At 69.6% G+C, this 56286-nt stretch carries 54 protein-coding genes and 14 pseudogenes (2 of these 68 only partly in view); 41 read left to right on the forward strand and 27 right to left on the reverse strand.

The features are described from left to right. On the forward strand, positions 1-265 hold the final stretch of the coding sequence (locus tag BN1555_RS00415; RefSeq protein ID WP_093796890.1) for an IS481 family transposase. It extends 689 nt beyond the left edge of the window; only the last 265 of its 954 coding nucleotides appear in the window; its start codon lies off the left edge, out of view; it ends in the stop codon at positions 263-265. 11 nt (positions 266-276) lie between these two features. Here BN1555_RS00415 and BN1555_RS00420 read toward each other — a convergent pair whose 3' ends face one another. Both BN1555_RS00420 and BN1555_RS41445 read right to left on the reverse strand, forming a co-directional pair. Next, a complete protein-coding gene (locus BN1555_RS00420) occupies positions 277-588 on the reverse strand; it encodes a hypothetical protein (protein ID WP_255305795.1) in 312 nt (103 codons plus the stop codon). A gap of 19 nt (positions 589-607) precedes the next feature. After that, positions 608-793 (reverse strand): annotated as a pseudogene (locus BN1555_RS41445) (helix-turn-helix domain-containing protein); the annotation flags it as partial. A gap of 42 nt (positions 794-835) precedes the next feature. On the opposite strand from BN1555_RS41445, the pseudogene BN1555_RS00430 reads away from it, so the two are divergent. The 6 genes and pseudogenes from BN1555_RS00430 (at position 836) to BN1555_RS39570 (ending at position 5148) form a co-directional block, all read left to right on the forward strand. Beyond that, positions 836-1879 (forward strand): annotated as a pseudogene (locus tag BN1555_RS00430) (IS5 family transposase). 371 nt (positions 1880-2250) lie between these two features. Then, a complete protein-coding gene (locus BN1555_RS00435) occupies positions 2251-2703 on the forward strand; it encodes a cupin domain-containing protein (RefSeq protein ID WP_255305796.1) in 453 nt (150 codons plus the stop codon). Then, a pseudogene (locus tag BN1555_RS37740) lies at positions 2643-2819 on the forward strand (proton-conducting transporter membrane subunit); the annotation flags it as partial. The gene BN1555_RS00435 and the pseudogene BN1555_RS37740, both read left to right, overlap by 61 nt. A gap of 123 nt (positions 2820-2942) precedes the next feature. Continuing rightward, positions 2943-3910: pseudogene (locus BN1555_RS00440) on the forward strand (AraC family transcriptional regulator). A 41-nt stretch (positions 3911-3951) separates the two neighbouring features. Then, positions 3952-4760, forward strand: a pseudogene (locus BN1555_RS00445) (carbohydrate-binding protein). A 151-nt stretch (positions 4761-4911) separates the two neighbouring features. Next, positions 4912-5148, forward strand: coding sequence for a hypothetical protein (locus BN1555_RS39570; protein ID WP_141662786.1), 237 nt, complete (start codon positions 4912-4914; stop codon positions 5146-5148). 16 nt (positions 5149-5164) lie between these two features. Here the strand turns inward: BN1555_RS39570 and BN1555_RS00450 are convergent, their stop codons facing one another. Further along, the gene (locus BN1555_RS00450; RefSeq protein WP_093796892.1) at positions 5165-5917 is read right to left on the reverse strand and encodes a transposase family protein; all 753 of its coding nucleotides are present in this window, start codon (positions 5915-5917) and stop codon (positions 5165-5167) included. A 594-nt stretch (positions 5918-6511) separates the two neighbouring features. Between BN1555_RS00450 and BN1555_RS00455 the strand changes: the two genes are divergently transcribed. Continuing rightward, complete coding sequence (locus BN1555_RS00455) at positions 6512-7273, forward strand: alpha/beta fold hydrolase (RefSeq protein WP_093796894.1); 762 nt, start codon at positions 6512-6514, stop codon at positions 7271-7273. Between the two features lie 437 nt (positions 7274-7710). Here BN1555_RS00455 and BN1555_RS39825 read toward each other — a convergent pair whose 3' ends face one another. Together BN1555_RS39825 and BN1555_RS39830 are read right to left on the reverse strand one after the other, a co-directional pair. Then, the gene (locus BN1555_RS39825; protein ID WP_255305797.1) at positions 7711-7899 is read right to left on the reverse strand and encodes a hypothetical protein; all 189 of its coding nucleotides are present in this window, start codon (positions 7897-7899) and stop codon (positions 7711-7713) included. 366 nt (positions 7900-8265) lie between these two features. Continuing rightward, positions 8266-8616, reverse strand: a complete 351-nt coding sequence (locus tag BN1555_RS39830; protein ID WP_255305798.1) for a glutamate-cysteine ligase family protein — start codon at positions 8614-8616, stop codon at positions 8266-8268. Positions 8617-8618: 2 nt separating this feature from the next. Here BN1555_RS39830 and BN1555_RS39835 point away from each other — a divergent pair, with 2 nt between their 5' ends. The 9 genes from BN1555_RS39835 to BN1555_RS00500 all read left to right on the forward strand — a co-directional run bounded on the left by BN1555_RS39835 (position 8619) and on the right by BN1555_RS00500 (position 16844). Continuing rightward, positions 8619-8810 (forward strand): hypothetical protein, encoded by a 192-nt coding sequence (locus BN1555_RS39835; RefSeq protein ID WP_255305799.1) that lies wholly within the window; start codon positions 8619-8621, stop codon positions 8808-8810. Between the two features lie 386 nt (positions 8811-9196). Then, entirely contained in the window at positions 9197-9688 is a 492-nt protein-coding gene (gene ectA / locus BN1555_RS00465) for a diaminobutyrate acetyltransferase (RefSeq protein WP_093796896.1), read from the forward strand. 63 nt (positions 9689-9751) lie between these two features. Next, a complete protein-coding gene (gene ectB / locus BN1555_RS00470) occupies positions 9752-11038 on the forward strand; it encodes a diaminobutyrate--2-oxoglutarate transaminase (RefSeq protein WP_093796898.1) in 1287 nt (428 codons plus the stop codon). Between the two features lie 68 nt (positions 11039-11106). After that, on the forward strand, positions 11107-11517 hold the full coding sequence (locus BN1555_RS00475) for an ectoine synthase (protein ID WP_093796900.1): 411 nt from the start codon (positions 11107-11109) through the stop codon (positions 11515-11517). A 7-nt stretch (positions 11518-11524) separates the two neighbouring features. After that, positions 11525-12430 (forward strand): ectoine hydroxylase, encoded by a 906-nt coding sequence (thpD, locus tag BN1555_RS00480; RefSeq protein ID WP_093796902.1) that lies wholly within the window; start codon positions 11525-11527, stop codon positions 12428-12430. Positions 12431-12643: 213 nt separating this feature from the next. Further along, positions 12644-12997: an SAV_915 family protein gene (locus tag BN1555_RS41450; protein ID WP_369688927.1), complete on the forward strand. Its 354-nt coding sequence runs from the start codon at positions 12644-12646 to the stop codon at positions 12995-12997. Between the two features lie 347 nt (positions 12998-13344). Beyond that, positions 13345-14943 (forward strand): IS21 family transposase, encoded by a 1599-nt coding sequence (gene istA / locus BN1555_RS00485; RefSeq protein ID WP_093796904.1) that lies wholly within the window; start codon positions 13345-13347, stop codon positions 14941-14943. Beyond that, a complete protein-coding gene (istB, locus tag BN1555_RS00490; protein ID WP_093796906.1) occupies positions 14940-15698 on the forward strand; it encodes an IS21-like element helper ATPase IstB in 759 nt (252 codons plus the stop codon). The genes istA and istB overlap by 4 nt, the downstream gene beginning before the upstream one ends. Before the next feature lie 342 nt (positions 15699-16040). After that, positions 16041-16844 carry a class I SAM-dependent methyltransferase gene (locus BN1555_RS00500; RefSeq protein WP_176709904.1) on the forward strand — a complete coding sequence of 268 codons (804 nt, stop codon included), beginning with the start codon at positions 16041-16043 and terminating at the stop codon, positions 16842-16844. 1007 nt (positions 16845-17851) lie between these two features. Here the strand turns inward: BN1555_RS00500 and BN1555_RS00505 are convergent. Beyond that, a complete protein-coding gene (locus BN1555_RS00505; RefSeq protein ID WP_093796910.1) occupies positions 17852-18259 on the reverse strand; it encodes an SRPBCC family protein in 408 nt (135 codons plus the stop codon). 740 nt (positions 18260-18999) lie between these two features. Here BN1555_RS00505 and BN1555_RS39575 point away from each other — a divergent pair. Beyond that, complete coding sequence (locus tag BN1555_RS39575; RefSeq protein ID WP_218058161.1) at positions 19000-19638, forward strand: HflX-like GTP-binding protein; 639 nt, start codon at positions 19000-19002, stop codon at positions 19636-19638. Next, positions 19548-20213, forward strand: coding sequence for a GTPase HflX (gene hflX, locus BN1555_RS39580; protein WP_255306338.1), 666 nt, complete (start codon positions 19548-19550; stop codon positions 20211-20213). The genes BN1555_RS39575 and hflX overlap by 91 nt, the downstream gene beginning before the upstream one ends. Here the strand turns inward: hflX and BN1555_RS39840 are convergent. Further along, the gene (locus BN1555_RS39840) at positions 20210-20416 is read right to left on the reverse strand and encodes a hypothetical protein (RefSeq protein WP_255305800.1); all 207 of its coding nucleotides are present in this window, start codon (positions 20414-20416) and stop codon (positions 20210-20212) included. The two genes, hflX and BN1555_RS39840, sit on opposite strands and share 4 nt — an antisense overlap. On the opposite strand from BN1555_RS39840, the pseudogene BN1555_RS00520 reads away from it, so the two are divergent. After that, positions 20403-20623, forward strand: a pseudogene (locus BN1555_RS00520) (DnaB-like helicase C-terminal domain-containing protein); the annotation flags it as partial. The gene BN1555_RS39840 and the pseudogene BN1555_RS00520 sit on opposite strands and share 14 nt — an antisense overlap. 327 nt (positions 20624-20950) lie before the next feature. After that, positions 20951-21783, forward strand: a pseudogene (locus BN1555_RS00525) (PIG-L family deacetylase). Between the two features lie 478 nt (positions 21784-22261). On the opposite strand, the pseudogene BN1555_RS00530 reads toward BN1555_RS00525, so the two are convergent. Next, positions 22262-22655 (reverse strand): annotated as a pseudogene (locus BN1555_RS00530) (transposase); the annotation flags it as partial. A gap of 361 nt (positions 22656-23016) precedes the next feature. After that, the gene (locus BN1555_RS00535; protein WP_093796914.1) at positions 23017-23862 is read right to left on the reverse strand and encodes a MerR family transcriptional regulator; all 846 of its coding nucleotides are present in this window, start codon (positions 23860-23862) and stop codon (positions 23017-23019) included. A gap of 792 nt (positions 23863-24654) precedes the next feature. Here BN1555_RS00535 and BN1555_RS00540 point away from each other — a divergent pair. Next, entirely contained in the window at positions 24655-24846 is a 192-nt protein-coding gene (locus BN1555_RS00540; protein ID WP_255305801.1) for a toxin-antitoxin system HicB family antitoxin, read from the forward strand. Further along, on the forward strand, positions 24843-25139 hold the full coding sequence (locus BN1555_RS00545; protein WP_093796916.1) for a hypothetical protein: 297 nt from the start codon (positions 24843-24845) through the stop codon (positions 25137-25139). Before BN1555_RS00540 ends, BN1555_RS00545 begins: the two co-directional genes overlap by 4 nt. Positions 25140-25715: 576 nt before the next feature. Here the strand turns inward: BN1555_RS00545 and BN1555_RS00550 are convergent. From BN1555_RS00550 to BN1555_RS00585, 7 genes and pseudogenes are all read right to left on the reverse strand, one after another. Then, on the reverse strand, positions 25716-26027 hold the full coding sequence (locus BN1555_RS00550) for an alpha-amylase (protein WP_255305802.1): 312 nt from the start codon (positions 26025-26027) through the stop codon (positions 25716-25718). Positions 26028-26683: 656 nt separating this feature from the next. Next, positions 26684-26893 (reverse strand): annotated as a pseudogene (locus BN1555_RS00555) (transposase); the annotation flags it as partial. Positions 26894-27088: 195 nt separating this feature from the next. After that, entirely contained in the window at positions 27089-27673 is a 585-nt protein-coding gene (gene thpR / locus BN1555_RS00560; protein ID WP_093796918.1) for an RNA 2',3'-cyclic phosphodiesterase, read from the reverse strand. A gap of 70 nt (positions 27674-27743) precedes the next feature. Beyond that, positions 27744-28445, reverse strand: a complete 702-nt coding sequence (locus tag BN1555_RS39845) for a DUF4262 domain-containing protein (protein ID WP_255305803.1) — start codon at positions 28443-28445, stop codon at positions 27744-27746. Between the two features lie 421 nt (positions 28446-28866). Next, the gene (locus BN1555_RS00570) at positions 28867-29247 is read right to left on the reverse strand and encodes an FKBP-type peptidyl-prolyl cis-trans isomerase (protein ID WP_093796920.1); all 381 of its coding nucleotides are present in this window, start codon (positions 29245-29247) and stop codon (positions 28867-28869) included. A gap of 554 nt (positions 29248-29801) precedes the next feature. Beyond that, positions 29802-30227: a hypothetical protein gene (locus BN1555_RS00580; RefSeq protein ID WP_218058163.1), complete on the reverse strand. Its 426-nt coding sequence runs from the start codon at positions 30225-30227 to the stop codon at positions 29802-29804. A 213-nt stretch (positions 30228-30440) separates the two neighbouring features. Beyond that, positions 30441-31034, reverse strand: coding sequence for a CGNR zinc finger domain-containing protein (locus tag BN1555_RS00585; RefSeq protein WP_093796922.1), 594 nt, complete (start codon positions 31032-31034; stop codon positions 30441-30443). Positions 31035-31125: 91 nt separating this feature from the next. Here BN1555_RS00585 and BN1555_RS00590 point away from each other — a divergent pair, with 91 nt between their 5' ends. From BN1555_RS00590 to BN1555_RS00600, 4 genes are all read left to right on the forward strand, one after another. Next, positions 31126-31920 carry an MBL fold metallo-hydrolase gene (locus BN1555_RS00590; RefSeq protein WP_093796924.1) on the forward strand — a complete coding sequence of 265 codons (795 nt, stop codon included), beginning with the start codon at positions 31126-31128 and terminating at the stop codon, positions 31918-31920. Between the two features lie 137 nt (positions 31921-32057). Further along, the gene (locus tag BN1555_RS00595) at positions 32058-33143 is read left to right on the forward strand and encodes an LLM class flavin-dependent oxidoreductase (RefSeq protein ID WP_093796926.1); all 1086 of its coding nucleotides are present in this window, start codon (positions 32058-32060) and stop codon (positions 33141-33143) included. Positions 33144-33211: 68 nt separating this feature from the next. Continuing rightward, entirely contained in the window at positions 33212-33364 is a 153-nt protein-coding gene (locus BN1555_RS38740) for a hypothetical protein (protein ID WP_176709905.1), read from the forward strand. A 429-nt stretch (positions 33365-33793) separates the two neighbouring features. Further along, positions 33794-35074, forward strand: coding sequence for an MFS transporter (locus BN1555_RS00600; protein ID WP_093796928.1), 1281 nt, complete (start codon positions 33794-33796; stop codon positions 35072-35074). Positions 35075-35136: 62 nt separating this feature from the next. Here BN1555_RS00600 and BN1555_RS00605 read toward each other — a convergent pair whose 3' ends face one another. The 3 genes from BN1555_RS00605 to mihF all read right to left on the reverse strand — a co-directional run bounded on the left by BN1555_RS00605 (position 35137) and on the right by mihF (position 36772). Beyond that, positions 35137-35898 (reverse strand): transposase, encoded by a 762-nt coding sequence (locus tag BN1555_RS00605; protein WP_093796930.1) that lies wholly within the window; start codon positions 35896-35898, stop codon positions 35137-35139. Between the two features lie 254 nt (positions 35899-36152). After that, positions 36153-36374 carry a hypothetical protein gene (locus BN1555_RS00610; RefSeq protein ID WP_141662787.1) on the reverse strand — a complete coding sequence of 74 codons (222 nt, stop codon included), beginning with the start codon at positions 36372-36374 and terminating at the stop codon, positions 36153-36155. 83 nt (positions 36375-36457) lie between these two features. Continuing rightward, positions 36458-36772: an integration host factor, actinobacterial type gene (gene mihF / locus BN1555_RS00615; protein WP_093796934.1), complete on the reverse strand. Its 315-nt coding sequence runs from the start codon at positions 36770-36772 to the stop codon at positions 36458-36460. 299 nt (positions 36773-37071) lie between these two features. Between mihF and BN1555_RS41455 the strand changes: the two are divergent. Continuing rightward, positions 37072-37629, forward strand: a pseudogene (locus BN1555_RS41455) (glutamate-cysteine ligase family protein); the annotation flags it as partial. 134 nt (positions 37630-37763) lie between these two features. Beyond that, positions 37764-37994: a hypothetical protein gene (locus tag BN1555_RS39850; RefSeq protein WP_255305804.1), complete on the forward strand. Its 231-nt coding sequence runs from the start codon at positions 37764-37766 to the stop codon at positions 37992-37994. A 625-nt stretch (positions 37995-38619) separates the two neighbouring features. Here the strand turns inward: BN1555_RS39850 and BN1555_RS00625 are convergent. Together BN1555_RS00625 and BN1555_RS39855 are read right to left on the reverse strand one after the other, a co-directional pair. Then, positions 38620-41172 carry a glycoside hydrolase family 9 protein gene (locus BN1555_RS00625; protein ID WP_255306339.1) on the reverse strand — a complete coding sequence of 851 codons (2553 nt, stop codon included), beginning with the start codon at positions 41170-41172 and terminating at the stop codon, positions 38620-38622. Positions 41173-41815: 643 nt separating this feature from the next. Continuing rightward, positions 41816-42099 (reverse strand): annotated as a pseudogene (locus BN1555_RS39855) (transposase family protein); the annotation flags it as partial. Positions 42100-42191: 92 nt separating this feature from the next. Between BN1555_RS39855 and BN1555_RS00630 the strand changes: the two are divergent. Beyond that, on the forward strand, positions 42192-42764 hold the full coding sequence (locus BN1555_RS00630) for a GNAT family N-acetyltransferase (protein WP_255305805.1): 573 nt from the start codon (positions 42192-42194) through the stop codon (positions 42762-42764). On the opposite strand, the gene BN1555_RS00635 is transcribed toward BN1555_RS00630, so the two are convergent. Then, the gene (locus BN1555_RS00635; protein ID WP_093796938.1) at positions 42733-43482 is read right to left on the reverse strand and encodes an SDR family oxidoreductase; all 750 of its coding nucleotides are present in this window, start codon (positions 43480-43482) and stop codon (positions 42733-42735) included. The genes BN1555_RS00630 and BN1555_RS00635 overlap by 32 nt on opposite strands. Positions 43483-43865: 383 nt before the next feature. Next, positions 43866-44156 carry an Atu4866 domain-containing protein gene (locus tag BN1555_RS00640; protein WP_093796940.1) on the reverse strand — a complete coding sequence of 97 codons (291 nt, stop codon included), beginning with the start codon at positions 44154-44156 and terminating at the stop codon, positions 43866-43868. Positions 44157-44592: 436 nt separating this feature from the next. Between BN1555_RS00640 and BN1555_RS00645 the strand changes: the two genes are divergently transcribed. The 3 genes from BN1555_RS00645 to BN1555_RS00655 all read left to right on the forward strand — a co-directional run bounded on the left by BN1555_RS00645 (position 44593) and on the right by BN1555_RS00655 (position 46463). Beyond that, the gene (locus BN1555_RS00645) at positions 44593-45450 is read left to right on the forward strand and encodes a helix-turn-helix transcriptional regulator (RefSeq protein WP_093796942.1); all 858 of its coding nucleotides are present in this window, start codon (positions 44593-44595) and stop codon (positions 45448-45450) included. Between the two features lie 167 nt (positions 45451-45617). Next, positions 45618-45971: an Atu4866 domain-containing protein gene (locus tag BN1555_RS39585; RefSeq protein WP_255306340.1), complete on the forward strand. Its 354-nt coding sequence runs from the start codon at positions 45618-45620 to the stop codon at positions 45969-45971. A 72-nt stretch (positions 45972-46043) separates the two neighbouring features. Beyond that, positions 46044-46463 (forward strand): nuclear transport factor 2 family protein, encoded by a 420-nt coding sequence (locus BN1555_RS00655; RefSeq protein ID WP_141662789.1) that lies wholly within the window; start codon positions 46044-46046, stop codon positions 46461-46463. Here BN1555_RS00655 and BN1555_RS00660 read toward each other — a convergent pair. Next, positions 46445-47587, reverse strand: a complete 1143-nt coding sequence (locus BN1555_RS00660; RefSeq protein ID WP_369688929.1) for a globin domain-containing protein — start codon at positions 47585-47587, stop codon at positions 46445-46447. The two genes, BN1555_RS00655 and BN1555_RS00660, sit on opposite strands and share 19 nt — an antisense overlap. Before the next feature lie 530 nt (positions 47588-48117). Between BN1555_RS00660 and BN1555_RS39860 the strand changes: the two genes are divergently transcribed. The 6 genes and pseudogenes from BN1555_RS39860 to BN1555_RS00690 all read left to right on the forward strand — a co-directional run bounded on the left by BN1555_RS39860 (position 48118) and on the right by BN1555_RS00690 (position 52631). Then, entirely contained in the window at positions 48118-48360 is a 243-nt protein-coding gene (locus tag BN1555_RS39860) for a DUF6411 family protein (RefSeq protein WP_093796946.1), read from the forward strand. 33 nt (positions 48361-48393) lie between these two features. Further along, positions 48394-48970, forward strand: a pseudogene (locus tag BN1555_RS00670) (helix-turn-helix domain-containing protein); the annotation flags it as partial. A 437-nt stretch (positions 48971-49407) separates the two neighbouring features. Next, positions 49408-50143: pseudogene (locus BN1555_RS00675) on the forward strand (dienelactone hydrolase family protein). 330 nt (positions 50144-50473) lie between these two features. Continuing rightward, a complete protein-coding gene (locus BN1555_RS00680; protein WP_093796948.1) occupies positions 50474-50989 on the forward strand; it encodes a lytic polysaccharide monooxygenase auxiliary activity family 9 protein in 516 nt (171 codons plus the stop codon). Positions 50990-51239: 250 nt separating this feature from the next. Beyond that, a complete protein-coding gene (locus BN1555_RS00685; RefSeq protein ID WP_255306343.1) occupies positions 51240-51686 on the forward strand; it encodes a DoxX family membrane protein in 447 nt (148 codons plus the stop codon). Between the two features lie 180 nt (positions 51687-51866). Continuing rightward, a complete protein-coding gene (locus tag BN1555_RS00690) occupies positions 51867-52631 on the forward strand; it encodes a calcium-binding protein (RefSeq protein WP_093796952.1) in 765 nt (254 codons plus the stop codon). Positions 52632-53196: 565 nt separating this feature from the next. On the opposite strand, the pseudogene BN1555_RS00695 reads toward BN1555_RS00690, so the two are convergent. Next, positions 53197-53439: pseudogene (locus tag BN1555_RS00695) on the reverse strand (helix-turn-helix domain-containing protein); the annotation flags it as partial. After that, positions 53436-54230, reverse strand: coding sequence for a helix-turn-helix domain-containing protein (locus BN1555_RS00700; RefSeq protein WP_093796954.1), 795 nt, complete (start codon positions 54228-54230; stop codon positions 53436-53438). The gene BN1555_RS00700 and the pseudogene BN1555_RS00695, both read right to left, overlap by 4 nt. A 244-nt stretch (positions 54231-54474) precedes the next feature. On the opposite strand from BN1555_RS00700, the gene BN1555_RS00705 reads away from it, so the two are divergent. After that, positions 54475-54939, forward strand: a complete 465-nt coding sequence (locus tag BN1555_RS00705) for a hypothetical protein (protein WP_093796956.1) — start codon at positions 54475-54477, stop codon at positions 54937-54939. A 270-nt stretch (positions 54940-55209) separates the two neighbouring features. Here the strand turns inward: BN1555_RS00705 and BN1555_RS00710 are convergent, their stop codons facing one another. Beyond that, complete coding sequence (locus BN1555_RS00710) at positions 55210-56181, reverse strand: LysR family transcriptional regulator (RefSeq protein ID WP_093803070.1); 972 nt, start codon at positions 56179-56181, stop codon at positions 55210-55212. 39 nt (positions 56182-56220) lie between these two features. Between BN1555_RS00710 and BN1555_RS00715 the strand changes: the two genes are divergently transcribed. Next, a protein-coding gene (locus BN1555_RS00715; protein ID WP_093796958.1) for a serine hydrolase crosses the window boundary here: on the forward strand, positions 56221-56286 show its beginning. The gene runs 927 nt beyond the window's last position; only the first 66 of its 993 coding nucleotides appear in the window; its start codon is at positions 56221-56223; its stop codon lies beyond the right edge, outside the window.

Below are 56286 nucleotides of genomic sequence, written 5' to 3' on the forward strand. Positions count from 1 at the left end.
CGACTGGCGCGATGCTCTCGCGGCAGCCGGGATCGCCCACAAGCGAACCCGGCCCTACCGGCCGCAGACCAACGGCAAGGTCGAACGCTTCAACCGCACCCTGCTCGACGAGTGGGCCTACGCAAAGCCCTACCGCTCAGAACAGGAACGACGCGACGCCTTCCCCGCCTGGCTGCACACCTACAATCACCACCGCGGACACACCGCGCTCAAAGGCCAACCACCCACCAGCCGCGTCCCCAACCTCACAGGGCAATACACCTAGTGCTGGATTCCTCAAAGGATGTACAGATATCGACGGCGTAAGCGCCTGGTGGGTGGTGCAGGTCTGCCCCATATCCAGGGCCGGGCCCGGGCATTGAGCTGGGATGTTGCCAGACGGGTGGCTTGCTCGATCTCGGGTGGCCCGGCGAATGACTGTCCTGCGAGGGCGGCCTTGCGGAAGATGCGCCACCAGCCTTCCTGGAGGTTGAGCCAGCAGGCGCCGACGGGGATGAAAGCGTGCCGGATCCTTGGGTGATCCTCCAGCCAGGTGCGGGTGGACAGGCTGTCGGTGACGACGTAGATGTCCCCTGTCCAGGCCCACACGGTTGAAGCGGTGCAACCAGCGGCGGACCGTCTTGGCGCTGCGCCTCAACTCATCCGCGATGACCGGGACACGCTGTCCGGACCAGCTCAGGTCGACCATCCATGCCCGCAACACCAGATCACGCGGTGCTTTGCGCGCTCGCGACAGTCGACGCACGACCCGTTCCTCATTCTCGTCACGGCTCAGCCGTGCCCGTAACACCATCGCCCAGCACCCGCCCCCCGAGCACTAGGCACTGTTTCTCGGATCTCCCGACGTGGGTGGGGGGGTTGGGGCCGGGCTGGCTGTACGGGCCGTGGAGATCTGACGAATGCGGAGTGGGACCGGCTGGAGTCGTTCCTGCCTCCTGGTGGTGCGCGTGGTGGTCGGTGGAGTGACCACCGCCGGGTGATCAACGGGGTTCTCTACCGGGTGCGGACCGGTGTGCAGTGGCGGGATCTGCCCGAGCGGTTCGGGCCGTGGGAGACGGTCCACAAGCGACATCGTCGCTGGTCGGCCGATGGAACGTGGCAGATGCTGCTGTCCCGCATCCAGGCAGCCGAGGATGCGGCGGGCGGGATCGACTGGGACGTGTCGGCGGACTCGACAGCAGTACGAGCCCGCCGGCACGCCGCCGGCGCGAGGAAAGCGCTCCCGGCCACCGACCCTCAAAAGGGGGGGCGAGCGGGGGACGAACCAGGTCGATCCGGTACTGCGGAAACTCGTCGCCCGGTTGGAGGAGGTGGTCGGATCGGCGAGTGTCCGGGACGTTCCCGCGGCGGATTCACCACCAAGATCCACCTCGTTGCCGAGGGGCGATGCCGGCCCCTCGCGTTCGTCCTGACACCCGGACACTACGGTGATGGGCCCCAGCTCGAGCGGGTCCCGGAGCAGGTGTCGGTGCCCTGAACCGGAGTCGGCCGATCTTGCGCCCGGCCCGGCCAGGTCCTGGCCGGCAAGGCCTGCACGTCCCGCAGAAACCGCCGCCACCCGCGACGACGCGGCATCGCGCACACGATCCCCGAACGCCTCGACCAGCAAAGACACCGCAAGAACCGAGGCTCCCGAGACGGCCGGCCCGCCGGCTTCGACAGCGAGCGCCACAAGAAACACAACACCGTCGAACTCGCCATCAACCGCCTCAAGGGCTTCCGGGCCGTCGCCACCCGCTACGAGAAACGCGCCTACATCCACCTCGGCACCGTCACACTCGCAGCCCTCATCATCTGGCCCAGAACACGATCCGGGAAACAGCGCCTAAATCACCCGCTACAAGGACATATGCCCAGAGAAAGAGGAATCCAGCACTAGCATGGCCTCACGCCCCATGCCAGCCAGGCCGGAGTCACCTGCGGACTCCCCTGCCCCGCCACTTCTTCCGGCTCGCCCACATTCGTCCCGCCCCTCTTTCGACGACCTTCTGTCCAGGACCGCAACGTAATCGGCCACCACGTCTCCCTCGGACCCCGCCGCGGGACCGGGGCGGGGTCATCGACCGCTCTGGCCCGTCCCTACCTCCGCCGCGAGACCGAGGGCGATGCGCTCTGGTCTCTCGGTAACCTTTCCACCGTCAAGGCCGCGGGAGCCCAGACCCGTGGTCGGCTGACCCTCGCGGAATTCCTCAATCCTCCCGGCTTGGCCCCGCCACTCCCCTCCATCTCGAAGAGGACGAGCTCTTCTACGTGCTGTCCGGCACCGTCCGCCTCCACTGCGACGGCGACACCTTCACCGCCGGCCCCGGCGACTTCGTCCATCTGCCGGTGGGGCTGTCGCACACCTTCGCCGTCGGGCCGGACGAGCCGCTGCGCGCCTGCAGATCACCACACCGTCCGGCTTCGAGCACTTCGCGGCTGCAGTGGGTGAGCCTGCCGGGGAGCGGCGGCTCCCGGATCCGGCGCCGCTCGACCCGGCCGCCCTCGGTCACGCCGCCGCCCGACACCACCTGGAATTCCTCGGTCCGCCTCCGGCCGCGGCACCCCACTGAAACGGACCCCGGTGCGCTGCCGGACCCCGGGGCGCTGCCGGGCCCCGGGGCGCACCGCATCCGAGGAGCTCGGCGTTGGCAAGGTGGCCGTCGCCCCTCGTGGCCGCCGTGTTCGCGGTGCTCCTGCTGGCCTTCGCCGGTATCCCGCTGACGTCGGGCTCCTCGGGGAAGTTCGCGGTCTTCAAGGACGCGGTCGAGGGCGTCACGGTGACGCTGGTGCTCGGTCTCGCACCGCAGTACTTCCTGGACCTGGCCGGCCAGGCGGGGGCTTCGTCCGCTGACCCGACGGCGCTTCGCAGGGTCCGGTCTCCCGGAAGGGGTACCGGGCCCTGCTCGCGCGTGTCATCGTGGCCGGGAATTGGTCTGAACCTTTCGGAAGGGAACAGGACGATGCGCGGCACCACCGTCTTACCCGGCACGCCCTGCACCGCACCCGCGGAGGGCGTACTGCCCATGCACCGCCTCGAAGTGCCCATGCCCAACGCGCTGCCGTTCGCGAGCGGCAGCTTCGACACCATCGGCCCGATGTCCCGTGCCGCCTTCCCGCACCGGCACACCTTCTACGAGATCGTCCACGTCACCGCCGGGACCGGCACACACGTGCTGGACCTGGCCCGCTGGGAGCTGCGCCCGCCCCACCTGTGCGTCATCTCGCCGGGCCAGGTCCACCACTGGGAGGACGCGGAAGGGCTCGACGGCACGGTGGTGCTGTTCACCGAGGACTTCCTGCTCGACCACCCCGGCGACCGGGACGTGCTGCGGGGCTTCGCCGGACACCCCTGGCTCACGCTCGACCGGCCCGAGCACGAGCGGACCGGTCGCCTGCTGGCCGACCTCCAGGAGGAGTACCGGCGTGGCGCCGACGGGTTCGAGAGCGTCCTGCGCGCCCTGCTGCACATCCTCGTCGTGCGCGCCGCCCGGCTGCCCGCCCCGGCGCCGCCACCGCCCAGGCGCCGCCCGGCACCACCCGGCCGGGTGCCGTCGCGGAGGTGTTCGCCCGGCTGCTGGCCCGTACCGATCCGGACCTGTGGTCGGTACGCGCCTGCGCCGCGCACATCGGTGTGACGACCGGCTACCTCACCGAGGCCGTCAAGGCCGCCACCGGCCGGACCCCGGGCCAGCTGGTCCGGGAGGCCCGCACCCACGAGGCCAAGCGGCTCCTCGCGCACACCGGACTGACGGTGCGCCAGGTGGCGGCGCGCGTCGGGATGGCCGATCCGGCGTACTTCTGCCGCTTCTTCCGGCGGGAGACCGGACTGAGCCCCGGCGCGTTCCGCCGGGGCGGCGAGGCACACGGCGACGGTATTCACCACGACCACCGGATCGAGTCCATCGCCCGCCCGGAGCCGGCTGCGTAGGTTCGGTGTCGATCCCCGACCGCCCCCCATGAGGAGCAGGCATGGACGGACACCTCAGCCGAAAGACCGTGCTGCGCGCCGCGCTCGCCGCGGGCGTCACCACACCCGCCGCGCTGATGGGCGTGCCGGCGCTGGCCCGCACGGTCACCGCGAGCGGCACGACGAACGGCCCGGCGCCCGAGCTGACCCCCACCTGCGACGACGGTGACGACCCCACCCGCCGCAGATGGAAGGGCCCTACTTCAAGCCGAACTCGCCCCGGCGCACCTCGCTGCTGGAGTCCGGCACCCCCGGTGTGCGCCTCACCGTCACCGGGTACGTCTTCGGGCTCGCCTGCCGCCCGCTCGGCGGGGTGCTGCTGGACTTCTGGCAGGCGGACGTCAACGGCGCGTACGACAACGCGGGCTTCCGGTTCCGCGGCCACCAGTTCACCGGCGAGGGAGGGGCGTTCACGCTGACCACCATCGTGCCGGGGCTGTACCCGGGCCGCACCCGGCACCTGCACGTCAAAGTGCAGGCTCCCGGCCGCCCGGTGCTCACGACGCAGCTCTACTTCCCCGGCGAGCCCCGCAACAACACCGACGCGCTGTTCGACCCCCGGCTCCTGATGACGGTGCGGGGCGCGGGCGGCGCCAGGGAGGCGGCGTTCGACTTCGTGCTCGACGTACCGCAGACGCCGGGTCCCGGGCCCACCCCGCCACCCGGCGGTACCACCTGGAAGGTGGGCACCGCCTACCGGCCGGGCGACCGCGTCACGTACGGGGGAGCGACGTACGCCTGCCTCCAGGGCCACACGGCGCAGCCGGGCTGGGAGCCCCCGAGCGCGCCGGCCCTGTGGCGGGCCGGCTGACCGGTCGGTCCCCGGTGCCGGAAGACCCCACTGGTCGAGGAGCACTAAGAGCGGCCGGGCAGGTGATCCGGGCCCTGATGGCCGAGGCCGCCGGGGCGGGTGCGCGGCTGGTGCAGTTCCCTGAGGGGCGGTCACCTACCCGAGCAAGCACATGATGGCGGCGGGCCCGGCCGGCGAGCCGGTGCCGACTGACTGGAGCCGTGCCGCGTGGGATGTCCTGCGCGAGGAAGCGGAGTCGATCACCGCGCTGGCGGGAAGGCTCGGCCTGTGGACGGTGTTCGGATCGATCCACCCGCTCACACCGCCGAACCGACCGCACAACAGCCTCTCTGCGTCACGAAGCGCAGTGCCTTATCGCCCGCGCAGCGGGCAGAAATTGGAGGAATGAGCCTTTTCCATCTTGATCAGGTGGCGAGTTCGAGGGCAACGACGGCACGGACAGCGGCTGTGATCCGGGTGGTGCTGCAGCGGAGTTTCCGCAGGAGCCGCCAAGACTTGAGGATGGCCATGGCGCGTTCGCCGAGGCTACGTATCTTGGCGTGACCGTGATTGTGGCGTCGGCGCCAGCCGCACAGGTGCTTGCCACGGATCGGGACACGGATCGCAGGGCCGGCGCCCTGGTACGCCTTGCCGGCCCAGCACTTGATGTCGTCCGCGGCGAGGGCGGCGGGTGTGCCGTGGGTCCGGGCCGCGGTCAGGTCGTGTGTGGCTCCTGGCAGTGCGTCCGAGGCCCAGATCAGGCGTCCGGCGGGATCGGCGAGGACTTGCACGTTCATCCCGTGGTGTTTCTTCTTCCCGGAGTAGTACGGCCGGTCGGCGGCGATGCGGTCGATCGGTAGCACGGTGCCGTCGAGGATCACGTACGCCTTCTTCCGGACGGTCGTCATGGCCTGCTCCAGCGTGGGCGCGCGGGCGGCCAGCAGGTCGACGGCCTCGCGTATGCAGCGGTAGGCCGTGGCGATCCCGATGCGGAAGCCCGCGGCAAGGCGAGCGTAGGTGTCGCCGCAGCGCAGGTGGGCCAGGACGAGCAGGGCCTGCCGGCCGCAGGTCAGGCGACACCAGCGTGAACCGATCCGACGACGGTGACCTGCGAGAAGACCGGAGAGATGCCCCGGAGTGCGGCTGGACGGATCGATGCCGGACGGGTGGACAAGCACGCGAAAGCTCCTGGCGGACTGGTGATCTTGGTCGTGAACCCGTCTACCAGGAGCTTTCTTCATGCCCGCCGCCGGGGCTGCCAGCCCAACCACCCCTGAGGTTGGAAGAGGTTCACTGGAGAGCCCAATGCATTGAAAGATGCCCGTTGGGTTCGGCGGGAGGCTGCGCGGAAAAGGCCCGGAACATCGGGACCTCGCCGCGCAGCCCACCCAGCGCATCGTCTCCGACCACAGCCAGTTGGTCACACGGTACGACAGGCGGTCCTGTCGCACACCGAGGTGACCTTCCTGTACGCCCCTGGGCATCAGCCGCTCGTCGTCGAGGTGGACGGCATCCGGTTCGGCTTCGCGCTGTGCATCGAAGCCAATCGTTCAACGGGGCGGCCCGGCGGAGGGCACGCTGTGGACCGCCGGCCTTGCGCCATCCAGGCAACGCACCGGGTCCGGCCCCCTTCGACAACCGCAGGAGCGGCTCCCGCGCGCTGAGGGACGTGGCGAGTGGCTTCACCGCCACCCGCCCGCTTCCCTGGAGCACCACCACACGGCCCCGCACCTGCTGTGATCAGGTGATCCCGGAAGGGGAACAAGTCGGCCATGCACACAACAGGACGACAGCGGTACACGGTCCGCTGGGACAAGGCGGCCGGGCACCGGGTACGGAGCCTGCACACGGGCGGGGACCACACCCAGGGGCCCCAGGTGGTCATGGTCCCCGGGCTCGGGGCTCCGGGTTACCTGCTGGACGCCCTGGAGGGGTGCGGTGCGTGGGCGGAGTCGTTCCTCCTGGACGTCCCCGGGTTCGGCCATCGGCAGCCCCGCGCCTGCCCCGCACGTATTCCCGCGCTGGCCGGGTTGGTCTCCGCCTGGCTGGCCTCGGTCCCCCGGGAACCGGTCGTGCTTGCGGGACACTCCACCGGTGCCCAGATCGCGCTCCGGGTAGCCGCGGGCCATCCCGAGAGGGTGCGGTCACTGGTCCTGATGGGCCCCACCTTTCCGCCCGCACTGCGCCGCGTCTCCGGCCTGTTCGGGGCCCTCGTCCGCACCCTGACGCATGAATCGGTCGGCGAGCTGGGTGTCACCGTGCCGTACTACATCCGCGGCGGGGTGGGCGAACTGTTCCGGTACGTACGCTCCGCACTGCATGACGCGCCCGAGCGGGTCATCGGCCGGGTGGCCTGCCCGACACTGATCCTGCGCGGCGCACATGACGCGTTCGCCCCGCGGGCGTGGGTGCACCGGCTGGCGGCCACCGCCCCGCACGGACGGTCGATGACGGTCCCCGGAGCACACAATTTCCCCTACCGGCACGGCGGGCTCGCCTCCGCCCTGGTCGCCGAGGCCGCCCGGCACCGGTGACCGGACCGCCGTGGGCCTCACCTGGTCCGGCACGGCCGGCGGACCGCACACGCGCCGTCACCGGGCCGGGCCTGCCCCGCCGCCTCCTGTCCGACCGGCCGTGGGCCCCCTCCCCCACCTCGGGGGCACTCGACCACGGCCAGGCCCGCGTTTATGGTGCGGGACTCCTCGGTGAGGGTTCCGGTCGCGATCCGCCGGCAGGTACGCGGCCAGCCCTCCGATGGCACCGTCGGTCCCGCGGGCCGGTGGGTACGCGGATCGAGCAGGGTGCCAGTCAGGTCGTGCCGGGCGGCTGGCCGTGCCGGCCGGCGCCTGCGCGGCCGGGGCGGCCGAGTTGTCGACGGGGACGGAGGCCCGCGGCGCGTCCTCTTCCGCCTGCCGGACCGGGCGCTCGGCGGGACGGGGATGTTCCACACGGGCGCGGCTCGGCGCGGGAGTCAGGGCGTAGTGCTCTTGTCGAGGACCAGGTCCGGGACTGCCCGCAGACCGCCCGCGGTGAGGGCGGCCCGCTGCCGGCCCGCTCCCGTGCCGTGCTGCGGGAGCCGGCGGACCAGCCCCGACACCTCCCGGACGCCGCCGTGGGTGTCGAGTCCGGGGGATGCACCGCAGGAGATGGCGGAGCACACCGTCGGCGCGGCAGCGAGCGCCGCCGGGATCGATCAGGGTGTCGCTCAGGCCGTGGCGGGCCGCGGGCCGGCCTGGAGCAGTCCGGATGCGCAGTCCCGTACGGGGGCGCCTGCGGCCCTTTCGGCAAGGGCGGTGTCGGCAAGGGCCCCGACGATGCCGGCGAACATCACCGCGTCGTCGGCACGCGCCTGAACGTCGAAGCACCGTCCCTCGACGGTGGGGCGCCTCTCGGGCGGGCGGGCCTGCCAATACAGCCGGCCGGTGTCCGCGACCGTCCGTACTCCAGCAAGTGCTGCACACGCCGGTCATAGCCCGCTGCGCCCTCGAAGGGCGGGGCGGGCCGCTGATCGGCCAGCGGTTGAAGATCACCCCGCGTCAGCCGGCGAAGCCTGTGTCGTGGCCTTCCGGGGCGGGGAGTTCGCCGACATCGCCGGCAGCCACATCCGAATCCGGTTCAGTACCTGCACGCCCGCCTCCCGGCCGGGCACGGCCACGTGGACGTGCATGCCGTTGACCAGTTGTTCTGTCACCAGTTGGGGTGCGTGCGCGAGCATCGTCCGGTAGCGGACCCGGCCGGTGGCGGCCACAGGCTGCGCATCACGCAGCGGCGGTGTCGCGCAGGCCGCGACGCGGCAGCCGTAGACTTCGGCGGCCACCCCCACGGTGTGCCGCAGCCGTAGCAGGTGTCCCGCGACCTGCGCCAGTGTGCCGTACACGGATGGCCACCTCGATCCGCACCTGCAGCATTTCGCACCGCACCTTCCTGGTCACCCGTGAGATGCGCCAGGCCGGCCGTGAGGACCTCCTCCGCCTGCGGCACCGGAAGGCCCGTAACCGGGTCCGTGAGGCGCCGGTCCGGCGCCTGCCGCACGCCGTGGTCGCCGGGGCCGGATGCGCCACCTCCGATTGATCTGAGTGCCGCGGTGGGCCCAAACCGGCACAGCCACACCTGACGGCAAGGTTTCCGCGGATTGGCCGGCCCGGACGCCGATTGCTAAAATCTGCTGGACCCCATGGAAAGTGGACAGGCAATGCCCTATGTGTTTCCCTGCAGCCATCGAGGGTATCCCGCTTTTCTCCGCCCTTAAACAGGATGCCTCATCTGGCCATGCGTCGACCGACGGCTTAGCATCGAAACTGAGATCTCGAACGGGATCTCCCGGCGGGTACCTGCGGCCCCTGTGGTGCTTACAAGGAAAGGCCCCCCGGACCGGACTGCTATCCGCCGCACGCGCAGAAAAACGGATCGCCCGAGGTGCACGCAGTGGTCTGCACAGCGATAGCGAGGTGCGTTCCATGGACACACAGGTCATGGCGGTTCCCACGGTCGAGGACGGGGCTGCGGTATGGCGCATCGCCCGTGATTCCCGGGTACTCGACGTAAATTCTTCCTACAGCTATCTGCTGTGGTTCAGGGACTTCGCACGCACCTCCGCAGTGGCCCTGGGAGCCGGTGGCGTAGCGGTCGGATTCATCACGGGATTCCGCCGCCCCGAGCAGCCCGACACCCTTGTCGTCTGGCAGATCGCCGTCGACCAGGGACAGCGGGGACGCGGCGTTGCCAGCGCCATGCTGGACCACCTCACCGCCCGGCTGACCACAGACGGTGTCCTGCGGTACCTGGAGACGACCATCGGTGCGGACAACACCGCGTCGCACAAACTCTTCCGGTCGTTCGCCGAGCGGCATGCGGCACCACTCGAAAGGGAAGCGCTGTTTCCGGCAGAACTCTTCCCCGACGTCCATGGCACCGAGTTCCTGTACCGCATCGGGCCCCTGTGTCGATGACCCGGGAGCCGTCGGCACAGTTGAAATCCCTATTCGTTTCTTCTCCATGAGGAGCGAGTCATCATGGTAATGCCGCAGCCCGGTTCAGACGTCTTCGAAACACTCGAGTCCGAAGTGCGCAGTTATTGCCGCGGCTGGCCCACAGTTTTCGACCACGCCCACGGCAGCCAACTGTACGACGAGAAAAACCGCCCCTATCTCGACTTTTTCTCCGGCGCCGGATCCCTGAACTACGGACATAACAACCCGGTACTCAAACGGGCGCTTCTCGACTACCTCGAACGGGACGGCGTCACCCACGCCCTCGACATGTCGACGGTCGCCAAGCGGGATTTCCTGGAGACTTTCCAGGAGATCGCACTCAAGCCGCGTGCGCTGCCCTACAAGGTCATGTTTCCGGGACCCGCCGGCACCAACGCCGTCGAGGCCGCGCTGAAGCTGGCCCGCAAGGTGAAGGGCAGGGAAGCCGTCGTCTTCTTCACCAATGCCTTCCACGGCATGTCGCTGGGCTCCCTCGCCGTCACCGGCAACGCCTTCAAGCGGGCAGGTGCGGGCGTTCCGCTGGCGCACGCCACCCCCATGCCCTTCGACGACCACTGGGACGGCCGGGCGCCCGGCTTCCCCTGGCTCGAGCGGTTGCTGACGAGTGCGGGCTCCGGCCTGGACACCCCGGCGGCCGTGATCGTGGAGACCGTTCAGGGCGAGGGCGGTATCAACGTGGCGCGGGCCGAGTGGCTGCACGGTCTCGCCGAACTGTGCCGGCGCAGGGACATGCTGCTGATCGTCGACGACATCCAGATGGGCTGCGGCCGCACCGGCGCGTTCTTCTCCTTCGAGGAGGCCGGCATCACGCCGGACATCGTGACGCTGTCGAAGTCCGTCAGCGGATACGGACTGCCGATGGCCCTGACCCTGTTCCGTCCCGAGCTGGACATCTGGCAGCCCGGCGAACACAACGGCACCTTCCGCGGCTTCAATCCGGCCTTCGTGACGGCCACCGCCGCGCTGGAGGAATACTGGCGCGACGGCCGGCTGGAGAAGCAGACCCTGACCCGTGCGGACCAGGTCGAGCAGGCACTGAACGCCGTCGCCGCCGACGAGGCGGCCTCCGACGTGCGCGGGCGCGGTCTGGCGTGGGGTGTGGAGTTCACCGACCCCTCGCGCGCCGCCGCTGTGTGCGCCCGTGCTTTCGAACTGGGCCTGCTCCTGGAAACGTCCGGTCCCGAGGGTGAGGTCGTCAAGCTGCTCCCACCGTTGACCATCAGCGACGAGGAGCTGGAGGAAGGGCTCTCGCTGTTCGGGTGCGCGGTGCGGGAAACCGAGGGTCCGCCGGGACCTGCCGGCCGCTGACGCACCAGCAGTACCGGCGGTCGTGCGAGCGAGCATCCGCACCTGCGGAAGAAAGGTGAGAACTCACCATGATCGTCCGTTCCTTGAGGGACATCGAAAGTACCGACCGGCACGTCAAGAGCGCGTCCGGCGCCTGGGAGAGCAAGCGGATCGTACTGGCCAGGGAGCGAGTCGGTTTCTCCCTGCACGAAACGATGCTCTACGCCGGCACGGAGACCACGATGTGGTACGCCCATCACATCGAGGCCGTGCTCTGCGTGGAGGGTGAGGCCGAGCTGACCAATGAGGAGAACGATGAGAAGCATTGGATCACGCCGGGAACGATGTACCTGCTGGACGGCCACGAGCGCCACACCCTGCGGCCGAAGACCGACTTCCGCTGCGTGTGCGTCTTCAATCCGCCCGTGACCGGTCTGGAGGATCACGACGAGAGCGGCGCCTACCCGCTGCTGACGGAATCCGAGATCGACGAAGCCTGAGGACACCATGACAACGCTGTACAACCACCGTCGGACCACCGACCTGTACCCGACCCGTGGCAGGACCGAGGCGATGGTGCCGCGTCGGGATCCTGTGGTGTGGTCTGCGCCCGACACGCCGGGTCCCCTGGAGCGAGCCAAGCTGCTGGACTTCGAGCACACCGGTTTCACGACCGTGGACGCACTGCTGGACTCGGACGAGGTGGCCCTCTACCGCGCCGAGCTGGACCGACTGGTCCGGGACCCGGTGGTCCGCGCCGACGAGCGCGCCGTCGTCGAGCCCAAATCGCGGGACATCCGCTCGGTGTTTGAAGTCCACCGGATCAGCGAGGTGTTCGCTTCGCTCGTGCGCGACGAGCGCGTGGTGGGAGCGGCCCGCCAGATCCTCGGCTCGGATGTGTACGTCCACCAGTCCCGCATCAACGTGAAACCCGGCTTCGGGGCGAGCGGCTTCTACTGGCACTCGGACTTCGAGACCTGGCATGCGGAAGATGGTCTGCCACATATGCGGGCCGTGTCGGTGTCGATCTCGCTCACCGACAACCACACCACGAATGGCAGCCTCATGATCATACCCGGCTCGCACAGGACCTTCCTGAGCTGTGCGGGCGAGACGCCGGAGGACAACTACAAGAAGTCACTGAGGATGCAGGAGACGGGGACACCGTCGAACGAGGCGATAACCGCGCTGTCCGACCCGAACGGCATCCGGTTGATCACGGGGCGGGCCGGCTCCGCGACCTGGTTCGACTGCAACTGCATGCACGGCTCGGGTGACAACATCACGCCGTACCCGCGCAGCAACGTGTTCATCGTGTTCAACAGCGCGGAGAACGCGGCGGTGGAGCCCTTCGCGGCGCCGGCCCGGCGGCCCGCGTTCGTCGCAGCGCGAGATTTCACGCCGGTGAGGTGATACCCGCACACGGCAGACGTCTGTGGGTGGCCGGCGATCGCTGCCGAGGGCCACCGCGGGTGCCAGGGAGCGAGCCGCACCGTACCAAGGCATCGGAGCCACGGATCCGGACCCGCTTCAGTCCTCGTGGCCGACAGCACCAAGGATCGGCACTCCTCGGGCAGCGTGCCGGTGCCACGCTGCGTGAAAGGTTCGAGCCAGTCGGAGGCACCCATGGCAGACGTTCGACACGGCGGGGAGTCCACGCCCGGTGGACATGCGCCGACCGACCTGCTGTACGTACCCGTCCGGTCAGCCCGCCGCTGCTACGTGACCTGCTTCTTCCGCACTCCCGGCGGGCGCCGTACGGCCGTCGCTTTCACTACCTCCGCACAACTGCGGACGGCCCTCGGCCAGGATCACCGCTGGATCAGGATTTCCGCCGCTGCGCTGGACTCCCTCACCTCACCTCTCGGGTGCACTGTTCTCACTGTCGACCCTCGGTCGTCCGCCCCACCGGGCAGCGCCCTCCTCAGAGTCCGTTCGGACACCGGTGAAGAACGGCCCGGTGTGCGGCCGAACCGGTAACGGCCTGACCGCGTGCGGCATCGACGAGTGGATCACTGCCCGAGATCACCGCGGCGGTCTCGCACGGTCCGGGCCGGCTGCCGCTCTGCAGGGGCCCGCCGAAGGCCTGTCCGGTGTCGCTTTACCGGACAGCAGTGGTTCTGGCCGACTTCTGTCGACGATCAAGTTTTTCCCCAGGTTGGGCGGTTTGAGCGTCATGTAATTCCCCATCCCGAATTCTCCTAATTGGCCATGGGTAGCGCGGAGGTCGGGATCGAGGGACCTGGTCGTCGCGGAGTTGGTCAAGTTCCTCGTCCCGTGGTTCGGATGGCCGATGGGCAGCCCGGATGGCGAGGAGAACGTTCGTCGTGGTCGACATCACCGAGATCTACGTCCACTGGTACGCGGGCCGCTCGAAGAGCGAGCTGGCTGCGTCGCTGGGGGTGGACCACAAGACGGTCAGGAAGTACCTGGCGCCGGCGGAAGCGTCCGGGATCAGCCCGGGCGGCCCGCCGATGAGCGAGTCCGACTGGTCGAAGCTGATCAAGGAGTGGTTCCCGGGGCTCATCGACAGAAGGCTGAGGCAGGTGACCTGGCCGGACATCGACCAGCACCGCGACTACATCAAGAGCCTGCTCGGGACGGTGACCGTCTCGACGATCCACCAGCGCCTGCGTGACGAACACAAATTGCAGGTGTCGATCTCCTCGTTCCGTCGATGGGTGCACGCGACGCTTCCGGACGAGGTAGCGAAGTCGCGGGTCACAGTGTTGCGCGACGACATCGAGCCCGGTTCGGAGGCTCAGATCGACTACGGCTTCCTCGGGCCGTGGATCGATCCGCGGACCGGGAAACGCCACCGGGTCTGGGCGTTCGTGATGGTGCTGCCGTGCTCGCGGCACATGTTTGTCCGGCCGGTGCTGCACCTGGACCAGCACGCGTGGACGGAAGCGCACGTCGCGGCCTTCCGCTACTTCGGCGGCGTCCCGCGCCGGCTCGTCCCGGACAACCTCAAGACCGGCGTCGACAAGCCCGACCTCTACGACCCGAAGATCAACAAGGCGTATGCCGAACTCGCAACGCACTACGGAGCGTTGGTCGATCCGGCCCGGGCGGCGAAGCCGAAGGACAAGCCGCGGGTCGAGCGGCCGATGCCCTATGTCCGCGACTCGTTCTGGCGAGGCCGGGAGTTCACCTCGATCGAGCACATGCAGGCCGAGGCCGTGACCTGGAGCCAGCAGGTCGCCGGGCGGCGGAAGTGCCGGCCGCTGGGCGGGGCCGCCCCGATGACCGTGTTCGACGCGTTGGAGGCGGCCGAACTGCTGCCTCTGCCGCCGACTCCGTTCGTGCTGGCCCGCTGGTCGATGGCCACGGTCGGCCCGGACATCCACATCAAGGTCGGCCGCACCCTCTACTCGGTTCCGTGGAAGCTGATCGGCCGCCGCGTCGACGTCCGCTCGACCGCCACGATGGTCCAGGTCTTCCACGACGCCCAGCTCGTCAAGACCCACGCAGCCCTTGACCAGGGCAAACGCACCGACAAGAGCGACTATCCGCCAGAGAAGATCGCCTTTCAGATGCGGACGCCGGTCTGGTGCCGCAGCCAGGCGTCCGAGGTCGGCGACGCCTGCCGCGAAGTCGTCGACCAGCTGCTGGAAGTCAACGTCCTCTATAGGCTCCGCGCTGCCCAGGGGGTCCTCGGGCTGCGGAAGAAGTACGGCGACACACGTCTGGAGGCCGCCTGCGCGAGGGCCATCGCGGTTGGCGACCCGTCCTACCGCACCATCAAGGGCATCCTCATCGCCGGCACCGAGACCGACCCCGAGCCCGAGACCAGCGGTGATGCCGGGGCCGCGGCCTTCCTGCACGGCCCCGCCCAGCTCTTCGCCACCGTCGCGACCCCCGACACGACGGATGACGACCACGACGACCAGGTCCACGACGAAGCCGAGGTGGAAGCCCGATGACTGTGATGGACGCCGCCCTGCGGGAGTCGCTCAAGGCCCTGCGACTGTCCGGCATGCTGGAAACCCTGGACGCCCGCCTCGCCCAGGCCCATGGCGGCGAGCTCGGCCACCTCGACTTCCTCCAGGTCCTCTGCCAGGACGAGATCACCCGCCGGGAGACCGTAGCGTTCCAACGGCGCTTGCAGCGGGCCAAGTTCGAGCAGCAGGTCACCCTGGAGGAGTTCGACTTCACGGCCTCCTCGAAACTGCCCGCCGCCCAGATCCGCGACCTGGGAGCCCTGCGCTGGCTCCACGCCGGCGAATCGGTCATCCTCTTCGGCCCCGTTGGCGTCGGCAAGACCCACATCGCCCAGGCCCTCGGCCACCTCGCCGTCCGCCAGGGCGCCCACGTCCGCTTCGCCAAGACCAGCCGCGTCCTCGCCGACCTCGCCGGCGGCCACGCGGACCGCACCTGGGAGAAACGCGTCCGCGAACTCGTTCGCCCCGACGTCCTCATCCTCGACGACTTCGCCATGCGTCAGCTGTCCGCGGCCCAGGCCGATGACCTCTACGAGCTCGTCTCCGAGCGGCAGGGACGGTCTCTGATCATCACCAGCAACAGGGCGCCCAGCGACTGGTATCCCCTCTTCCCCAACCCCGTCGTCGCCGAGTCCCTCCTGGATCGGCTCATCAACACGAGCCACCAGGTGATCATGAACGGGCCCAGCTACCGCCCGAACAAGCGGCCCAGGAACCCCACCGACAAGACCAAGTAGGAAAAACCGGTGGACGTCGTCGGGATACGTGGCAGTAGAGGCGGTCGCTGGCGGTCCTTCATCCGGACGCGGCGTTTCGGCAATCAGTTTGGATGGCTGTGCCTAAAGCGCTCCGCAGTGAACGCGCGCTTGCCGACCGCGGTCCCCATCGTGGCCGATGGGGCGCCGGTGGAGTGGGGACCTGCGTCGGTGCGGCGTGCCGCGGTTTCCCACGAAATCCGGTGGAGTCTCAGCGGCCGGAAGTGGTTGGGTCCTGCTCAATGCTTCGCTGACACGGCCCGGCACAGTGCGAGGCGCAAGGTCCGAATCGCAGGCGCGGTCTAGCCCGCGTGTCGTCGAGTGATGGAGGTTATCGCGGTGGCTGGTTATGGGGCGCTTTCCGACGTATACGAGTGGCTGATCGGGGACGACAGGTTGACCCCCGCCAAGGCAGCCGCGGTTTACTACAGCGATGTCGTGGGCTCTCTGCCGCCCAACGCGCGCGTCCTCGACTGCGCGTGTGGAACCGGCCAGCTCGCCGTCGGTCTCGCGAGTCTTGGCCTTGACGTGGTCGCCGCAGACGCCAGCAATGGGATGGTTCGCCGGACCGAGAAGGCCGCCGACGAGCAGGGTGTCTCGCTTCGAGCCCTCCGCGCGAGCTGGGACGAGCTGCCCGACCACCTGGAGGACTCCACGTTCGATCTGGTGTTCTGCGTCGGCAACTCGCTCGGGCACGCCGAGGGCGCAGCCGGGCGCCTGACCGCACTGGAAGCGATGTCGCGGCTGCTGAATCCGGGCGGACGCCTCGTGCTCACGTCACGTAACTGGGAGCTCGTGCGCTCCGCCGGCTCACGGGTAGACGTCCGCGATCGACTCATCCGCCGCAACGACCGCGATGCGGTCGTCAGCTACTACTGGCAGATCGAGCAGCGTTGGGAGCAGGAACACTTCCTCGAGATCGTGGTCGCCCAGATCGAGCCGGATGGGGCAGTGCGAGCCTGCTCGGAGCGGTTGTCCATCTGGCCCTACCGGTACGAGGACCTCGTGGCGCAGTTGCGGAGCGTTGGGCTCACGGTGCAGTCCACCACCTTCGAGCCCGAGAGCGATGGATACCTGGTGGTCGCCAGCCGTGACCAGGCGCGAGGCACATCTGAGCCGGCGCGCTGATCCGCCTTTCGTCGTCGTCGTTGCCGACCTGCCAGCTCGCGACCGCCTGCAGCGCTTCGCGAAGCGTTCAGCGCTTGAAGCAGTTGCTGCGGGTGCGGTCCTCACCCTGCATCTGACCTGCTCAAGCTGAGGTTGGAAACAGCTCACGATCTGCCTCACCACCAGCTCACGTCAGTAGCTGGGGAATTACGTGAACTTCCGCCTGGGGAATTTCGCGATCGTCCACAACTTCCGTGGTGCAAGGAGGCGGGGCCTCCACCCGGCCCCTATCGGTGTGGCCAACCTGCCGCCGGACGTCGGACACGCCGTCGTTCCGGGGTTGTTGTGACAGCCCGCTCCACAGAAGTCGAGCCAGATGGGGGGCGACCGCCCGCAGGGCCGTGGTGGCGGAATCCGCATCGCCCGGCCACAAGGCTGCCGTAGGGCTTCCCGGCGCGGGCCGGACACGTGCCGGCAGCGGTGAATGCCACCACCCCGCCGATGGTGGGCCCCCGCCACAACGGAGCCTCCGGGCCCCGGGCGTCCAAAGTTCCTGCTGTCCGGCAGTGACACCATTCCTCCAGCCGTACAGCACCACCGCCCAGAGTCATGGCTGCGGCATGGCCTCAGGCGGACCCTCAACACTCCGGTGCGGTTTCGTGCACACAACGCAGTGCCGGCACGCTCGGCGTCCTCACCTCTCCTGACACCGGAAACAGCCGCTCCTGGCTGCGGCTCAGCAGCCTGGGCCAGCCTCGGCACTCCTCATCCGCGACGTTGTGTTCCAGCCAGAACCACCGCTGTTCTCGCCGCCTTTACGACCGGCCAGCGCAGCACACTGCCGGTCGTTGGCGGAGCGCAATCGCAGAGTTCATGCGCGGCAGCCGGGAGTGCCGGAGGCGGTGGGGACGGGACTGAACGCCGTGCGCCGGTCCCGGCCGGCGCGCCCGACCACCCATGTCGGCCGGGCAGGAGCATCGGACGAAAAACCCCGGTCAGCTCGGCGGAGGGCTGACACCCCACCGGTCTCACTCCGTGGTCTCCATACGCCTGCCCACTTGATCGGCCAGCCTTTCCAGAGCCTGGTGCAGACCTCGCTCGAATGCAGGACCGTTCCTGTCCCACGCAGCGCTGTGCACGGACAGGCACACCGTGACCTCGCTGGTCAAAGAGGTCACCTCAGTCACCTGGAGCCAGCCCTCGCAGCGGCCGTCCCCCACAGCCCACCGCAGCCGCATGTCATCCCGATGCACATGGACTTCCGCCTGCTCGGCGAAATCGCCCGCACTGCCGGCGACCATCACCGTGGGCGGGTCACCCCCTTCTACGCGAAGGCCGTTCGGCAGCCACCGACAGACATTTCGCAGGTCACATGCCTCATCGAACACGTGCTCCGCCATAGCGGGCATGACTGCCGATGCCTGACAGTCGCTCATGTCGTCCGCTTCCTCTCGGTCTGGTCCCAGCGTGCGCAGTCGGCCCCAACGACTACCCGTGGCGCACACATACAGTCCACGGGGTGTCGTGCCATGTCAGACGCAGAACACGTGGACCACGACGTCGCGCGGCACACCGACCGGCAGCGGTTGCCGCGCGCCTCGGTCGGCTCCCGACTGGCCGCAGCCGGTTACGGGCAGGCCACCCGTCGTCCCCGTCCCCGCTCCGAGGAGGCCCGGTCGTACCGGGAGCCGGATGGAACGGGCGGCCATGCGGTGAGTCGCCGCAAAGACGACCGGACGGGGCACGAACTGCACGAACTGCACGAGCGCCTCAGTTCCGGGCAGCACACCCACGTCGGGGAAGCCGTCGGTCGGGACCCGAGGCGGACGACGGCATCCGCCTCGCCGAGCAGGCCTGTCCCCCGGACCCATGACAGGACCGCGCCCAGCGAGAGGTGTACGAGCATGCCGGGGCTGTCTCCCTGTGCTGGCGCGGCAGGCCGGGACCAGGACTCCGAGGAGATCACGATGCCGGCGGGGAGCTCACGGACACGCGTACACCCGCACAAGACGGGCGCTTTCCGGGCGGTACGCGCGGACGCCGAGGGGTAGCCGGGAACAGGGGTGAAGGTGAAGCCGCAGATTTTGGTGCGGGCAGGGCGCCTCCCCGCGTCCCGGCAGGACGTCGGCGGGGTCGGCCCCAGCGTTCCGCACGCCGGTGAGAGACGGAGGCGATCATGCCGGGTACATGGTTGATCGGTGCGCGTCCCGAAGGGACGGCCCGCACGGGAGGCTCGCACGGACGGCAGTGGCGTGCCGTCGTTCTCGGGCTCTCGGAGCGTGAGGGTTCCGGGCCCGCAAGGACGGACTCCCTGGACGAGCTGGAGCGGCTGGCCGCGACCGACGGAATCGACGTGGTGGACCGGCTCGTGCAGGTGCGTGACCGTCCGGACCCGGCGACGTATCTCGGCTCGGGCAAGGTCCAAGAACTCGCGGAACTGGTCGACGCCAGGCACGCGGATCTCGTGATCGCGGAGGGCGAGCTGACCCCCGCCCAGGTGCGCGGTCTGGAGGACGGCAGCGGGGTACGGGTGGTGGACCGCACGAGGCTGATCCTGGACATCTTCGGCGAGCATGCCCGCAGCTCCGAGGGCAAGGCACAGGTGGAGCTGGCACAGCTCGCATACGAGCTGCCGCGCCTGCGCGGCCGGGCCATGAGCTGTCGCGCATCGGTGGCGGCCGTGTGGCCGGTGGTGCGGGTATGGGTGTACGCGGTCGTGGCGAGATGCGGCTGGAGATCCAGCGGCGTCATCTGCGTCGGCGTATGCGTGCACTGCGTGAGCAGGTACGCCGCACAGCCCGCCGACGGGAGGTGACCCGGCGCCGCCGGGCGCGAGACCGCATTCCGTCCGTGGCGATCACTGGTTACACCAATGCCGGGAAGTCGGCATTGCTCAACCGGCTGGCGGGCGCGGACGCCGATGTCGCCGACGTCCTGTTCGCCACCCTCGACCCGCTCGTCCGTCAGGTCCGCACCTCTGACGGGCTGACCTATACGCTCACCGATACCGTCGGTTTCGTCCGCCGCCTTCCCCACCAGCTGGTCGACGCCTTCCGGTCGACGCTGGAGGAGGTCACTCAGGCGGACCTGGCCCTGCACGTCGTCGACGCCTCCTCTCCTGAGGCGACGGAGCACATCGCCACCGTCCGCGGTGTCCTGCGCGACATCGGTGCCGACGGCGTGCCGGAACTGCTGGTGCTGAACAAGGCGGACCTTGCGGAGCCCGAACACATAGCCGTGCTGCGGCAGCACCATCCCGGTGCCGTCGTGGTGTCCGCCCGGACGGGCGAAGGGCTGGACGACCTGCGGGAGGCCATACGGGGACACGTGCAAGCACCGCCCCCGCATCCCCTGACCGGCACTCGCCCCGGCACGGAACAAACCGCCTAGCCTTCTGAGCCAGGAATTCCGTTCAGACAACTGGCGAGGCGTTCGAGGACCTCGTCCGCGGTCTTCGTCCACATGCAGGGCTTCGGATCGGCCTTCCAGGCCGCGATCCAGATGCGGATGTCCTTCTTCAGTGCCTGGATGCTTTTGTGGCCGCCTCGTCGTATCTGCTTGTTGATCAGCTCGGCGAACCAGCGTTCCACCAAGGTGCCCTCCCTGAGCGAGCTCCGCGACTCCGGCGCCCTGGAGGACAACGTCGACCTCGTCCTCCTCATCCACCGTGAAGAGATGTACGACTGGGCCTCCCCCGGGCCGGTGAAGCCGACCTCATCGTCGCCAAACACCGCTACGGGCCCACCACGACCCTCACAGTCGCCCGCCAAGGGCACCACGGGCGCTTCGTCGACATGGCCGTCCCCCAGGTCGACACGCTGTGGAGTCCCAAATTTCGTGTCGGAATCTCGCGACTGGTGCCGGATGGAAGTCGGATCCGACGTGGCGCTGGGACATGCAAGTCGCGCCTGTACCTCGTTCGCGTGGAAACGCCGACGCCTGGAAGGCCAAGCTCCGGGAACAGCCGGCCCGGCCGGCGCGGTTGCACCGACCGAGGGACCGGCGCCGCACGGGCGGGGGACACGGAGACCACAAGGTCGTCCGTCCCACCAGGATCCGGTCCCCGGGATCGCGGCACACCCGCCGCGCACTCGGACCAAGACGCATTTCCGCAGGAGGACTGTCTCATGACTGACCGGCCCTTGACGCTCATGGCAGTACACGCCCATCCCGACGACGAGGCCACCGGAACCGGAGGGGTCCTCGCGCGGTACGCGGCGGAAGGCATCCGCACGGTTCTCGTGACGTGTACCGACGGCGGTTGCGGTGACGGGCCGGGGGCGTCAAACCGGGTGACCCCGGGCATGATCCGGCGGCGGTCGCCTTGATGCGCCGTCAAGAGCTCGAGGTGAGCTGTGACGTCCTGAAGATCAGCGATCTGGAAATGCTGGACTATGCCGACTCCGGGATGACGGGCTGGCCGAGCAACGACGCTCCCGGATCCTTCTGGCGGACCCCCGTGCAGGAAGGCGCGGCCCGACTCGCGGAACTCATGCGGCGCTACCGACCCGATGTGGTCGTCACCTACGACGAGAACGGCTTCTACGGCCACCCCGACCACATCCAGGCCCACCGCATCACGATGGCGGCGCTGGAGATGACCGCGCTGACACCGAAGGTGTACTGGACCACGATGCCCCGCTCGATGATGCAGCGGTTCGGCGAGATCATGCGCGAGTTCCATGAGGACATGCCGGAGCCGGATCCGGCCGAGGCCGCCGCGATGGCCGAGATCGGCCTCCCCGACGATGAGATCACCACGTGGGTGGACACCACCGCGTTCAGCGGTCAGAAGTTCGACGCATTGGCCGCGCACGCCAGTCAGGGCGAGAACATCTTCTTCCTCAAGATGGGCAAGGAGAGGTTCGGTGAGTTGATGGGCATGGAGACCTTCGTACGTGTCCAAGACGCCACCGGCGCGGCCGTACCCGAGAACGATCTCTTCGCCGGACTGCGCTGATCCGCCCGTCCGACCGGTCGGGGAAATCTCCTCGACCGCACGGCACGATCGAGCGGGTTGCATCCCCGGAGGCCTGAGGGCGACGGCTTCGGTGAAGGCGGCTGAGAGGCTCACGTTTCAGCGCGAGCCGGGACGGGAAATCAGCGGGTCCACGAATTGCGCTGCCGGTTGCATCTGCACCCCCGAGATGCAGCGTGGGTGACAGATTCCCCGGTTCGGCCTCTGACTTACGCTACGCGAGCGAGGTCAGACGTTGAGGGCCTCCACCCACGGGTGGAGGCCCTCAGTCTTTGTGCCGTACGACGGGTGTGTCCAGTGGACGGCTGATCCAGTTTTTGTGGGGGTCAGTTGGCGGCCGGGGTGAGTCGGTCTTCGAAGGCGATCCGGAAGGCGTTCAGGGGTGCCTTCCAGTGCATGGTCCACCGTTTGCGGCCCTTGCCGGTGGGGCCCAGGCTCATCAGTGCCCTGTAGGCGCGTACTCGCCCACGCCGGACAGGCGCCGCTGCCGCTCCTTGACGACGGCCGACTCGAACGTGCCCGCCACGCCCCGGGGAACCTTCACCTCGACGGGACCGGCACCGCTCAGCACCGTCTTCGCCCGCGTCCCGTTGCGGGAGCTGCCGCTGCCGCTGCCGCTGCCCCGGCCCTCGGCGTCGTGCTTCTCGTATCCGAGGCGATCGGTGATCTCGCCCTCCGGGCGGACTCAGGACCCCCTGGTCAGCTGCTGCAACAGCCCGCCCTCCCCGGTCAGCTGCAGACCCTCACTCGCGGGCCCGGTCCACCAGCATCGCGACCAACTGCTCGTCACTCACCGGCACGACCACCGCCACCTGGCCGCTGTCCGCTATCCGCTCGATGGTGGTGTCGCTCATCTGGCGTCTCCTTGATCATCGAATCCGCCGATCATTGAACACTCCCACCCGTGAAGGCCGTCGCCGCCTGGGCGGCCCGAGGCGACTTCCTGACCGTCTTCGCCGCCCGGGACGACGGCAAACCTTTCCCCGAGCCCGACCGGCGCCGTGTCGGCGCGGGCAGTGCTGGGGCAACGCGCCGGCCGAGCCCTTCACCACCGACAAGCGTGAATCGCTCGGAACCGCCGCCTGTCCCCCGGTCCGCACAGCGGGCCTTATCCTGCGTGTCCGGTCGCGGCAGACCCAACTCCGGCCACGAGTACCGTTCCCCTGCCTGGCCTCCTCCGGTGTCGTGGCGGCGCAGGACCGGCGGTCCTTCAGATCACCCGTCCACACCGGGCTCATCGAGCTTGCGGACCGCCGCAGTGGTCTCGAAGCCGTCCTCGTGCAGCAGATGACGCATTCGGGAGACGTCGATGTAAGAGCCGTCGAGGGGATGCATGGCCAGACGCGAGAGTGCGGTGCCGTACTTGGCCATCGAGCTCTTGCCCGGAACGAACACCGCCAGTTCATCCCGGGCCTCGAAGGTTTGCACCTCCATGTCACCGGATAGGGCTGTGATTGCTTTCCCGGCCGTCGTGACGGGGACTTTCACCAGCCAGCACGGCCCTTCGGCGGAAAGGCTCCGCCGTCTCTGTTCCTCGGTCTCATCAGCCATGGTCCGCCAAGGGGTGCCTGACACAACGGCTCCGTACGATTCCACGGTCGTGGTCACCTCCTGAGCCACAGCGGCGACGGCGGCATCGACTTCGCCCCAGTCGTACGGGTCGCGTCCGGCCGACGGACCGGCGGGCACCGGCTTCGACACCACGGTCATCGTGGGCACGTGACACAGCCTCACTTCCGGCCATGAACCGAAAAGCGCCCGCGCGTCACTGATCGCCTCGTCCTGGACCTGTCGCAGGCGCTGCACTTCCGCACTGTGCTGCTGCAACAGGGCGGGAGCCGCGTCCGGCTCGTCAAGGACACGCCGGACCAGCCGGACGCTCATCCCCGCACTTCGCAGGGCAGTGATCAACACGGCCTGTTCGACCTGCTCGAACCTGTACGAGCGGTAGCCGGTCCGTTCGCTGACGTCGGCCGGAACGAGCAGGCCCTCGGAGTGGTAGAACCGCAGCGTCTGCGGGGACAGATGACACATCTCGCTGAACTCACCGATGGACAACATGGCACCATGCTCACCCTTGTGGCAACTGCAAGGTCAACGCGCCGAGGGAACAGGGACCACAGAAGGAACGGCTCCGCCCCGGATCCGGTGGCATTGAAGCCCTGGTCGCAGCAGCTCACCGTGGCCTCCGCGGGGTCCAGGTGGCGGGCGGGTTTCTGGGGCGCATGATGTCCACGGGCTTCGTCCGCCCGTACAGCGCAGTCGGCTCCCGTCCCCAGTGGGGTTCCGTGCGACGCAGGCCCTCCCTCGGCGAGACGGTCCGGGCCTGCAACGACTGCTCGGGACCGGGCTCGAACTGACCGGCCCGCCAGTGTCCGGCCCGCCTGAGTCCCTACGGCCGCAGGAACTCAGAGAGAGGCGAGGCTGATGAACCAGTGGGTCCACCCGCGGTACGCGGACCTGGTGAACCGCCACCAGCGTCGAAGTCTGCGGCCGGACCGCGGCCGAAGCGCAGCCGTGGTTGGTCAAGGCAGCCCTACGGTCACCCGTTCGTCCTCGTGATCGACACGACCAGCCGGACTCCGTACACCGCCAGCCGCTGAAACCACCCCGAGTGCCCGTCTCCCCGAGGCGATCGCCCAGGGTCTTCACTGCCGTATAGGTCGACGAGCTGGGCACCGATCGCGTCGGAGATACGGATGAGAGTGTCCAACGGCCCACCCCAGTTCGCGGCAAGCACTTGGTGTTGGCGCGTCGTAGGCGGAGCATTCGGTCGGGCCAACCCCGCTCACGCGGGGATGGACCTGAGTGCCACCATCTGCGCAACCGCTTTCCGGTTGCTAGATTGGTGGCATGACCGTGATGACGCTGCGCATTCCCGATGATCTCGATCCGTCGATCCGCGCCGGTGCGGAGGCGGCAGGGCTCTCCCTCAACGCGTACATCGTCCGCGCCGCACGCCGCCAGGCCGTCCTCGACGCTGCACAGCATCTCGCCCAGCTCGGTCTCGGCGACGAGCTGGGCGGCGAGGGCGACACCCTGTGAAGCGTGGGGAAATCTGGACGCTCACTGACGGCCGGAGTGTGCTCGTCATCTCACTCGACGGCCTGGAGCAGGCGTATGGCGCGGTGCTCGCGATCGTGCTGCACCCCTTCGGCCGCTTCCCGGACACCCTGATGTCCGTAGTCCTCGAAGAGCCGATGGCGTGCACCGCGGTCGCCGTCAACATCCAGCAGCTACGCACCGCCCGCTTCGACGACGCGAAACTGATCGGTACTGTCGGCACGGACGCGATGAGGCGGGTCAGCCAGTCCCTGCAGGCAGTGCTGGACCTGTAGGCGACTCCTCCCTCCGGATAAATCCGGAAGGCTTCTCCTGTCGGCGGCCAGGCCACGTCGGGAAGGACCAGCCGGCTCTGACAGCGACATGGAGTGCGCCGGCCTGGTCGGCGTTGGCGGTGCGTCCGCACCGGGTGCACTCGGTCCCGACGCGCCCGCCGGCACGTTCACCGGTGCGTGCCGGGCGGTGGAAGACCTGACCAGGGTTACATTCCGCACGGCCAGGGCGAGGACACGGAAAGCACACGCCCGCTGGTCCTCGGCCCGGTGTACGAGCTGGATGACTGGCTCGACGAGCATCCTGTGGCCCCGCCCTCGGTGCGCGCGGCCGGGACCGCGGATCTCATGGTCCGGCGAGTCGTGAGCGACCGGCGCGGACGCCCGCCGGAGGTCACCGATCTGATCATCACCACCGGATCGGGGAGTCTGAACTGCCGCTTCGCCCGACGGCGAGGTGAGGGGGTTCGGCGGGGTGTCACGCGCCCGTACGTATCCCCCTCTCCACCACACCGCTCCCGGCGTGCGGCAGGGGCGCTCGACCGGAAGGCGCCGGGAGGCCGGAAGGCGGTGCGGCTCTCAGGCGGTGGGGCAGAGGTGCGGGCCGAGCACCCGGTTCCCCTGGGTCCCGTAGCCGGGAAAAGTCGCGGAGTCCCCGGGGGAGAGGTTCCTGCACGGCACGTCCGTGCCGTCGGCGTAGCGGACCGTCAGGTACTGGGGTGAGTCGCAGCCGTTGGTGACGAAGGTGTAGCGCCAGCCGGCGGACACCTTTACGCAATCGGGGGCCTCGGGAGCGGGATCGCCGTCGGAGGCGGCGACCGGAGCGGCGAGAGCCGCGGAGGACAGCAGCCCGATGGCGGCCGGCCAGAGGAGTGAGCGTGTTCTCAGCACGGCGGGTCCTTCCGTCAGGGGCGGACAGCGCGGCCGGTGAGCCGCGGAAAAGGTCCGGGACGGGACATGACGTTAGGCCCGAGGAGTTGGGACTGAAATATATTTCGCCATCTTGCGCAAGAAGGTCTTGCATGAGGAACCTCGGAATCCGGTGAGGACGTCACCCGCCGCTCTCAGCTCCGAAAGGGCTTCCTCGCACCAAGGAGCATTGCCGGCCGCCTGTTCTGAAAGTAGGTGGAAGCACTCCGCTTCACCCTCCGTCCTCATCGCGCCCGGTGACGGCGGCCGGAGAACACTCGTTGACACTGTTTCGGCCCCGATCGCTCGTTTGGCTGAAAATTCTTGCAATCTGCTCCCGGTCCGGCTGCCCGCGCGCCCCCTTCCCGCGCGGGCAGCCGGACCGGATTCGGGCCAGCCGACGAAGAAGGTTCCCGGCGCAGCGGCCGACGCCCCCGGCGCCTCTTACGCGACATGGTGACCGGGTTCGGCCAGCGCACCGAAGCGCTCGGCGACCGAATCGGTGCCCGGGCGCAGCCCCTGCGCAAGCTCGTTCAACATGACCGTGCGCTCGTCCATCCGCCAGCCTCCCGAGCCGGCTGAGGCCAGTAGCCCCGAGGGCCATCGGACCAGATCGCGACGTTTCACTGGAGTACTGGGCGGAGCTGGGTGTCGGCGGCGATGACCAGCCAGGTCCAGCGGTCGGCGGTGGCCGGCTCGCGGAGTTCGGGAGTCGTCCAGCCCAGCGTCTGCTTGAGCATCCTGAAGGTGTGTTCCAGGTCGAATCTGCGCGGGAAGGCTTGCCAGAGCCGGTCCACGTCCCCGGCGGTGGCATCGGCGGCCGACCGCCACAGCCAGGCCGGCCGGGGTCGCGGTCGCCGCGGCAGCACTTGAGCGCGGTGATAACCACGCCGTGGGGCTCGTCTTTCCGGCACCGGTCGCGGAGACCACCGTTGCCTGGGGACCAGGTAAATCACGGTGCACCAGCGCTCTGATGCGTGCGTTCGAACCCGCCCGTATCCCCACGGCGTGGCCTTCCTCCTTGCCCCGCCCGCAAGAACGGTTCATCTCGCGCTGCTGAAGGGCCATGCCTCGATGTCGCGGTAGTGGATCGGCCCGGGGCCGCGGCCGAAGTTGCTGCCGACCAGGTGCAGACGCTCGGCCTGCCACGTGCGGCCGGTGAACTCGGAAAGCCCCGCGGCGGCCTGTACCACGCTGGAAGCATCGCCGCGGCGCGAACGGGCGAGCGTCAGGTGGGGGTTCAGCGGCCGGTCCATGAAGGTGACACCATGTTCCCCGACCAGCGCCCGCACCTCCCCGGCGAGCAGCCGCAGTCCTTCGAGGTCCCCGCCGATCCCGCTCCACAGCACACGCTCGTCGAAGTGCCCGCCGCCGCACAAGGCCAGGTGCAGGGGGTGGCGCCTCGCTGCGAATTCCGCGAGCGGCGGCCGCAGGAGCGAAACGGCTGACCTCGGCAGCTCACCGAGGAACGCCAGGGTAATGTGCCAGTCCTCGATGCGGTTCCACCGCATGCGCGGGTAGGCGTCATAGGCGGGGCGCAGCGCCTGCGCCAGCTCCTCCTTGGCGTCGTCGGGCGGAGCAAGGGCTATGAAGACGCGGACGGTCGCGGCCTGGATCTGTTCGTTCACGAAGGACTTCGTACACCATCGACGCCGGCCGCTGCTGTGCGTGGTGGGCTGTCGTTCAGCGAGACGGAACTCATCGTTGTTCACGCCGCCGGCCGCCGCGGTCGGCGGCCCGGGACCACGACCGCGAAGCCGGGCTCGCTGACGTGCTGCGCGTCGGTCTGTTCCCCCACCTGAGCGGCCGCCGACGACGGCCGTCCGCTCGACATCGACACGTTGCCCGATCCTCCGGGCCTGACAGCCGATGCCGGCTCAAACCATCCAGGCCGGACGGAAGCTGGCCCTGGCCCGGGCCAAGCCGCTCCTGGCCCTGTTTGATCCCCAAAGCCCGCAAGTGATCCACGTCGGGCCGCGCAACTTGCAGCACGGGGAGAGGAGGCAGCCGGTAGAACCCGATGGCCCGGCCGAAGAGCGTCCGGTACCAGCGGAGATCGACCTGGCCGGGCGCGACTCGGTGACCGTCGACAACGTCAGGATGCCTCTGGCCCTCAGCCAGTACGGCGCCCGCGGCCGACTTCGCTCCGAGCCTGTTGACCATGCGGTGCATGACCTGGACATCGAGTCCGAACACGGCGAGTTCAGGTGCGCCGTGAGTGTGCGCGAGGCCGATCGTGTAGGCGAATCCAGGACCGATCTCGTCCTCGGGAACCATCACGACGTGACATCCGTGCTGCTGCACATTCTCGATGATCGTCAGATCCGCGCGGTCCGCTTCGTCTCGGTCACCGTAGTCATGGCAGAGAACACAGCGCCACTGGAACGGCTCATCAGCCATGTGCGGAGGCTACGAGGTGAGCGTACAAGTCGGGCAGCCGGAGTTCGTGACCAGCCGTTCAATCGAACGGCATCGTCGGTCCGGGAACGTCGGCTGGGAGCGGACCAGGAGTCCTGGCTGCGATCGAGGGGCGGGCCCCGGCCACCACGAGAAGTGGCGGGTGAGGTCACCGCGCGAATGATTCGTTTCGCGGGGTTCATGGCCGCCGGCACCCCGGCCGCCGGCCATCGGTCCGGGCTGGGGCTCAGGCCCGCTACCGGGGTGCCCGCCGTTTCTGGACCACGGGCGCCGATGCGTGTTGTTGCCGGCGCGTGCCTCTGTCCGGGGCCGCGAGTGAAGGGTGCACGGGAGTGGTGTCGCGGTCGGCCGGCCTCTCCGCCCGGCCTTGGTCCCGGGCGGAGAGGCCGGATAGCAGAAGGCCTCAGACTGCGACGGAGAGCAGGTCCACCACGAAGACGAGTGTCGAGCCCGCCGGGATCAACGGCGAGGGGGACCGGTTGCCGTAACCGAGGCGCGGGGGAACGATGATCTCGCGCCGGCCGCCGACCTTCATCCCCCTGACTCCGCGGTCCCAGCCCTTGATGACCTTGCCACCGCCCACGGCGAACTTGAACGTCTGTCCCCGGTCCCAGGAGGTGTCGAATTCCCTTCCGGACTCGAAGGTGACCCCGACGTAGTGAACCTGGACGACCCTGCCCGGCTTCGCCTCAAGCCCGTCCCCGACGACGAGGTCGCGGATTGTCAGCTCGGTGGGAGCGTCACCCTCCGGAAGGTCGATCCCGGGCTTCGTCAGTTCACTCATCGCAGTCTCATTCGCTCGCCGCTGGAAGCCCTCATACAGACAGCCGGGCACATGGTCACTCTACGCAGTAGCTCGTCATGCTGCCGTGAACGCTGATCTCCTGGAGTGCGTCAGGCCCAACGGAGCATGATGCTCAGCGTGACCGGGCGTGCTACGTCATCGGTACGCTGCGCCTGTACTCGATGATGGCGAGGCCCTGCTCCCCGTGTCCGCGGGTATGGCCCCTGGGCGTCGCCTGTGGTGCGTGGTCCGCTGCGCGGAAGGTCCTTCAGCCTGCGCTGGTAGCGGTCGTGGACTCGGTCCGAGAAGCGCCCGCGGCCCGGACACGCCGCCCGGGCCGCGCGGCCTCTCGCCACCACCTCGACCGTGCCGAACGCAGCCGTAACCGCCTCGACATCCACCTCGTCGATCCCGTCGAACACCAGCGAGTCCCAGAATGGTGCACCGGTCCGCACGACCAGCACCATCACCGCTCGCAACCGGCCGCAGCAGCGGTCAGCGGAGACCAGAGGGTGCGTCAATTCCGGATGTGAGGCGACAAGGCGTACGCCGTCTCAGCGGAGGTGGGCGATCAGGACGGCGCGGTGGCGGAGAAGGGAGACGCCGGCGCGTCGGCCCATGAGGTGTTTCTGCAGCTTGACGTCGGCCATAAGGCCCTCGTTGAACTCGGAGTTGTAAGGGGTGGCGATTCCCTGGGCGACGGCGTGTCGGTCTTCGCGCAAGGCTCCGGCAGGGCCGGTCAGCGAAGCCGGCCCGGTGTTCGCGAGGTCCTCCAGCCATTCCGGCCAGGATGTCGCGTCGCGGTTGTCGGACATGGCGGCGAATCGGCGGACCAGGTCGCAGGTGGTCTTGAGTTCAGGGCAGTGCTCGAGGAGCCGGGGCAGGCGGTCGTTGATATGCGGGCTGCGGCAGTGCGGGCGGGTGGTGATCCCTCGGGCGGCTTCACGCGGTGAGGGCGGTCGCTCTCGTGGCTGGTTCACCGGAAATCTCCTTCGCTTATTTTCTCGCACGAGGGGTCGCGAGGTCCACGAACAGCGGGATGGTGAACGCGAGCGACGCTGTCTGGGCAGACGGCTCGGCTCGGAGTCCCAGCGCAGACACCAGCCGCAGAGTAGGTGCGTCGGGGGCTGCGCGGGCCTGGCTGTGCCGGGAGGGGCGCTGGCGTGTCCTGCCGGGTCGGCGATGCGGCGTCGTCACTCCATCGCGGTGCGACGGGCGTAGGCGCGGGCGGCGCGGGCGCGGTCGCCGCAGCGGGTGGAGCACCACTGGCGACGGCCGTGCTTGAGCAGGAAGCGGTTGCAGGGAGGGGAGGCACAGGCGGTCAGACGGGTGGCGTCGGTGGAGGTGAGCAGGTCGGCGGCGTCGGCGGCGATGACCGCCAGGGCGTGTTCGACGATCGCGGTGGTGGGGTGGGGTGTGGCGCGGTAGGGGCCGGTGTTCTCGTCCCACAGCAGCAGGGACGCGGTCGGGACGCGGGTCATCGCGTCGTTGACCGCCGTGACGGCGGCGGGCAGGGCGGGCTGCCCGGCGACACGGGAGGCCAGGAGCGACCTGACCTGTTCGCGCAACGAGCGCAGCTGTGTCGCGCATACCTCCGCCAAGCCGGCGCCGGCCGGGGCGAGGTCGCGCCGCGCCAGCCACTGCTCGGCCTGCGCCGGAGTGCCGAGGAGGTCGGCAGTGTGCCCGCCGGGCAGTGCGACGGCGCTGTTGGCCAGGGCCAGGGCGGGGCGCTCCGCCTCGCCCGGCGCCGACGGGAGGGCTGCTTCGTCCGTCACGAACTCTTCCATGCTTCTCATGGTACGGGTTGCATTCATCCATGAGGCGTGCGTACAGTCGGCTCACGGTTAACACGCAATCTATCCGTGAGGAACTCCTTTCGTGTCTTCCCCCACCCTGCAGACCGCCCCGTTCCCCGTCCGGGTCTTCGGCGGCCCGACCGCCCTCTTCGAGTACGGCGGCCTGCGCTTTCTCACCGACCCGACCTTCGACGGCCCCGGTGACCACCCGGCACCGGCCGTCGTGCTGACCAAGACGGCGGCGGCTGACGGCAGCCCGGCCGATCTCGGCCGCGTCGACGTGGTCCTGCTCTCGCACGACGAGCACGCCGACAACCTCGACTCTTCCGGCCGGGCCCTGCTCGCCGACGTCCCGCTGACGCTCACCACCCCCGGCGGTGGGGAGCGTCTCGGGGAGGCGGCCACCGGCCTCGCCGACTGGCAGTCGATCGAGCTTGAGCGCCGGGACGGCGGGCCCGGCACGGTCACCGTGACCGGCGTGCCCGCCATCCACGGCCCCGGCAAGCGCGAGGAGGTCGAGCCGATCTGCGGCGAGGTCGTCGGATTCGTTCTGACCGGCGAGGGCCTGCCCAGCGTCTACGTCAGCGGCGACAACGCCTCCCTCGACGCCGTCAGGGAGATCGCCGAGCGCTTCGCCCCGGTGGACACGGCCCTCCTCTTCGCCGGAGCGCCCCGCTTCACCGAGGTCTTCGACGGCGGGCTGATCGTCCTGGACAGCGCCCAGGCCGCCCAGGCCGCGAAGCTCCTCGACGCCGGCCGCGTGATCCCCGTCCACTACGACAGCTGGGCCCACTTCACCGAGGGCCGCGACGAGCTGGAAGCCGCCTTCACCGCAGCCGGTATCGCCGACCGCGTCGACTTCGGCGTCCGCGGCTGACCCCTCGTACATCGGGCTCGTACGCCGGACACAGCCGGGCGCCGGCCGACAGAGACCCGCCGCGACTGTCGGCCGGCGCCCGGCGCCTCCCACCTCCCCGCACGCCGCACACCTCGAAACCGAAGGACCGCACGAGCATGACCGATCCCATCCGCGGCACCCGCCATGGCTCCGCGCCCGCCGCCCTGTCCGTACTGGACTCCGCCATGACCGGCACCGGCCAGACCGCCGCGGAGGCGCTGGCCGGCAGCATCGAACTCGCCCGGCTCGCCGACCGGCGCGGCTTCACCCGCTACTGGACGAACGAGCACCACGCCATGCCCGGTGTCTCCACCTCCAGCCCGCCCGTCCTGCTGTCCCGGCTCACCGCGGAGACCAGCAGGCTGCGACTCGGCGCGGGCGGGATCATGCTGCCCAACCATCCGCCGCTGGTCGTCGCCGAACAGTTCGGCATGCTGGACGCCCTCGCCCCCGGCCGCATCGACCTGGGCCTGGGCCGCGCCCCGGGTACCGATCACGCCACGGCCGCCGCCCTGCGCCGCGGCGCGAGCGGCGCCGAGGACTTCCCCCAGCAGGTCCTCGAGCTACTGCACTTCCTCGGCGACGATTTCCCCGCAGAGCACCCCTACGCCGACCGCGTGTACGCCGTGCCGGGGCCTGCCCAGGACCGGTTCAACGGCGTCACTCCGCCCACCGGCCGCCTGCCGGTGTGGCTGCTCGGCTCGTCCGGCTACTCGGCGCAGCTCGCCGCCCGGCTCGGCCTGCCGTTCGCCTTCGCCGCGCACTTCAACCCGCGCGATGTCGTGGCCGCCCTGCGTCTGTACCGCGAGCGGTTCACTCCGTCCGAGGCCCTGGCCGAGCCGTACGCGCTGGTCAGCTTCACCGTCGCGGCATCCGACGACGAGCGTGAGGCCCGCCGCCAGGCCGGCACCCTCGCGCACGCCATGCTCCGCATGTTCCAGCGCAAGTCCTACCTGCTGCCGTCCCCCGAGGAAGTGGACGCCTACACCTACGACGCCCAGGAACGCCAGGCCGTCGACAGCTGGCTGGACCACGTACCGCACGGCACCCCCGAGCAGGTCACCGCCCACCTGAACCAGGTCCAGCGGGACTCCGGCGCCGACGAGCTCATGATCGGCAGCGTCGGCCACTCCGTCCAGGCCCGGCTGCGCTCCACCGAGCTGATCGCCGACGCCTACGGCATGCCGGACAGCCCGCGCTGACGCGGGACGGGCGGGCTTCCGTCCACCACCCTTCACCGCCAAGGCCCGCTGATTCCGCAGGAGTTCCCGTGGCCACCGTCCTCGCCCTGCTCGGCAGTCCGTCCCGTACCGCCCTCCTGGCCGAGCACACCGCCGCAATCACGTACGCGCCCTGCGCGACCTGCCAGCGGCACCACCGCTCACCGCGGACACCCCCGATCCTCCCTCACCCCGCGCCGTGAGCCTGGTTGCCGAGGCCGACGCCCTCGTCGTTGCCACCCCCATCGACAAGGCCGCCTGCTCCGGCCTGCTCAAGACCTTCCTCGGCTGCTGTCCCAGCACGCGTTTACCGGGAACCCGGTGCTCCCCTGGCCACTGGCGGCAGCCCGGCTCACGCCCTCGCCCTCGCCTACACCCTGTGCCCGGTCCTCGCCGCGCTCGGTGCCCAGGTCCGTCAGGGCCGGTCCGTCCTGGATCGGCACATCCCGGCCACCCCGGACGGCGCGATGACCCTCGCCCACGACGACGAGCGGCAACTGGCTCACATCAACGCCCGGTTCGCCCGCACTCACCCGCCCGGCGCACACCTGACCGCCGCCTGATGACCACCGGACCGTCCCGCCCGGTAACCCGCCGCCCCGGCCTCCCGGCAACCTGAAAGTACGAACCACATGGGCTACCTGCCCCTCAATCCCACCCGCACCCCGCCCACCGCCGCTCCCGCCCCCTCCATATCCGCGGTGCAGAAGCGCACCCTGACCGTGCTGCTCGTCTCCCAGATCCTCAGCGGTGTCGGCCTCGCCGCCGGTGTCACCGTCGCCGGGTTGCTGGCCGGGCAGATGCTCCACAACACCTCGCTGACCGGACTGCCCGTCGCCCTGCTCACCGCGGGCTCCGCCGTCGCCGCCGTCGTCATCGGACGCGTCTCCCAGCGCCTCGGCCGCCGCCCCGGACTGGCCGCCGGATACCTCACCGGCGCCCTCGGCGGTACCGGTGTCGTCGTCGCGGCCGCACTCGGCAGCCCCGCGCTGTTGTTCGTCTCCCTGTTCCTGTACGGCGCCGGCACCACGTCCAACCTCCAGGCCCGATACGCGGGAGCCGACCTCGCCGCACCTCATCAGCGCGCCCGCGCCACCTCCACCGTCATCGTCGCCACCACCGCCGGCGGCATCGCCGGACCACTGCTCGCCACCCCCGCCGGGCACCTCGCGACCGCCCTCCGACTGCCCGAGCTGACCGGCCTGTTCCTCCTCTCCACGGTCGCGTTCACGCTGGCCGCACTCACCCTCCTCCTATGGCTACGGCCCGACCCGCTGCTGCTCGCCCGCACCCTGCCCGCGACCCCGGCTGAGGGTGCAGCCGGGGGTTCCCCCTCCCGGTCAGGGCCCGGGCTGATCGTCGGCGTCGCGGTCCTGGTCCTCAGTCAGCTCGTCATGGTCGCCGTGATGACCATGACCCCCATCCACATGCACGCCCACGGCTTCGGCACCGCCGCATCCGGCCTGGTCATCGCCCTGCACACGGGTTCCATGTATCTGCCGTCGCCGCTGGCCGGCCGCCTCGTCGACCGCTTTGGTGCCACTGCGATGAGCGTGGTGACGGCCGGCACGCTGCTCGCCGCGGGAGTGGTCGCCGCCCTCGCTCCCGGCCATTCCTTCACCCTGATCACCCTCGCCCTCGTCCTGCTCGGCGTCGGCTGGAGCTTCGGCTTGGTCACCGGCACCGCGATCGTTACCCACAGCACGCCCCTGGCCACCCGCGCCAAGGTCCAGGGACTGGCAGACGTCGCCATCGCCGTCGCGGGCGCGGTCGGCGGCCTGGCCTCCGGCCTCGTCGTCGCCTTCGCCAGCTACCCGATCCTCGCCGTTCTGTGCGGCGTCCTCGCCTTCGTGGCTGCGCCTGCAGCCATCGTCGCGGCCCGTAAGAGCTCCGCGCGCGCCTGGCCGACGTAGTCGGGGCAGGACCGGCCGGAACGCGGGGACTGACACGAAGACGACCTCCTGATCGGGGTGGTTCAGGCGGTGATCGGTTCGAAGCGGATGGTCAGTCCGAGGCTGTTGGCCTCCTTGATCATGCGGTGCATGGCGCGTTCGGGATCTCGGCGGGTGAAGTGGTCGGCGCCGGGTTCTCGGTAGGGCGCGTGGTCATGCAGGACGTGCCAGATGGCGATGGCGAGTTTGTGCACTACGGCGACCAGGGCGCGTTTGCCTCCTCGTCTGGCCGCGGTCCTTCGGAAGAAGACACCGAGGGAGGAGTCCTTTTTCCTGATGGCGGCCATCGCGGCGATCCCGAGCAGACGTCTGAGGTTCTTGTTCCCGGGGCGGGTGCGTCCGGAGCGGTTCACTCCGGCCGACTCGTTCTGTCCGGGGCAGACCCCGATCCAGGACACGAGGCGGTGGGCCGAGGCGAACTGGGCCATGTCACCGCCGGTCCCGGCGATAACGATCCCCGCGGCGAGGCGGCCAAGGCCAGGAAGGGTGACCAGATTCGCCAGGTCGCTCCCCCGTTCCGTCAGCAGGGCAGCGATGCGCGTGTCGAAGGCCGTGATGATGCTCTTCCCGCGGTCGATCTCGTCCAGATAGTGCCGGACCATGAACGCGTGATGGCTGGTGAACTCCCCGTCCAGAACTTCGAGGAGTTGCGGGATCTTGTTCCTGGCCCGGCCGATCGCGAGGTCGGCAAGCCGGACCGGATCCCGTTCCCCGCAGATCAGAGCTTCCAAGATGGCCCGGCCCGCCGCGCCGGCCACGTCGCTGAGAACCGAGGAGAGTTTCATCCCCGTGTCCTCATTCAACGAGCTAGAGGCGGGGCGGTCGAAGCTTCCAGGACGCGGCCGACGAAAGCACACCGCGGCCGCCCGCCTCAGCGGGACGGACTCCGGCGGCTCCGTCCTGCCGGCCTCCGCTGTCGTGTCCTCGTACCCCGGTGGGGCCCTGCGGGATCGTTTCACCGCGGAGGGGACATGACGGAGCTGACGGGGCCCGACGCCATCTCTCCGGGTGGCCGGCTCGTCGGTGCCAGGGTCCGGGGCTAGGATTCCGATCCGGTCCCGGGCCGCTCGCCGAACGCGGCGAACGCCCTCCTCCCCCAGCTCTCCAACGGTGGGGAGCCCGTACCGGCGAAGTCCAGGACCTGGCTCGCCCGTAACCGCGTCTGCTCGGTCGCCTCACGCGAGGCGGCCAGGACGTCCCCGAACTCCTTCACCAGGTCCTGGTAGATCGGCGGATCCTCAACTGTGCCCAGAGTGTTCATGGTCCAGATCCTCTCCCACCCACCCACGATCTGTCAGCGGAAGTTTTCATCCGTGACCTGGTGACCACACCGGCCCGGCGCGTTCAGGGCGAGGCGGGAAACAGCTCCGCGAGCCGCTCACGCTGGCGAGGCCCGAGTCCCGCGACACGGCGCCCCTCGGGTATCTCCAGTTCCTCCATGAGCTGTCCGGCCCGTACGGCGCCAATGCCCGGAAGGCTCTTCAGCAGCCTCTCCACCGGCGTCCGGGTGGTCACGGTGTCCTCACGGGCCAGCACGTCCTTCAAGGAGACCTTCCCGTCCTTGAGTTCAGCCAGGAGAGCAGAGCGTTCCTTGCGGACCGCGGCCGCCTTCTGCAGAGCCTCGGCTCGCTGGGCCGGGGACAGTTTGGGCAGAGCCATGGGTAGCGCACCTCTCGTGTCACCGCGCACGGACCACCCGTACGCGATCTGTCCCCTACCCCGGTATCACCTCTCGATCCGCTGCACAGGAGATTTGTCGCTCTCGGTGGCCGACCGTTGCATTGCCGGTCACGGTGGCCGCCGCCTCCCGCGCAGTCCACACCCATAGGGGCACGTACCGGTCCGTCGGGCTGCGGCGGCGGTACGGCCCGTCCGGTCAGTTCTTCTTGAAGACGGTCACCGCCGGGCTCCCGGCGGTGTTGCCCGTGGCGCTGACCGCCCCGGTGGTATCGAGCACCATGGTTCAAGAGCCGGCCGGCAGGTTCACGTCGTACGTGGAGCCGGTGGGGTTGTGGACCACAACGGTGTCGTGGTCGGCGGTTCTCCCCCCACAGCGCGGCCGACTCCTGACGTTCGCTGCTGGTCAGTTCGAGGAACTCCCCCGGATCGATCCGGCCACGCGCACCCTCAGTCCCCAGGGACCCCAGCTGGTGGGCGAGGCCGTCGGCGAACTCGGTGACCGGACAGACACCGAGCTGACCCGCTACCAGGTCGAACTGCGCACCGATCCGCACACATGCCTGAAGGAAGCTGCCGACCAGATCCGTTCCACGCGAACGGCGGCCGCCCGCGCCGCCGCCCGCCTCGGCCTGCGCATCGCCTGCACCGGCACCCCCGTACTCGGCCAGGCGGCCCCTGTCCCGATCACACCTGGTACTCGCTACGCAGGAAGCGCCGCCCACTTCCGCGCTCCGGACGACGAGCGGACCGCGTGCGCCTGCCACCTCCACGTCGGCCTGCCCGACCCCCGCGACACCGTGCACGTCAGCAACCACCTGCGGCCCTGGTTGCCCACTCTGACCGCCACCGCCCTCACCGCCGTCCAAGCCGGAGAACCGGCCCCGCGGCCGGCACCGGAGATACTGCGTGCAGCCTGCCGGCACGCGACGGACTGGCCGGCCATGGCATCGCCCCGCTCACCGGCCGCCTGGTGGCCCGGACCACACTGGTCGAACAGCTGCTGCACACCATCGCGCCGGCACTCCGGCACTCCGGCGGCACGAAGACCTCGACCTGGTACGCGAGCAGTGGCGGCGTCTGCGCGCCGAAAGAACCGGCACCGGCCGCCTACCGACAACACTCCAGTACGCACGACATCGTCGACTACGTCATCTCCGCCACCTGCGCCACCTGCGCCACCTGCGCCACCTGCGCCCAGTAAGGCAGCGGCGGTGGAAGACCCCGAGCGTCCACGGGTCCGACACCGGGCAGACTCCGGCCGCTCTGCCCGGTCCGGCGACAGTGGCTTCGTTCGCTCGTCCTGCAGCGATGGTTCAGCTCGTCGTGGGGACAGGCGCCGCGATGCTGTGAGCGCTCGTCCGCACACGGCCGGTGTCATCGAACGCGTAGCCGGCCTTCTTCCGCTTCCGTCACTCGACAGGCTGGACGCTTCCGGGCCTTCGTCGGCTGACGGTGCGGCCGGGGCAGCATCCTGAAGATCCCGTGTTCCGGCGTTCCTCCCGGGCGGCTGGACCGCTGAACGGAGGCTGGGAAGGGGCCGGCCGAGGGTGAGGAGAGCTGCTGGGGCGCGTTCGGCGTGTTGATCACCGACCAGGGCTTGCCTGGTCGGGTCCCCTCCCAAGATCCGGGCCATACCCGGGCCAATTCCTGCCCGTATCCCTCCAGACAGCGCATTTGTGCTGGCCAGAGCCATGCGGACGGTGTACCACCAGGAGACGAAGAACCTGCTCGTGAGTTTTCCCCGAAGAAGATGGGGCTCTTCCGAACGCGCACGAAGGGCGTCCGGCCTGGGCATGTGCCTGCCGGACGCCCTTCATGGGGTGCGCTCAGCGGATCGGCGTCACCCCGCAGGGCAGGCCGTTCAGCCTGAAGACCCGGGGGTCGTTCACTTGGCCGGCCGACTTCCCGTTGAAGCCGAAGCGCACGGTTCCACCGGGAGGCAGGCTCGCGTTCCAGCCCAGCGCCTTGGCCACGACCCGAGGGCCGGTCTGGGAAACGGTGGTCCCCCATGTGTCGGTCACCCGCTGCGTGTCGGCGAACGACCACGCGAGCTGCCAGGGGCTGAGCGCCCGGGTGCCCGTGTTCTTCAGCACGACCTGGGTGGTGAAGCCACCGTCCCACCGCTGTGAGGTGTAAGCGACCTCGCAGGTCGCCGCCCGGTTCTCACCGCCGCCCAGGTCGTCGGCGTAACCGGCGATCCAGGCCAGTGGGGCGTTCCAGTTGATGGTGACCTCGTTGGTCGCCCACGATTCGATGTGGTCGATGTAGCACATCGCCGGGGCGCACCCCTTCAGCTTGCTCTGCGCCACCGGGTCCTGGATCGCGTCGTTCGGTCCGCCGGCGAGGGAGCCGGGCGCGGGATTCGGCAGGGACGGATCGAGCTGGTGGGCCCAGAACCGGTGGTGCTGGTTGCGCGCGTCCCGCTCGCCGTAGCCGGTGACGTACGACGTGTTGAGCGGGTTGCGGCCCAGGAGGTAGTCCAGCCCGCGCAGCACGGCGTCCCGGTAGGCGGCCTTGCCCGTCAGGTCGTGCGCTGTGCCCAGGACCACCATGTTGTTGGCGACCTGGCCGTTCGAACCCCACACGTAGTGGCCGTCGGAGGGGGCGTACGGAATGCCGTACGCGGCCTTGCCGGAGTCGGCCGCGTAACCGTCCGCCGCTTGCGTCACCGTGCCGCGCACCGCCTTGAGCTGGTCGGCGGAGAGCCGGTTGGGCACGGTCGCCAGGTCCAGGGCGCCCAGGCCCGCCGTCGATCCCCACGACATACCGCCACGCGGGAAGACGGCTTCGGTGACGCCGTGCAGCGGCGAGCCGAGGACTTCCTGACGGTAGACGTCCTGTCCGGTGGTGATGAACAGCTCCGCCGCCGCCCAGTAGAACTCGTCCCGTACATCGGTGTCGGGGTACGCGCCGCCGCCCGTACCGTCGTCGGGGTCGGCCAGGATGTCCGGGTGGGCCTTCGCCGCGTTCCAGGCGGTGCGGGCGGCCTGTCCGCAGCGGGACGCGAAAGCGGCGTCGTACGGGACGAAGAGGCGGGCGCACTGGGCGGCTGTGGCCGCCAGGTTGAGGGTGGCCGCGGTGGACGGCGGATGCAGTTCGCGGGGCTGGGGGTCACGGTCAGGCCGGGTCGGCAGCCCGGTCCATGCCTTGTCGTGGAGCTTGTGGTGCGCCATGCCGGCCAACGGCTCGCCCGCCGGGACCTGCATGCGCATGAGGAAGTCCATCTCCCAGCGGGCCTCGTCGAGGATGTCGGGGGTGGCGTTGCCGTGCTCCGGCAGCGGAAGTTCGCCGTCGCCCAGCGGTGCGGCGTCGGCGCTCTCCTCGGTCAGGGTCCGTTCGAAGGCGGACATCAACTGGGCTACGGAGATGCCCCCGTTGACGACGTACTTGCCGTGGTCACCGGCGTCGTACCAACCGCCGGCCGCGTCGAGGCGGTAGTCGCACACGCCGGGCTGGCACGGCACGTCGTTGTCACCCTGGTTGGGGCTCACATTGACGTGGCCGGCCGGGCGAGCATACTCCTCCCCGACAAGGTCCGCGTCGATCTCGATGCCGCTGCGGTTGTGGTAGAAGTACGCGAGCGCGTCGGTGCGCAGCGACGCGTAGAGGTCGTCGCCGATGGCGAACGGCTCGCTCCTGTCCCCCGCGACCGTGACGGTGTAGCCCTGCCCGGCGGTGGTGAACGCGCCGAAGTCGAAGGTGTGGACGTTCTGCCGTGAGGTGGTGTCAATGCCCGCCGGGGTGGTCGTGCCACTGGCCCGCCGGGTCCCGTCGACGGCGTTCAGCGTCCAGGGAAGTGGTTCGGTTGCCTCGGTGACGTACGTGCCGTTCTTCGGGCCGTGCGTCAGGTAGCCGACCTGGTTGACGCGGACAGGAGAACCGGTGTCCGGTTCGTACGGGGGCGGTGCGGTGCCGCCGCGCAGCGAAACGTCGTCGACGCAGAAGGTGAACGCCTTTTCGCTTCCGCCGAGTTGGAAGGCGAGCTGGGCGGCGTCGTGGTCGGCCGCCGCCGTGAAGGTATGGCTGACGCGCTCGGCGCTCTCCCCGACCTGCTGCGTCGCGGAGAGCTCCGTGGTCCAGGGGTCGACCCCCAGCTGCACGTTGGTACGGATGGTGAGTGGCACCGTCGAGGTCGCCGTGTAGCTGAGCGTGTACCCCTCACCGGCGGCGAGAGTGAGCGCGTTCTGCCCGATGATGGCGTCCCACGGGTTCGCTGTGCCTGCCGGGACATCCGCGCACAGGCGCCCGTCCACGACCGCGGCGGGACTGTTGTCGGTCCACCACCAGGGGGCGGTGCCTTCGGAGAAGCCGCCGTTGGCAATGAGCTCGGGCGCTTCGTCGGCCGGTTCGACGGCGGGGGCGGGGGCGGGTAAGGCCACGGCGGGTGAGGCGGCGGCGGGTGAGGTGACCACCGTGCCGGCCAGCAGGCCGGCGAGAGCGGCCAGGGTGGCAGCCCCCGGCGCCAAGCGTATGCGGCGCCGAGTCGTACGGGAATGGGGAGGCTGGTGTTGCGACACGCCGGGTCCTCCAGCGGGGAGTAGGGGGTGCGCGGGCCTAAAACATGGGGAGTTGCGCGTGCGGTGGGAGTGAAATTGGGAGCGCTCCCAATGTCCGAGGTCGCGGATGCCGCGTCAAGACGTCGGACGAGGACCGTCGTTTTCACCTACAGCCACGCGACGGATTACGTGCTCGATGTCATGAATGCGTCAGCCCAGACCATTCCCGACTCACCAGTAACAGGCTACGCTGCATGCCCAGTTGTCACTTCCGACCGCAGCCGCCGCGCTGATTCGCCCTGGCCGGAACCCCATGTCTGGCTCAATCTCCCTGCGCAGCGTTTCCAAGACTGCGATCTCCCGGTCCGGTGTCAGTGGTGGAGTTCTCCTCGCCTTGTCCGGATGCGCTGGTCAGCGAACCGGCGGTCGGTTCTGCCGCAGATTCCGCCACTGTCACGAGGTGAGATCTCGGGGGTGCCGGCACTGTCACGGGGCGGATTCACGCAGGTCGCGTACTGAACGCTTCTCATCCTGAGCGCCAGGCGGTCCCGATGGCGTGAACGGCGGCGACCGTGCGGCCGATGCGGTTGGTGCTGCAGCGGGCCTTGCGGAGGATCCGCCATTGTTCGAGGCACGCGAAGGCACGTTCGTCCGGCGCCCGTAGCCGGGCGTGGTCCCGGTTGGACCGGCGTGGTCCCGGTTGAACCGGGCGTACTTCCCGGGAAGGTCGCGACCGTAGCAGGGGGTGCGGACAGTGGCTCCGGCTCCGCGGTGGGCCCGGTCGGCAAGGACGAGGAGTCGACGGGTGAGATCTCGATGCCCTTGTGGGCGACGCGGTAGGTAATGCCATGCTCGCTCAGTCCAGCTGCAGTTCGTGATGATCCGTGGGACAGGGTGGGGGCATGACTACGTACGAGACGATGCCGTTCCACCTTGAGACCGAGCGGCTGATACTGCGGCCGTGGGCCGAGTCGGACGCCGCCGAGTTCTGCGCCCTCCTCTCCGAACGCGGCAAGGGGACCCCCACGGTTGAGCACATCCGGACGTCCGTCGCGGAGCTGCTCACCGCGACGGCGTCTACGGGGATCGCCCTGTTGCCCATCCAGCGTCGCGACGAAGGCGACTTCATCGGCTACTGCGGGCTGATCATCGGCCGCTCCACCCTGGAGGAGCCTGAAGTCGCGTATGAGCTGTTCCAGCGCGCGCATGGGCGTGGCTACGCCACCGAGGCGGCCGGCGCGGTACTCGATGCCGCTGTCGCGACCGGGCGGAAACGGCTCTGGTCGACCGTCGGCGCGTGGAACACACCGTCGCTCCGTGTCCTTGAGAAGCTCGGGTTCGAGCGGGATCACGTTTCCACCGATCTCCAGTCCGTATGGCCACGTTGGGGGCGACGCTGCCCCGTCCCCGCCACGAGCGGTGGGGACGGGGCGAGTGACCGGCTCAGGCGTGGCTGGCGGTGGGGCGGACGATGATCTCGCTGACATCGACCTCGACGGGCTGGTCGATGGCGAACGCGATGGCCGCGCCGATGGACGAGGCCGGGATGGCGACACTGCGGTAGGTACGCATCTCCTCGCGGCCCACCGGGTCTGAGATGGACTCCGCCAGTTCGGATGCGGTGACGCCCGGGCAGATGGTGGTGACGCGGATATCGCCGCCGACCTCCTGCCGCAGCCCCTCCGAGATGGCCCATACGGCGTACTTGGTTGCGCAGTAGACGGCCGCGGTCGGGGAGACCTGATGAGCGCCGATGGAGGCGACGTTGATGAACTGGCCGTGGTGCTGGGCCTGCATGACCGGCAGTGCGGCCGCGATGCCGTGCAGCACGCCTCGGATGTTCACGTCGATCATGCGGTTCCACTCGTTGAGCCGGAGTGCCTCCAGCTTGGACAGCGGCATCACACCGGCGTTGTTGACCAGGACATCGACGCGGCCGTGCCTGTTGTGGGCGGCGTCGACGAAGACCCGTACCTGTTCGGCGTCGGTCACGTCCAGAGGGTGGTACTCGGTGCTGCCTCCGGTCGCCTGGATTTCCTCGGTGAGTGCTTTGAGCCGTTCGGTGCGGCGGGCACCGAGAACGACATGGTGGCCTCGTCCGGCGAGCAGCCTGGCGGTTGCCTCGCCTATGCCGCTACTGGCGCCGGTGACGAGGACGACCTTCTGGCCGGTAGAGCCGGTAGAAGTGGTCATGGATGAAAAACTCCTTCATGGTGCAGCAGCCGACGCGGTGAGTGGTTCTCCGAACTGCTTCGGCTGCAAGGGGCGGAGCGACGATGCGTTGTCGTTCGAGGGGTTACTTACGGCTGTCGAGCCCGGTCTGCAGGATTCCGGTGATCATGGCTACGGTCGTGTCCTCGTCCGTACCGTCCGGCTCGAACACGGCGTCCCAGGTGACCAGAGCACCGATGGAATCCGGGTTCTCGTGCAGGACGAGGGCTTCGCAGTCCTGTACGGGGAGGACCGTTCGCCGGCCTTCCCGTTCGACAGGCTGCTCGACCGCTGTGCTGCCGTCGAGCGGCGGGTGTTCGCGCGTTTGGTGGTGGCGGCTCAGGTCATCTGCAGCTGGATCTTGGTCATGGCCGGGCTCCCCGCCGGGCGCGCGGGTCGTCCTCGCGGTAGAGCACGAGGTGCTCGTGGAAGAGAACACCGTCGCGGACGTCGCCGGTGGCGGTGAAGCCGGTGTCGTCGACGTAGTCGAGGTGGCTGCCGGTGACGGTGTAGCGGCCTGTGTAAGCGCTCCGGCGGTTGCCCCGGGCCTCGTCGTAGCGGCCGTTCGGCAACAGTTCCTGACGGATGCAGCCGTCCTCGGTCACCCACATCCCGACGTACGCGTGTGAATCGCGGGGCGTATCGTTGCTGGTCATGGCCCTACCCTCGGCCCTGCGGCGGGACGCTACCAGGCCGCCGTTCCCCCAGGTGAGGGCTTCCTGGGTGCCGCGCACCCACCGACGCGAGCGGCAGGGCCGTACGGCAGCGGCGCGGCGGACGGACGCGGCCGGCGGAGCCCGCATCACCAGACGCCCCGCCAATGTCGTGATCCGACCACCTGTCTTCCCACGCGGCCCCTCCGTGATCAAGGTGTCGCGACAGCCGGTTGAAGGCGCTACGGCCCTTCGGCTTCGACGTTGATCCCCACATCGGCGTGGCGGCCGTCCACGCTCCCGCCAGTTGCCAGGGGCGTGAAGGTGGCGGGAGCGCCGGTCATGTCCCCACCCTCGACGAGGCGCGGGAGGAGACCGCGTCCGTCCTGGGAGCACTGGGGCCAGGCTCCCGGCCGCCGGGGAGCCTAGCCTGGCCGACATGACAACCTCGAGACTGGGCGACTACCTGCGGAGCCGACGCGCGCAGGTGACGCCGTCCGACGTCGGTCTGCCCCAGGACGGGCGGCGACGCGTCCCCGGCCTGCGCCGCGAAGAAGTCGCGATGCTGGCCCGCATCAGTGTCGACTACTACCTGCGACTGGAGCAGGGCCGTGAGCGGCGCCCGTCGACGCAGGTCCTGGATGCGCTGAGCGACGCGCTGCTGCTGGACAACGACGGCCGGCTGCACCTGTACCGGGTCGCGGGGACGACCCCGCTCCCGCGCAACGAGAGCAGCGTCGAGCGAGCCGACCCCCAGCTGCTGACGCTGGCCGAGCTGTGGGACCGCACGCCGGCCCTGCTCCTGGGACGGGCTTACGACGTCCTGGCTGCGAACACGTTGGGGCGCGCGGTCTTCCCCCACCTCCCACCCGGCGCGAACGTGCTGCTCACGATGTTCCTCGACCCGTCGGTCCGCTCGTTCCACGCGGACTGGGAGAAGGCAGCGGCCAACGCGGTCGCGGGATTCCGTTTCCTGGAGGGCGCCCGGCCGAACGACCCCCGGATTCACGAGGTGCTGCAGACGGTCTCGGAGAGCAGCCGCGAGTTCGCCGACCTCTGGCAGAGGCGAGACGCACGGGGCAAGAGTGACGCCGCGAAGGTCCTGCTGCATCCCGATGCCGGCGAACTCACTCTGCGCATGCAGACCTTGGACGTACGCTCTGCCCCGGGTCAGCAGCTGATCGTCTACCACGCCCAGGAGGGCACCGGGACCGCGGACGCGCTCCGCCTGCTCGGCTCGCTGGCGGCGACCACTCACTCCGGCCACCAGGACGACTCGCCGAGGCGGGCCACGTGAGGGCCCGCTCCGAGACCATGGTCGGCGTCACGTGCGTCGCCGCCCTCATCGCGGGAGGGCTCGCCGCGTGCGCTGCGGCATCGGACAGCAGGAGGCCCCCGGGTTCCGACGGGACCGCGCAGCGCAGTCGGCAGCAGCAGCCCCCGTCCACCGCGACGCCATCGCCCATACCGACACCTCGGCCGCGCCCAGCCGAGGCCACGGATGCCTCGCCGCACCCGTACGTCGGAATGCGGATGACGGCCGACGGGCGCATCCGCCAGGAGCTGCTCGCAAACGGCCGCTACGACGAGGCCCGCGGAGACCGAGAGAGCGCCTGCACGGGTTTCTACCAGGTCTCCGGGACTCGGATCGGATACGTCGACGACACCGGGTTCAGCGCGGACGGGACGTTCGACGGAGACGTACTGCGTCACGCGGGCTACATCTTCCACCGCGAGAGCGGCGACGCGCACCAACAAGCCAGGGAGGAGCGACAGTGGCAAACGGCAGCTCAGCGCAGAGCCGGCGCGCATTCGTGACGGCAGGGATCACGGGCGGGCTGACGATGCTGAGCGGAATTTGCCATCGCCCCGGCGGGAACTCGTGAGGACGTGACCGCGACGCGGTCCGGCCGGCCGTCCCGGGAACGTCGTAACAGGGCGGCGGCGGTGCGGGCCTTCGAACGGCAGGAGGCCCGCGGCGGCATCTTCGAGATCCTTCACGACGAGGTCGCATGGACGATCGACAACGGACGCACCCATACGTCCCAGGCCGGCTTCCTCGCGAAGGGAGCGGCGCCGGTCATGGGCCGTCTGGCATCGACGCTCGTGATGACGATCCGGGCTCTGTGGACTGACGGCGACACCATGATCATCCGCTTCGACGGCGACGTGGCAGCGATCGACGGTGCGGAGTACCACAACGAGTACTGCCGGGTCTGGCGGCCGCACGGCGGCCGCGTCGCACGCAGCCACGCCTCCATGGACATCATCGCCGTACAGGAGCTCATCGATCACGTCGAGCCGGGCTGACCCGTTCCCGCCCCTCGGCGGTGCGGGGCAGGTGCGAGGGGCATGGTGAGGACAGGCACATCCACCGGGTCGTGGTGGATGCGGGCCGCGGGCATTCCGTCGTGCAGCAGGATCCGGGCTGCTTCTGTGACCATGGCGGGCGGGCCGCACAGGAATGCCTCGTGCTGCCCCCAGGGGCCGAACTCGTGCAGGACCTGCGGCAGAGTGCCTTCCTGGCCGGCGATGTGCTGGTGGGATACGGCTGCGCGTACGGAGAGCCAGTGGTGGCGTTGCGCCATCCTCAGCATGTCGTCCAGGCCGTAGAACTCTTCCCCGGTACGAGCCCCGACGAACAGATCGACGTGGTGCCGCATGTCCCGCCGGGCCGCTTCCTCCAGCAGGGCACGGATCGGTGCGAGGCCGGTTCCGCCTGCCACGCACACCAGGTCCCGGTCGCACGCTGCCTGCAGGGTCATGTCCCCCTGCGGTGGTCCCAGCTGCACGACGTCACCCACCGCCGCGTGGTGGACCAGGGCATTACTGACCTGTCCGCGGGCCACGGCGCGTACATGAAAGGTGAGGGTGTGGTCCGGACGCGGAGCGTGGGCGGGAGAGTAATGGCGCCAGGCTCTGGGAAACCAGGGGGTCTCCATGCTCACGTACTGACCCGCGGTGTAGTGGTACGGGGTCTCTGGCCGGACGGTGATCTCGGCGATGCCGTGCCCGTGGTGTACGTGCCGAACGATCTGCGCGGGCCATGTGGCGGGACGCAGCCGGGCGTCGTCGTCGGCAGCCAGGATCATGACCCGCGATGCGGTGGCGTAAGCGCGCGTCCAGGCGGCGGCTGCCTCCGCCGTCCAGGCGGTGCCGGCAAAGCGGGCCAGGGAAGCCAAGAGGCATTCGCCCACCGCCGGATAATGGGCTTCGAGCGCCCCGAACTTGCGGTGGCCGCGTCCCAGCAGGGAGCAGAACCGCACGAGGTTCTCCGGATCGTCGGCCAGGTCGACTATGCGCAGCAGCCCCCGCAGCAACCGATCGCGTTGGACGTCCATGTTGTCGGGGAAGAGCTGCCTGACTTGCGGGTGGCGAGCGAACAAAATGGCATAGAAGTACACCGTCATCTCAGCTGTCTGCGACTCCACCACCCCCAGGCTCGTACGGACCAGCGAAATCTCGCGAGGAGTCAGCGGCGCAGGCGCCCTCCCGGCCGTCGATGGGCCCGCAGGGGGTGGCGCGGACGGGCGCTGCGGCGCCTTCGGTCGGAAAACAGAGATGAAGGCGTCGAAGGCAGGCACGGAGCAGCGTCGCAATCGCAGTAGGGGGGCTCACTCGGGAGTGGAGCTGATGGAGAGTGTCCGAAATGACGGACGGCAAACACAGGGGCCTCCGTACGTACCGTGCAGCGGCGGGCGCAGCGATCCATGACCTGGCAGTCGGCCTGCAGGGCAGTCCGGCCGTTCAGTTCGCCGAGTGCTGGTCATGGTCTCACCCGGTCGGCACACGGCGGGGAACGGGGCGACCGGTCCGGCCTGACGGGCCGGTGCAGCGAGCCGACTGCGCCTCTGCCGGACGAGGCGCATCGGGGGAGCGCTTGCCGGCCGCTCCGCACCGCCGCGCATGCACCCCGGCCACCGGGGCAGGCGGCAACACACACACCTCACCCAAGGAGCCCTCCATGATGATTATCGGTATTGTCGCCGTCTGTGTAGTTCTCGCTGTCCTTGCTTTCTTCGTGCCCCGCCTGTCCCGCCATCCCGAACGCGGTACGCAGCGGACGCTGGGAGCCGGAACACGCGTCGGCGGAAAAGCCCCCGGGGTCCTGGGCCGGATTTTCAGCAAGCCCTTCCGCAGCAGCTCCAACGCCGTGGGCCGCAGCGGCTCCGCCGGCCGACGAGCCCGCGGCCGCATGCCGTTCTAGTGATCCGAGTCAGAAATTCGACGTTGGTCGGGCATGAGTCGTCCGGGTGCGAAGATTCCGCCATTGTCGGTCACTGATGCCCAGCGGGCTGTGCTGGAGGGTTGGTCACGTCGCCGCACGACGGCCCAGACTCTGGCCCAGCGGTCGCGGATCGTGCTGGAGTGCGCCGAGGGCCACTCGATCCTGGCCGATGGCCACTCGATCATCGAAGTGCCCCGCCGGCTGCGAATCGCTCCGGACACGGTCCGCACCCGGCGGCGCCGCTTCATCGAGCGGGGACTGTACGGCTTGTGTGACGACCCGCGGCCCGGCGTCCCCGGAAGATCACTGACGCCGACGTCGAACGGGTCATCGTCAAGGCACTCGAGGAGACCCCCTTCACGCCGACCAGCGCGTCCTGACTGAACCTGGTGAAGCGGTGGTTCGCCGAACTGACGCGGAAAAGGCTCAAGCGCGGAGTCCACCGCTCCGCCCAGGCCCTCGAGCGCGGCATCCGGTCCTGGCTCGCCGACTGGAACGAGCACCCCGGACCGTTCGTCTGGACGAAGACCGCCGACGAGATCCCCGACAAATCACCGTCTGCTGCCGAAGAATCTCTGACTCAGGTCACCCTATGGCGGACAGCAGCCCGACCGGGGCAGCGCGGACGTTCTCGCCCTCCAGGTCACTTTCCCTGTCAAGTCCTGCGTGGTGAAGCCAGGGAGTGTTTCGAAGCGCGGTGAGGACCGTGCAGCCGCAAGATCGGTATGAACATCACGGGCGGCGCGTCGACCGGGTCCAGGAGCCGAGGCGTTGGCCGAGTTCATTCTCGCGAACCGCCCTGCGGGCTCGAGGCGTTGGTGTCGGTCTCGTTCGGTGGAGTACGTTGTGGGGATGACTACCGGGACGGCATTGCGCCACACACGGATTGGTGACCCGGTGCTCTCCTGAGCGCCGTACGGGCCGGTGCGGGCCCGCTGCCCGATCGCGGATCTTGCGCTGCTGCGCGGGCTCCGCCTCCGTCGTGTTGATCACAGGATCGACCCATCAACCACGACAGGAGGATTCATGCCCACCAAGACGTTGCAGATTCCCACCGCGGACGGCCAGGCCGATGCGTTCGCCGCCTTCCCCGACCGCGGCGAGCGGCACCCGGGGGTGCTGATGTACGCGGACGGCTTCGGCATCCGGCCCGTGCTGCGGGAGATGGCCCGCGAACTGGCCAGGCACGGGTAACTACGTGCTCGTCCCCAACCTCTTCTACCGACACGGCCCGGCACCAGCGGTCGAGCTTCCCGAGCACATCGGAGAAGAGGCCCGGCCCGCGATCTTCGCCCAGCTGATGCCCTTGATCGAGGCGCACACCACCGAACGTGTCCTGAGCGACGCCGACGCCTACCTCAGGTTCCTCACCACCCAGCCCGAGGTCGGCGCCGGTCCGGTCGCGGTGACCGGCTACTGCATAGGCGGCCTCCTGGCGATGCGCACCGCCGCGGCCCGCCCCGCCCAGGTGGCCGCCGCCGCCGCGTTCCACGGCCCCGTGGGCGCCGACGGGCCCGACCTCTTCTCCGGGCTCACCGCCCAGGTCCACCTCGGCCACGCCGAAGGCGACCTGACACCCGAGGCCCTCGCCGAGCTCAACCAGGCCCTGGACGCCGCGGGTGTCGACTACACCTCCGAGATCTACCCCGGCACCGTCCACGGCTTCACCATGGCCGACACCGACGCTTTCAGCGCCTCCGGGCTGAAGCGCCACTGGAACCACCTGCTCCCCCTCCTGGACCGCACCCTGGCCAACAGTTGAGGCTCCGGCCCGGAAACCAAGCCTGAAGTACACGGCTCCGCGGTCCTGGGAGTGTTTCGGAACTGGTGTGAGGGCAGTGGGATGTGCCGCCGCCCGTCACCCATGTGCGGCGCCTCCGCCCGGCCGCCGTGCCGCTGGAACCGCCCATCCTGCCGGGCGGCGTCGGCAGTCGGGCACAGCGGCCGCACTCAAAGGCCGGTTTGGTCTAGACCAAGCAGGGTAAGCTCCCATCGCCCCACCTGACCGTCTCCGCGGTCACGCAAGCGCTATTTGACATGCTCATGGCCGCCTTGCCCTCGGGCGGGCACGCACCCCCACACAGGAGTTGTCATGAAGAGCAAGAAGACGCTGGCCGCCGTCATCGGTGCGGGGATCGCCCCGCTCCTGGCCGTGAGCCTGCCGGCCGGCAGCGCGAGCGCCCACGGCTACATATCCTCACCCCCCAGCCGGCAGGCCCAGTGTGCCGCCGGCCTGGTCTCCTGCGGTTCCATCAAGTACGAACCGCAGAGCGTCGAGGGACCCAAGGGCCTGATGAGCTGCAGCGGAGGAAACGCCGCCTTCGCCGAGCTCGACAACGACAGCAAGGGCTGGAAGGTCACCCCGGTCAGCCGGACGACGAACTTCAACTGGCGGCTGACCGCACGGCACGCGACCAGCACCTGGCAGTACTACGCGGGTGGCCGGAAGATCGCGGAGTTCAACGACGGTGGCGCCCGGCCGGGCGCCACCGTCACCCACCAGGTGAACTTCGGCAGCCTGACCGGCAAGCAGAAGGTGCTGGCCGTGTGGAACGTCGCCGACACCGCCAACGCCTTCTACGCCTGCGTGGACGTGAACGTGAGCTGACGCGGTGCCGCACCATCCGGCCCTGCCGGGGCCGGATGGTGTCCCGGTGCCCGGAGCGGACAGTGCGCCGTCCGCTCCGGGCATCGGGTGCCTCCTCCTCTCCCGGCCGCCTGTCGGCCAAGGAGCCTTCGGACGACCGCGTGCGAGCACGTGCGAAAGGGTGGGTACGGCGGTGAAGAGAGTCGACGAGCGAAGCCTGTGCCCTCCTCGGGGGCGCGCCCCCGAGGAAACCGGGGGCGGCGGACGGGCCATCCGGGTAGCCCGGTCCCTGGCCGGCCGGGTCCAGCGGCGCGGCCCGGAGCTCCTCAGGGTCTGCGTGGGCACGGTGTTCCTCTGGTTCGGCGTCCTCAAGTTCTTCCCCGCGGCGAGCCCCGCCGAAGGGGCCGCCGTCCGGGCCGCGACGAAGCTCACCTTCGGCCTGCTGCCGCCGGACGTGGTGCTACCGGTTCTGGCGACGGCCGAGACGGCCATCGGCCTCGGCCTCGTCACGTCGGTGCTGCTCCGCGTGGCTCTGGTGGGGTTCTTCGCCCACATGGCCGGCGTCTTCTCAGCGCTCCTGCTGCTCCCCGGGGAGATGTGGCAGGGGGACGCGCCGGTCCCCACCCTGGAGGGCCAGTACATCATCAAAAACATCGTCCTGGTCGCGGCCTGTCTCGTGGTGGCGGCCGACGAGTGGGGCCGAACGGGGCCACCGTGAGAACGTCCGGTGCACCAGGGCGCGCCGGACGCCGCGCGGTGGTCCGTCCCGGATATCCCGCGGTCCCTCCGTTCGGGCGGGGCGGTCACGGGGATGCCACCGTCATGACCGCACGCCGGACCCCCGACAGCCCCTCGCCGACAGGTCGACCCACCGGTTTCCACATCGAGATGAGGTTCCATGAACCGACACGGAGCCACCGCCCGCGCGGTCGCCTTGATCCTGCTCGCCACCGGCCTCGCCGCCACCCCGGCAGCCGCCCCCGCCGGGGCGAAGGCCCGCGTCGGCGCCGACTGGGCGACTCAGTCGATCGTCTTCACCGCCGCCGCGGGACAGGCCAACGACCTCCACGTGATTCCCATGGATCTCGGCGCCGGGGCCCGGCGGATCGGCTTCCGCGACGCAGTCCCGCTCGAACCCGGCGACCACTGTGCGTATCTTGAACCTGGGGACGAGACCTTCGTCGTTTGCGAACTCCCCACCGGCAGCCCCCGACCGGACAGGATCGACATCTTCCTCGGCGACCGCGACGACACGATCGTCACCAGCGACCCCGCGGTCGCCACCGTCCGCGGCGGCTCCGGAAACGACGAACTGCACGCTCACACCGCGCACACGGTGCGGGGCGACGCGGGGGACGACATGGTCATGGGGCGCGCGGTCCTGGACGGCGGCGACGGCATGGACCACCTGATGGGCGACGACAGCAGCCAGCGGCTGTGGGGTGGCCGGGGCGGCGACATGATCGAGGCGTACGGCGGCGCGGACATCGTGTACGCCGGCCCGGGCGACGACTACGCCATGGGTGGAGACGGCCACGACATCGTCCTCGGCGGCCCCGGCGACGACACACTGCACGGCGAGGACGGCGACGACCTGGTCAACGGAGGCCCCGGGAAGGACACCGTCGAAGGCAGCCCGGGCCGCGACGTCGTCCTCCCGTAGGTGTCCCCCAAGCCCGGAGGCCCTGTCCCGCCAGTGCGATGCGCCAGAAATAACGGGGCTAAGTCTGTTTCAGGGTTCAGCAGTCGACGAGGGAGTTGAGGGCCTCGTCGGTGGTCATGATCCAGGTGTGACAGCTCGGCAAGCGCATCCCGCGGGACGCCGTGGTGCAGCAGACTCATAGCCACGGCCCTCATGTTGCTCCCCTGCCTCTGTGACGGAGCACAGGATCAGGCGAAGGCCGCCTTTGCGTCCGGAACTCAGGCGAGCCCATCAGCGAGTTCCAGACCGTGTTCAACGGCAGGCCACGAACGCCAAGCTCAGGTCGGTGCTGTTGCTGTTCGTATCGACCACGCACCGCACCCTCGTGGCCGGGTACGCCGACGGGGTGACCCGAAGTCCACTCTGTCCGGTTGATCGCATCTTCCCTCTCGGGTTCCAGGAGAGAGGGTTGTGAGAAAGGGCTACTCCTCGTCGGCCTGCCTCCGCGCGGCCGCCCGGCCTCAGGGCGTCGGGGCGCTTCCTGCGGCTGTGGCCGGGGTCGCGGCTCGACGGCGGCGGGAACGGCCGCGCGTCCGCTCCAGTCCGACTCGGCGATCCCCCACAGGGCCAACAGCCGTCCGTTCGGTTCGTCGGCGACCCGGCACAGTTCCTGTACGGCCTGCCGGGGAGGCAGGCTCTTGCCGTTGAGGTAGCGCTCCCACGAGGACTTGCTGTACGCCGTGCGTTCCGACAACGCCGCCAGGCTCAGCCCCGTACGGGCCCGTAACTCCCGCAGTGCCACGTCCAGCCGGGTGTGTTCCGCGGTCACTTCGGCGCCGCCTCCTCCCGCAGGGCCTTCCAGGTGTGCGGGCCGATGACGCCGTCGATGTCTCCCGGCGGGATGCCCGTCCGGCGCAACAGGTACTGCGCCTCGGCCACTTCCGGCCTCATATGGGTGTACGCCAGGACGGTGTCCGTGGTGCGGCTCAGGCCCGCGTACCAACGGCCGTCACGCCGCTCCAGCCGGCACGTGTACGGGATCGGCACCAAGGACTCCGCCACGATGGCCGGGGTCGCCCCGACCGTACCGGCGCGTTCGTCCGCGAGCTCGGCGCGGGCATCGGTGAGCCGCACGGCCAGCAGGAGCGCCGCGGAGACGGACAGTGCCAGGGCCACCGCTCCCGCCGCGACCAGGGCGCGCGGGCAGCGCACGTACGACTGCCGCTCCGCGGGTGTGTGCGCCGGCGTCGGCGGGGCGCTCTCCGAAGCACCGGCGATGGCCACGCGGCCGTCCGCCCAGCGTTCGGCGGCGATCTCGTGCAGCACCAGCAACCGGATCGGATCGTCGCCGCAGATGCGGGCCATCGCCTCGACGGCCTTCCTCGGCGGCAGTGACCTGCCGTTCAGATACCGCTGCCACGACCTCGCGCTGTACCCGCTCTTCGCCGCCAGTTGTCGCGTGCTCAGTTCGCTGCGGTCCTTCATTCCGCGCAATCGCACGATCAACCGGTGTACGTGTGGATGCAGGCCCGCAGGCAGCGCCTTCCAACGCGGCGTGTCTCCCCCACCTGCGTCAGGGCACGCCGGTCCGGCCCTGCGCGTCCCGGCCTCATTCTGCATCAGCCGTCACCACGCTCACCGGACGGCGACCCGCCCTGGTGCGGAAACGGCCACCCCCCGCTCGCGGTCGTCCCGCCGTACCGACCCGTTGGGCGACGTCCCCGCAGGTCGGCGCCTGGGACGTCCCGCGCCGACGCCACTTCCCCCTCAACTGTGGCCGGACATCGCACCGTGCCCGCAGTCTCGTTGCGGAGCCGGCCGGTGCGGTCGGCTCCGCCCATGCCACCTCACCAGGAGCGTTCCCATGAAACTGACCAGAAAGCTGGAGGTGACCCTGCTCACCTCCGCCGGACTGGCCGCGGCCCTCACCCCGCTGACAGCCTCGCCCGTCGCAGCCGCCAGCATGCACGGCTGCTCATACCCGCGTGTGTGCGTGTACGACGGCTCCTATTCCAGCGGCACCCTCATCGGCTGGTTCCAGGACACCTACTACCAGAACATGCCGGCCGAGATCAGGAACAAACCGGATGCGGTCGTCAACACCCGCAATGACGACTCCGTATGGCTGATCGACACGGGCGCCACCCCGGACAGGTACATCTGCATCCCGGCGAACACCGCCGTGAACCTCGGCAACTACGCACACCCCAACGGCACCACCTGGGCGAATGACGTCGACACGATCAAAATCTTCGGCGATCCCGACGATGGGAAGTGCAGCGGCACCAACCAGGTGCGGCAGGGCACCGTCCCCGCCAACTGGCCGTAACAAACGCGGTCGTCCCCCGGCCCCGGCCCCGGGGACGGCCGTTTACTCCACAGCGAGACGCTCACGATCCGGCGCCCTCCACTACGTGTTGATGCGGGGCCCACCAAGCATGCGGCAGCGTCGAAGCGCCGACGCGAGCGAGACGTTGCCGTCCAGGACAGCGCCCTTGATCTGCTCCAGCCCGCAGACATCAGGAGTCATTTCTCGCCCCCCGGCACGGGGCCGAGGAGAACGTCCGCCGATCGCATGCGGCGTCGGGACTGCCAACGGTCACCATGCCGTCTCGTCGTACACCACCGCCCACGGGCGGGGTGGCCCCTCCGGCAGGGGCGCGCCGTCGTCGCGGCGCAGGGTCGCCGTGCGGTCGCGGGTGAGCACGTCGGCCGCGAGCTCGGCGAAGTGAGGGGCGGCCGGGTGGGCGGACCGGCCGGCGGGCCAGGCGCCGGTGATCCGCTGGGTGAGGGGGCGGCCTGCCAGCGGCCGCCAGACGACGCGGGGCTCCTTGCGGGCCACCGGCCCCTGGTCGAAGGCGATGCCGTGGCCCGCGTGGACGAGGGCCAGCAGGAACTCGGGATGGGAGGCGTGCCGGAGCCGGGTGGGCACGAAGCCCCCGGCCCGGCAGGTGTCGATGATCCGGTCGTACCAGCCGGGGGCCTGCGCACGTGGAAGGAGCACGAGGTCGTGGCCGGACAGCTCGGCGAGCGCGACCTCCGGAAGCCGGGCCAGTGGTGAGACGCGGGGCAGGACGACGCCGAGTTCCACGCACACCTCCGGGCCGAGGCGGAGTCCGGTGGTGTCCACGGGCTGGTGGACGAGGCCGACGTCGAGCCCGCCGGAGGCGAGCAGCCGCAGCTGCTCGTCGGTGGTGATCTCCTGGAGATCGACGGACATGCCCGGGTAGTGCTCCGCGCAGGCGCCGAGCAGCAGGGACAGCGTGGCAACCGTCGTGTCGGAAGGTACGCCCGCGCGCAGGGTGCCCAGATCGCCTTCCCCGGCGCGGCGGGCCAGCGTCCGCAACCGCTCCTCACGGGCCAGCAGTTCACGGGCTTCGTCCAGCAACACCGTTCCTGCGGGCGTCAGTTCGACCTGCCGGTGCGACCGGTCGAACAGTTCGGCGCCGAGGTCCTTCTCCAGTCTGCGCACCGCCTGGCTGAGGGGTGGTTGGGCCATGCCAAGCTGGTCGGCGGCCCGGCTGAAATGCAGCTCGTCGGCGACGGCGACAAAGATGCGCAGGTGGCGCAAGAGATCCACAGCCGGAAACCTTACGTGAGGGGCGAACCGATGGTCGAGGAACGGATCCGCGAGGTCTTCGCGGGGGTGGGTGCCGAGGGGTTGCTGCACGCGGTT

The sequence above is a fragment of the Streptomyces sp. Wb2n-11 genome, assembly GCF_001049855.1.
GTDB lineage: Bacteria > Actinomycetota > Actinomycetes > Streptomycetales > Streptomycetaceae > Streptomyces > Streptomyces altiplanensis.

Coding starts and splice junctions, on each gene's coding strand:
- BN1555_RS39570 (WP_141662786.1), top strand. CDS start 4,912: ATGATGGCGGCGGGCCCGGCCGGCGAGCCGGTGCCGACTGACTGGAGC.
- BN1555_RS00455 (WP_093796894.1), top strand. CDS start 6,512: ATGCACACAACAGGACGACAGCGGTACACGGTCCGCTGGGACAAGGCG.
- BN1555_RS39835 (WP_255305799.1), top strand. CDS start 8,619: ATGGCCACCTCGATCCGCACCTGCAGCATTTCGCACCGCACCTTCCTG.
- ectA (WP_093796896.1), top strand. CDS start 9,197: ATGGACACACAGGTCATGGCGGTTCCCACGGTCGAGGACGGGGCTGCG.
- ectB (WP_093796898.1), top strand. CDS start 9,752: ATGGTAATGCCGCAGCCCGGTTCAGACGTCTTCGAAACACTCGAGTCC.
- BN1555_RS00475 (WP_093796900.1), top strand. CDS start 11,107: ATGATCGTCCGTTCCTTGAGGGACATCGAAAGTACCGACCGGCACGTC.
- thpD (WP_093796902.1), top strand. CDS start 11,525: ATGACAACGCTGTACAACCACCGTCGGACCACCGACCTGTACCCGACC.
- BN1555_RS41450 (WP_369688927.1), top strand. CDS start 12,644: ATGGCAGACGTTCGACACGGCGGGGAGTCCACGCCCGGTGGACATGCG.
- istB (WP_093796906.1), top strand. CDS start 14,940: ATGACTGTGATGGACGCCGCCCTGCGGGAGTCGCTCAAGGCCCTGCGA.
- BN1555_RS00500 (WP_176709904.1), top strand. CDS start 16,041: ATGGAGGTTATCGCGGTGGCTGGTTATGGGGCGCTTTCCGACGTATAC.
- BN1555_RS00505 (WP_093796910.1), bottom strand. CDS start 18,259: ATGAGCGACTGTCAGGCATCGGCAGTCATGCCCGCTATGGCGGAGCAC.
- BN1555_RS39575 (WP_218058161.1), top strand. CDS start 19,000: ATGCCGGGTACATGGTTGATCGGTGCGCGTCCCGAAGGGACGGCCCGC.
- hflX (WP_255306338.1), top strand. CDS start 19,548: ATGCGGCTGGAGATCCAGCGGCGTCATCTGCGTCGGCGTATGCGTGCA.
- BN1555_RS00535 (WP_093796914.1), bottom strand. CDS start 23,862: ATGTTGTCCATCGGTGAGTTCAGCGAGATGTGTCATCTGTCCCCGCAG.
- BN1555_RS00540 (WP_255305801.1), top strand. CDS start 24,655: ATGACCGTGATGACGCTGCGCATTCCCGATGATCTCGATCCGTCGATC.
- BN1555_RS39845 (WP_255305803.1), bottom strand. CDS start 28,445: ATGGCTGATGAGCCGTTCCAGTGGCGCTGTGTTCTCTGCCATGACTAC.
- BN1555_RS00570 (WP_093796920.1), bottom strand. CDS start 29,247: ATGAGTGAACTGACGAAGCCCGGGATCGACCTTCCGGAGGGTGACGCT.
- BN1555_RS00585 (WP_093796922.1), bottom strand. CDS start 31,034: ATGGAAGAGTTCGTGACGGACGAAGCAGCCCTCCCGTCGGCGCCGGGC.
- BN1555_RS00595 (WP_093796926.1), top strand. CDS start 32,058: ATGACCGATCCCATCCGCGGCACCCGCCATGGCTCCGCGCCCGCCGCC.
- BN1555_RS00600 (WP_093796928.1), top strand. CDS start 33,794: ATGGGCTACCTGCCCCTCAATCCCACCCGCACCCCGCCCACCGCCGCT.
- BN1555_RS00605 (WP_093796930.1), bottom strand. CDS start 35,898: ATGAAACTCTCCTCGGTTCTCAGCGACGTGGCCGGCGCGGCGGGCCGG.
- BN1555_RS00610 (WP_141662787.1), bottom strand. CDS start 36,374: ATGAACACTCTGGGCACAGTTGAGGATCCGCCGATCTACCAGGACCTG.
- mihF (WP_093796934.1), bottom strand. CDS start 36,772: ATGGCTCTGCCCAAACTGTCCCCGGCCCAGCGAGCCGAGGCTCTGCAG.
- BN1555_RS00630 (WP_255305805.1), top strand. CDS start 42,192: ATGACTACGTACGAGACGATGCCGTTCCACCTTGAGACCGAGCGGCTG.
- BN1555_RS00635 (WP_093796938.1), bottom strand. CDS start 43,482: ATGACCACTTCTACCGGCTCTACCGGCCAGAAGGTCGTCCTCGTCACC.
- BN1555_RS00640 (WP_093796940.1), bottom strand. CDS start 44,156: ATGACCAGCAACGATACGCCCCGCGATTCACACGCGTACGTCGGGATG.
- BN1555_RS00645 (WP_093796942.1), top strand. CDS start 44,593: ATGACAACCTCGAGACTGGGCGACTACCTGCGGAGCCGACGCGCGCAG.
- BN1555_RS39860 (WP_093796946.1), top strand. CDS start 48,118: ATGATGATTATCGGTATTGTCGCCGTCTGTGTAGTTCTCGCTGTCCTT.
- BN1555_RS00680 (WP_093796948.1), top strand. CDS start 50,474: ATGAAGAGCAAGAAGACGCTGGCCGCCGTCATCGGTGCGGGGATCGCC.
- BN1555_RS00690 (WP_093796952.1), top strand. CDS start 51,867: ATGAACCGACACGGAGCCACCGCCCGCGCGGTCGCCTTGATCCTGCTC.
- BN1555_RS00700 (WP_093796954.1), bottom strand. CDS start 54,230: ATGCAGAATGAGGCCGGGACGCGCAGGGCCGGACCGGCGTGCCCTGAC.
- BN1555_RS00705 (WP_093796956.1), top strand. CDS start 54,475: ATGAAACTGACCAGAAAGCTGGAGGTGACCCTGCTCACCTCCGCCGGA.